A 57,671-nucleotide genomic window follows, 5' to 3' on the forward strand; every position below is an offset into this window, starting at 1 on the left:
ACCCACGTGTTACTCACCCGTTCGCCACTCGAGTACCCAGCAAGCTGGGCCTTTCCGTTCGACTTGCATGTGTTAAGCACGCCGCCAGCGTTCGTCCTGAGCCAGGATCAAACTCTCCATGAAAAAACAGTGAAACAAAACCAACCCCAAAAAAGGCCGGCGTTTCAACACAAAATCTTCAACCAGGAAAGCACAACCTGACCAAAATAAACCTAGCAAAATGTGACACCCAGGACGGGGCCCGGACGCCACACAAAAAAACAAACATCTACATCCACAAAGATGCACGATGCCACATTGGCATCAGACAATTCATCATCACACTATCGAGTTCTCAAAGAACACACACCCACCAGCTACCCACCCCAAATCAGGGCTCTCACCAGCAGACTTCGCATTCAACCTTGCCAGCCACCCCGTCTCCGGGGCAACTCTTCCAGCCTACCAGACCCCACCCGCAGCCCGCAACCCCGAAGAATTCCGAACCACTGAGAGACCCAGCAACCCCAAACACTCTACCCGAGCCACAACAACTCAAGCCAAAACATTCAGGGGCGGCCAGCCAAGAAACGCGGTCTCCACTCCCCACCATCAGACCCTCTCAGGCCCTTCCGGGGCGGCGCCGTGGCTCGCTGACTTGAAGAAAGTTACGCAACCGGATCGTCGGGGTCAAATCGCCTGCTCGCCGCCCGCCCCAACAGCCATCGGCGCAGGTCATCGCCTGCCGCGCGGAACCGAATCCCGCTGCTGCGCGCGGATTTCGGTGAATCACATCGATGTGACGTGCGTCGCAGACCGTCCTTTCGGACAGGTCATCACCCCCGGTCGGTCAGTTATGCGCAGGTCAGAGCGCTCATACGGTCGAGACATGACCGCGACCGAACTGGCCACGACCCCGACGAGCGCGCCCATCGGCTCATCGCCGGTACCCGGACTCCCACCGCGGGTTGTCTCGTCCGCGCTTGTCCCCGAGGGGTTCACGCGTTGCGGTCTCCTCTCCTGGCGTCGGGAGGCCGGCGTCCTGCAGATCGCCCATCCCTTCGACGAGCAGAGCATCTCCGACGGCGTGGTCGTCGACGGGCTCGTCGCCCTCGTCGAGGCCGGCGTGCTGGCCGGCCAGTCGCAGTTCGAATGCGCCGCGATGGGGATCATCCGCACCTCGGCGGGCACGGCCGACGACGCCTGGGCGGCTTTCTACGACAACTCGCTTCGCGAACTGCGCACGGGCACATCGGCATTCGCTCCCGTCCACAAACGCGCGCGGAGCCTGGTCTCGGGCGGGGCCGTCCTCGAGGTGGGATCGTGCTTCGGCTTCTTCGCTCTCGCCTGCGCCCTGGACGGTCTCCAGGTCACGGCCTGCGACATCTCGCCCGGAGCGGTGTCGTTGCTCTCCGACGCCGCTCACCGACTCCGACTGCCCGTCGTCGCAACCGTCGGGAACGCGACCGCTCTCCCCTACGCCGACGACTCGGCCGACACCGTCACGCTCATCCACCTCCTCGAGCACCTCGATCCCGCGGGGGCGCACGCCGCGATCGGCGAGGCCCTCCGGGTCGCCCGGCAGCGCGTGGTCATCGGCGTGCCGTTCGAAGACGAGCCGAGCCCGCACTTCGGCCACCTCGTCCGGCTCACCGAGAACGACCTGTGCGGCTGGGCTCGAGCCGTCCCGCATGCCGGCGCCGAGGTCGTCGTCGATCACGGCGGATGGCTCGTCCTCACCCCCCGGTCCTGATTCCTCGAGTCCGGCCGCGGTACCGAGCGACCGCGTCAGATCAGCCCGCGTTTGCTGGCGATGTACACCGCGTCGGTCCGCTTGGACACCCCGAGCTTGCGAATGATGTTGCGAATGTGGAACTTCACGGTTGACTCCGAGATGTAGAGCGTCTCGCCGATCCGCTTGTTCGACAGCCCGTCGGCGAGGAGCCGCAAGACCTCGCGCTCCCGGTCGCTGAGTGCCTCGGACTTCTCGTTCTCGCCGGACACCGCGCGGAGGACGACGGCCGCGCTGCGCGGGTCGAAGGCGCTGCCGCCGCCGGACACCGCCTGGATCGCGCGCACGAGTTCGGTCGTGTCGACATCTTTGACCACGTACCCCCGGGCTCCCGCCCGCACGGCGCGTACGACCAGATCGTCGTCGAGGAACGTGGTCAGCACCAGCGCAGCGACCTCCGGGTGGCGCTGCGCGATCTGCTCGATGAGCCGCAGCCCCTCGTACTCGGTGCCCGCCGACAGCTTGAGGTCGACCACGACGACATCGGGGTGTCGGGCGTTCACCTCGGCCAGCGCGGCGTCGGCCGATCCCGCCTCACCGACCACGTCGACGACGTCCTCGCGCTCCAGCAGCGACCGCATGCCCTGGCGCAGGAGGGCGTGGTCGTCGACGAGAAGCGTCCGGATGGGGCGCCTGATGTCGTTGTCGCTCAACCGAACTCCTTCGTTCTGAGCGGGTCGTCGGGCGTCGCGGAGCCGGCCGTGCCGATCGGCAGCACGACCGCGACGCGGATACCGCCGATGCGCGACCGGCGGATCCGCAGTTCGCCTCCGAGCTCGGCGGCGCGCGAGGACATGTTGGCCAGGCCGCGGTGCCGTCCGGCCGTGAGATCGCCGAGCGACGCGGTGCGCATCACCCGGCGCAGATGTTCGGGATCACCGACGCCGTCGTCGTCGACCGACAGTGCGACGGTGTCCACGGCGTAGGTGAGGGTCACCGTGACCTGGTGGGCACGCGAGTGGACGGCGGTGTTGAAGAGGGCCTCGCCGGCGATCCGCAGCAGGGCGTGCTGGACCTCATCGGCGAGATCGCGCTCCCGGCCGCGCATATGGACCGCCGTGCGAAGGTCCGGCGGCATGTGCAGCGAGCACAGCTCGGTGAGGACGTCGCGCACACTCGGCGACGGCGCGTTCGTGGCGTTGTTGAGCGCGTAGATGAACGACCGCAACTGCTCCACGGCCTCCTTGGTCAGCCGGCCCGCCATCTCCAGGCGATCGAGTGCGAGACCTTCGACGAGGCCGCGGCACAGTTCGATCTGCACCCCCGCCGACAGCACCGACTGGGTGACCGAGTCGTGGAGCTCGCGGGCGATCCGTCCGCGCTCCTCGTTGAGCACGGTCGCCCGCATCGCCGCCGACAGTTCGCGCTGGGTACGTTCCAGTTCGGTGTTGCGCTCGGCGAGTTCCATTGCGTGGCGGTCGGTCTCGGAGAACAGCTCGGCGTTGAGCAGTGCGACGATCGCCTGGCTGGCCAGGATGCGCAGCACGACGAGATCGGTGGGATCGACCATGCGACCGACCGGTGTCCAGGCCGACAGTCCCCCGACGACGTTGCCGTCGAGTTCGACGGGGACGTGGACGTGGTCCTCCTGGAGGATCGCGCCGTGCAGGACGGTCTCGTGTCCGCGGAGGATGTCGTTGAGCCGGTTGAGCACCTCGTCGGGCAGGTCGTCGGGTGTGGCGGCCCGCTCGGACCCTTCGAAGGCGTAGAGCCGACCACCGCTCGCGCTGATCAGGTGGCGCGGGGCCGACTGCTCGAGTCGGCCGTCCGCGAGCGCGAAGACGACCCAGTCCGCGCCCAGATGGTCCCGTGCCGCCTCGACGACCGCGATGACCAAAGCCTCGGGCCCTTCGGCGGTACGGACGAGAGCACGCGAGATCCGCTCCAGCGCACCGACCACCCGACTCAGCCGCGCCTCGACCCCGCGCAGCGCCGCGTAGTGGCTGCCCTTGACGCTGCGGAGTCCGACCAGGCTCTCGAGGTCGGCCTGTTCGGGGAGAGCGCTTCGCTCGGGCGACGGACCGGTCATCACAGCGCTTCGGCGTAGAGGTCCCGGATGCCTGCGGCCTGCGGACGCCGCGGGTTGGTGGTCATGCACGAATCGGCCAGCGCGTGGGCGGTGAGGCGGTCGAGGTCGGCGCTGCGCACGCCCAGCGGTTCGAGCGACGCCGGCATGCCGACCCGGGCGCCGAGCGCGGCGATCGCATCGGCCAGTCGGTCGGCGACGGTCCGGGCGTCGCCGGATGTCTCGACCCCGATGGCGTCGGCCAGGTCGACGAAGCCGTCGGCACACACATGGGCGTTGTAGCGGATCACGTGCGGCAGCAGGACGGCGTTGATCGCGCCGTGCGGGGCGTCACAGTGCCCGCCGACCGGGTGACTCATCGCGTGCGTGGCGCCGAGGATCGCGTTGGTGAACGCCATCCCCGCCCGTAGCGCCGCGAGCGACATCTCCTCGGCCGCGACCCGGTCCCGCGGATCGTCGACGAGGCGTTCGAGATGCGTCCACACGCCACGAATGGATTCCAGCGCAAGCGAATCGGTGAGTCGTCCGTGCGCGAGCGAGACGTAGGCCTCGACGCAGTGGGTGAGTACATCCATGCCGACCTGGGCGGTGACCGCGGCGGGCGCGGTCATCAGCAGGGTCGGGTCACTCACCGTCACGTCCGGCACGAGTGAACGCCCGATGATGGTCACCTTGGTACGCCGCTCGGCGTCGTTGATGATGCAGAACTGGGAGACGTCGGCGCCGCTGCCGGCCGTCGTCGGCACCGCGATGAGTGGCGGGAGCGGTCGTCGGGCACGGTCGATTCCCTCGTACTCGAGGATGTGACCGCCGTTGGCCGCCAACACCGCGACACCCTTGGCGGCGTCGATCACCGAACCGCCGCCCAGGGCGACGAGGCCGTCGGCATCGTGTGCCTTGTAGGCGAGGAACGCCGCCGCGACCTCGCCGGACCGTGGGTTGGGCGAGACATCCAGGTACGACGCCGCGTCGAGGCCGCCGGCACGCAGCCCGGCCATCAGCTGTGCGTACCAGGGGGTGCGTTCCAGACAACGATCGCTGACCACGAACGGTCGGCGCATCCCGAGTCCCGCCGTCGCGACCGGCACCTCCCCGAAGGCGCCCGGGCCCAGCACGATCTCCGGGGTGTGGAACTTGGCGACCTGGCCCGATGCGCGCCGACGGACGTCACCCACCATTCGTCCCGCCTCCGTTCCATCCACTCCGACCGCACCGTCCGACCACCTCGCCCCGGCGGTACCCCGACGCTACCCAGGTCACCTCAGCGCCGCACCCAGCTCGTCACAACGCGCGAGCATCTCGGCGCCGTCACGCACGCTGACGACTCCGCTGCAGTGCTCGGCGTAGTCGGCCATCGCGCACCCGGATTGCGCCCAATAGCGCTCGGGTTCCGGTGTGATCCAGGCGATTCGGTGCGATCGACGACCGACCTCGGCCACCAGGTCGACACGCGGATCGAGACCGTTGCTGCGCGCATCCCCGACGACGAGCACCGATGTCCGCCTGCTGATCAGGTCCCCGCAGCCGCCCAGCAGTTCGCCGAACATGCGCCCGTAGTCGCTCGTCGCGGCAAGATCCAGACCGTCGGCGGCGAGCACCGCCGCGAGAGCCGAGTCGGCCGCCGCGGACCGCAGTGCGGTCGTGACGCGCACCGGCCGATCGACGAACGCGACGACCTCGCAACGGTCGCCGAAGCGATGCAGAGTCTGCGCGAGACGCAGGATGAACCCGGTGACCGGCCGGACCGACAACGACACGTCGACGAGGACCAGCAGCCGGACCGGGCCGGGCCGCCTGCGGCGCCGCCACAGTTCGGCGGGCACACCGTCGGTCGCGACCGACGCGCGCATCGTCGCCCGGATGTCGAGGACACCCCGGTCGACCGGGCGGACCACCCGGCGCGGGGCGCCGCGCATGCGCTGGATCAGCCGGTGGCAGGCGCGATCGATCTCAGCTTGGTCGACATACCCCTCGGCCGACCGGTCGGCGCCGGAGACCGCCTCGGCGCCGCCGTCGGCGTCCAGGCATGCGACCAGCGCGTCGACGAAAGCACCCAGTGCCCGTTCCAGTTCGGTCCTCCGGGCGTCGCCGAGGTCGTCGTTGCCGTCGGTGCCGTATGCCTTGCGCGGATCGTAGGCGTCGAGTGCGGCGAGGATTGCGTGGGCCCCGGTCAGCCCGAGCGGCCGGCTCGAGACCCGGGCTGCCGATCCGGTCAGTTCGCCGACGGTCGACGAGTCGGCGGTGTCGACCTCGACCGTGTAGGTCACTCCCCCACCGGTCGTGCCGCCGTCCGGGTCGACGCCGAGCTGCTCGGCGCCGGCCGAGACGCTGAAGTCGTTCTCCTCCCGGTGAGCGCTCTCGGCGTCCCGGTGCGCGGCGTCGGGATCGTCGGCCATCAGGTGGCCGATCTCGTCGGTGTGTTCGTCGGCGCCGATCTGGCGGGCCGCGCCCTCGAATTCCTCGTCCCAGACCACGTCATCGGGCAGATCGGCCGCGACGCCGCGGGCCCGTGGAAGGTCGTCCTCGTCGGCGCGATCGGGTTCGGCGCCGAGGAAGAAGAGCTCGAAGGCCCGCTCGAAACCCGCTGTCTCGTAGCCATATTTGACGCACACGCTCTGTAGCGCCGCACGCAGGACCGCCGGCTCGGCGGCGCCGACCATCGACAGGGTCCGCCGGATCTCGATGACCTCGGCGGGCGAGGCCGCGATCCCGGAGCTCCGCAGGACCCTTCCGAACGCGACCGCGAGCAGGTCGAGCGGGTCCGCCCGCCTCGCGGTGGCGACGGGTACCGGGGTGGCCGACGCCGCAGTCATCGGCGTCATCGTCCCGGTCGGACACCCGCACTGCGGGCGCGCCCGGCACCGAAGGCGCGCGCGGTCACCGACCCGCCGGGCGTGGTCCCGTCCACGCCGATCGGCGAGCCTTCCGCCGGCGGTCCTCCGTGTTCGGAAGACAGAGCGCGACGGGCGATCTCGCCGTCCGAACCGAACTTCACGAGCAACGCCAGCAGAGCGCTGCGATGCTCGGCGTCGATCGGCGTGCCCACCTGTCCGTCCCGTGCTCCGAGGTACGAGGCGGCCCGCGCGGCGTCGATCACCTCCGCGATGGACGGGCTCTTGCGCAACGGGAGATCGCGAAGCCGCCGGGCGAGGTCGACGACCTCGCCGATGATCGTCTCCTCGACGTCGGGGGCGCGGACCGCGACGATGTCCCGCTCGGTCTGCGGATCCGGGTAGTCGACCTGGAAGTGCAGGCAGCGACGTTTGAGCGCGGGCGAGAGTTCGCGGGTGTCGTTGGAGGTCAGGATGACCCACGGCGACGACCGTGCCGTGAACGTCCCGAGTTCGGGGACCGTCACCTGGCGCTCGGCGAGGACCTCGAGCATCACCGCTTCCATCGCCTCGTCGGTGCGGTCGATCTCGTCGACGAGCAGGACCGTCGGCGAGGGCGACGTGATGGCCGCCATCAGTGGCCGGGCCACCAGGAAGTCTTCGGTGTAGACGCCGACCTCGGCGCGCGCCGCCGAACTCGCGGCCGAGAGGGTCGTCTCGGCGGCGAGTTCCGCACTGATGCGATCGCGCAGCATCTGCACATGGAGAAGCTGTCGTGCGTAATCCCATTCGTAGAGGGCACGCGACTCGTCGAGACCCTCGTAGCACTGCAGCCGTACCAGCTCGCGCCCCGAAGCCGCCGCCAACGCCTTCGCCAGCTCCGTCTTGCCGACCCCGGCCGGCCCCTCCAGCAGGAGGGGCCGGTCGAGGAGCGTCGCGAGATGGACGACGACCGCGAGTTCCGGACCGATCAGGTAGCCCTGCTCACCCAACGCGTCGGTCAGCTCCTCCACGGACGGGAAGGAACGGCTGTCCGGGGTGATGTCCCGGGTGATGTCCTCGGCGGTTTCCCGAGGTGCGCACACGTGCGTCATCGGATGTCGGACTCCTTGTCGGCCTGCGGTTCTCGGAACAGTCGGGATCTCGGATCAGGCGGGCGAGCGGGCGGATCAGTAGCTGCCGGTGAAGGCGTGCGCCACCATCGGGATCAGCGACTCGACGGTGCTCTCCCGCGGGTTGCCCGGCGTGCACCAGTCGTCCATCATGTGCTCGGCGATGGCGCGGATCTGCTTGTCCGAGGTGTCCATGGTCTCGCCGCGGCCCTCGTACTTGCCGGTGTTCATCCGGTTCTTGTCGTAGCTGCTCGTCGACAGCTGACCGAAGTTGTCGGGGATGCCGAGGTCTTTGCCCAAGCGGATGGCCTCCTCGACGGCGGCGTCGGCGGCCTGGACCGTCGTCATCTTCGATGTGTCGACACCGAGCAGCGCGGCGATCTCGGCGTAACGCTCGTAGCGAGACGGCAGGTTGTACTCCCAGACGCGGGGAAGGGCGATGGCGTTGTTCAGCCCGTGATGGCTGTCATAGAACGCGCTCACCGCATGCGACAGCGAGTGCACGAGACCGAGGCCGCCGGAGTTGAACGCCTGCGCGGAGATGTACTGCGCGTACATCATCCCGGTGCGGGCCGCCAGGTTTCGCGGGTCGTACACGGCGGTGCGCAGATGGTCGCGGATCAGCTCGATCGAGTACTTGGCATTGCCCAGCGAGGGTGCGAAGTCCAGACGCGACACGTAGGGCTCGCTCGCGTGCGCGAGCACGTCGAAACCGCAGAAGGCGGTGAAGTGCTCGGGGCACGTGTAGTAGAGCAGCGGGTCGTCCATCGCCAGGTCGACGAGGCAGGTGTCGTCGAAGGCCACCCATTTGTGCGGCTTGTTCATGTCCGAGGTATCGGTGATGACGTAGGCCCAGGAGGTCTCCGAGCCGGTGCCGGCCGTCGTCGAGACCGCGATGTGCTTCGGATTCTCCTTGTTGGTGGCCTTGGAGAAGCCCTCGAACTCGTTGATGTTGCGGCCGTCGTGGGCGATGACCATACGTGCACCCTTGGCGGCGTCGTGGCTGGAGCCGCCACCGACCGAGATGATGCCGTCGCACTTCTCCGACTGGTAGAGGGCCGCGGCGTCCATGCAGTTGTAGTCCTTGGGGTTGGACTCCACCTGGTCGTAGAGCACCACGTCGACGCCCTGGTACTCGATCTTGCCGATCAGCTCCTCGATGATGCCGGAGCCGCGTAGACCCGTCGTCATCAGGAGCGCACGGGTCATGCCCAGGTCCTTGGCCTCGACACCGAGCATGTCGTGCGCGCCGACACCCAGCTTCGCCTTCGGGAACGGGTGGAACTCCTTGATCGGGAAGTCCCAGATCTGGTTCAGCTCAATGGCCATGGTGGTGAACTCCTTGTGACGGTTGGTCTGTCACAACGAGAATGTCGTCCAGATCACAACCGGGACAAGGGGTCCTGCCCGTCCTCGACCAGAGTGCACCCGGCCGGACGGGCCGGTACCTGTCCGATCGGACAGGGTTCAGTCGCGCACGCGCTCGATCTCACCGCCGAGACTGCGCAGGATCTCCACGAAGTGCGGGTACCCGCGGTCGATGTGCTCGACGTCGTGTACTTCGGTCACGCCGTCGGCGACGAGCCCGGCCAGCACGAGGCCGGCGCCCGCCCGGATGTCCGAACACCAGACCGGCGCACTCGACAGGTGGTCGATCCCGCGGATGACGGCGTGGTGGCCGTCGGTCCGCGCATCCGCACCGAGACGGACCATCTCCTCGACGAAGCGGAACCGGGCCTCGAAGACGTTCTCCGTGATCACCGACATGCCGTCGGAGATGGCGGCGAGGCCGATCGCCATCGGCTGCAGATCGGTGGGGAATCCGGGAAACGGCAGGGTCGAGACGTTGACGGCGGTGGGCCGGCGATCGTGCCGGACCCGGAAGCCGTCGTCGAAGGTGTCGACCACCGCGCCGGTGTCGCCCAATTTGTTCAGAACCAGCTGCAGGTGTTCGGGTTTCACGCCGCGCACGGTGACGTCACCGCGCGTCATGGCGGCCGCAATCCCCCAGGTGGCACCGACGATGCGGTCTCCGACCACCCGGTGTGTCGTCGGATGCAGCCGGTCCACACCGACGACGGTCAGCGTCGAGGTGCCGGCGCCGTCGATCTGTGCGCCCATCTGCTGCAGCATCACGCACAGGTCGACGATCTCCGGCTCGCGGGCGGCGTTGTCGATGGTGGTCTGTCCCTCGGCGAGCACGGCGGCCATGAGGATGTTCTCGGTCGCCCCCACCGACGGGAACTCCAGCGCGATCGGTGCGCCGACCAACGTGTCGGCCTCGGCCACCACGCAGCCGTGCTCGATCGAGCTGGTGGCGCCCAGGGCGCGCAGACCCGCCTGGTGCATGTCGAGCGGCCGCGACCCGATCGCGTCTCCGCCGGGCAGCGCCACGACGGCTCGGTGACAACGCGCCATCAGCGGGCCGAGGACACAGACCGAGGCGCGGAACTGCCGGACCGCCGCGAAGTCGGCGTGGAACTTCGGCTCCGCCGGCGCCGTGATGGTGACCGTCTCGCCGTCCATGTCGACGACCGCACCGAGACCGCGGAGAACGTCCGCCATCAGCGGGACATCGGCGATCTCGGGTGCGTTGGTCAGCACGGTCGTCCCCTCGGCAAGGAGGGCCGCGGCCATGAGTTTCAGGACGCTGTTCTTCGCGCCCCCCACTGCCACCTCGCCGGACAGACGCGCTCCCCCGGACACCAGAAACCGATCGCTCACGACTGCCACCTTAACCGTCCGGGGTCACCGGCCCACCGGCCAGTACGTCCTCCGACCGTGCGTCCGATCCCGTGGGTCCGGCGCAGTACATTCGACGCATGGCGGTACACCTGACGAGGATCTACACCCGAACGGGCGACGACGGCTCCACCGGGCTGAGCGACTTCTCCCGGGTGCCCAAAACCGATCCGCGTGTCGTCGCCTACGCCGACTGTGACGAGGCGAACGCCGTCATCGGTCTCGCCCTGGCACTCGGGGGTGACGTCCCCGACGACCTCCGGGAAGTGCTCACGACCGTCCAGAACGACCTCTTCGACGCCGGCGCCGACCTCTCCACGCCGGTCGTCGACGACCCCGAGTACCCACCGCTGCGCATCGCGCAGGATTACATCGATGCCCTCGAGCGCTGGTGCGACTCCTTCGGTGTCGATCTGCCCGCACTGGACTCGTTCATCCTGCCGGGCGGCACACCGCTGGCTGCCCTGCTGCATCAGGCACGTACGGTGACCAGACGGGCCGAGCGCTCGGCGTGGGCCGCGGTCGCCGCCCACCCCGACGACACCAGCCTGCTGCCCGCGAAATACCTGAACCGGTTGTCGGATCTGCTGTTCATCCTGTCGCGGGTGGCGAACCGCACTCGCCCCGCCGCGGGAGGCGACCAGCAGGGCGCGAACTCGCCCGGCGACGTCAAGTGGGTTCCGGGCGGCAACCGGCAACGTCCCCCGGCGCGGCCGGAATCCTAGGCGCTGCGGCGCCGCTGCGATCTCGCGGACTGCCGGGATTCGAGCCAGGACTGGAACGCGGTCACCGCACCCGGGCCCATCGCCAGTTCGTAGTCGTCCTCGGCGCGGCCGGCGGTCTGCACCTGCAGGATGAGCATGCCGTCGAGGATATCCGTCTCGGTGCCCTCGGGGGCGCGACGACCGGAGATCTCCATGCCCTGTCGTGCGAACGTCACGTTCGGCCCCGGTTTCAGCGACGTGAGCCGGTAGTAGCGCAGAGAGTCGTCGCTGTAGTGCACGGTGCCGTGACGCCATCCCTGGTCGACGCCGGCCGGCACCGTGCGCAGCAGGACCGGAGTACCCGCGCGTCGGAGTTGCGCCAGACGCAGCGCCAGGAAGCCACACAACAGGAGCGCCACCGCCAGCAGCACACTGAGCATCACGACCGCCAGCGACATCACCTACTCCTTCGTGCAGTCACCGCGGATAGGCGAAGCGTCGAACCCGGTAGGGCTCCAGACGGCTTGGGCTGCATACACGCGGGACAGGGGGCTGTGGAACAAGCATGCCAGAACGTGCACATGAGACGCCAAACGACCTCGGCAGGCCATCGGAGAATTCCGATGGCCGGCCGAGGTCGGTCGTTGACCCGAACCGCTCGCGCGGCTCGCTCTACCGGGAAAGGTGTTGTGCCGCAGTCAGACGCGCGTGAGCACGGTGGTACTCGGGCGAATCCGGCTCCGCCTCGTCGAGCGCGGTCTTCTCCGCGTTGACGTCGACGTCGTCGGCCCAGTCGGCCGACTCCGCCAGCACCGTGACGGCCTCGCCGGTGACGGAGAGGAACCCGCCCTCGACCGCTGCCGCACGACGGTTGCCGTTCTCCTCGACGATGACCACGAAACCACCCGGGACCAACTGGCCCAGGAGCGGCTCGTGGTTGGCCAGGACACCCAGCTCACCGACGGTGGTCTGCGCGATCACGAACGTGGCCTCTCCCGAGTACAGGCTCGAATCCGCGGAGACAACCTCGACGTGGAAGGACTTCTCAGCCATGGCGAACCGCTACTTTCCGCTGATCTTGGCGGCGGCGGCCTCCACGTCGTCGAGTCCACCGCAGCTGTTGAACGCCTGCTCGGGCAGGTGGTCGAACTCGCCCTTGGCGACACGGTCGAAGGCCTCGATGGTGTCGGCGAGCGGGACGACCGAGCCCTTCTGGCCGGTGAACTTCTCGGCGACGAGGAAGTTCTGGCCGAGGAACTTCTGGATACGGCGCGCACGCTGCACCGTGACCTTGTCCTCTTCGGAGAGCTCGTCCATACCGAGGATGGCGATGATGTCCTGCAGTTCCTTGTACTTCTGCAGGATGCGCTTGACCTCGTTGGCGACGCGGAAGTGCTCGTCGCCGACGATCGACGCCTCGAGGATGCGCGAGGTCGAGGTCAGCGGGTCCACGGCGGGGTAGATACCCAGCTGCGAGATCGGACGCGAGAGCTCGGTGGTCGCGTCGAGGTGCGCGAACGTCGTGGCCGGTGCCGGGTCGGTGTAGTCGTCGGCGGGGACGTAGATCGCCTGCAGCGAGGTGATCGAACGGCCCTTGGTCGAGGTGATGCGCTCCTGGAGCTCACCCATCTCGTCGGCCAGGGTCGGCTGGTAACCCACCGCGGACGGCATACGGCCGAGGAGGGTCGAGACCTCCGAGCCCGCCTGCGTGAAGCGGAAGATGTTGTCGATGAAGAGCAGCACGTCCTGGTGCTTCACATCGCGGAAGTACTCCGCCATGGTCAGCGCCGACAGCGCCACGCGCATACGCGTGCCCGGCGGCTCGTCCATCTGACCGAACACCAACGCGGTGTCCTGGAGAACGCCCATCTCCTCCATCTCGAGGTGGAGGTCGGTGCCCTCACGGGTGCGCTCACCGACGCCGGCGAACACCGAGGTGCCGGAGAACTCACGCGCGATACGCGTGATCATCTCCTGGATGAGGACGGTCTTGCCGACGCCCGCACCACCGAACAGACCGATCTTGCCGCCCTTGACGTACGGGGTCAGCAGGTCGATGACCTTGATGCCGGTCTCGAGGATCTCGGTCTTGCCCTCGAGCTCGTCGAAGGCCGGCGGCTTGCGGTGGATGCTCCACTGCTCGCCGTCGCGACCCAGGCCCGGGCTGTCGAGGCAGTCACCGAGGGCGTTGAACACATGGCCCTTGACGACATCACCGACCGGCACGACGATCGACTTGCCGGTGTCGGACACGGCCGCGCCGCGGACCAGGCCGTCGGTCGGCTGCATCGAGATCGTGCGCACCAGGTTGTCACCGAGGTGCTGCGCGACCTCGAGGGTCAGGGTCTTGGCGACCGAGGAGAGAGCGACCTCGGCGTGCAGGGCGTTGAACAGTTCAGGAATCGAGCCCCGCGGGAACTCGACGTCGACCACGGGGCCGATGATGCGGACGACCCGCCCGTCGGCGGAACCCGCCGACTGCGCGGAGGGGGTTTCTACTGCTGCGGTCATGGTGCTTGGGTCACTTCCTCTTTATCGAAGTATGGGTTCTCGTCGATCCGGACTCGGCTGGCGCGCACGCTAGTTCGCCAGTGCGCTCGAGCCGCCGACGATCTCGCTGATTTCCTGGGTGATCTGGGCCTGGCGGAGCTGGTTGGCCTCGCGCGACAACGACTTGGACAGTTCTTCGGCGTTGTCCGTCGCGGCCTTCATCGCGGTGCGGCGCGCGGCCGACTCCGATGCCGACGAATCCAGCAGCGCCGCGTAGACCCGCGTCGCCACGTACTTCGGCAGCAGCGCGTCGAGCAGGGCGTCGGCCCCGGGTTCGAAGGTGTAGTTGCGCGACGGCGTGTCGTCGGACGAATCCTCGTCGTGCGACACGACCAGCGGGGCGATCCGCCGGACCTCGGGCACCTGCGCCAGCATCGACTGGAACCGCGTGTAGACCAGGTGCAGCTCGTCGACACCCTCGAGGGTGCCGTCTCCTTCTGGGCGCTCGACCTCGGTGCCCGATCCTGCCTGGAAGAGGTCCACCAGGAAGCTGGTCGCCGTCGCCGCGTCCGAGTACTGCGGTGACTCCGAGAAGCCCGTCCACGAGTCCGAGATCTCCAGACCCCGGAAGCTGAAGAACCCGACACCCTTGCGACCCATGACGAACAGGACCGCTTCCTTGCCTTCGTCGCGCAGGAGCGCGATGAGTTCGCGGGTCGCCTTGAGCACGTTCGCGTTGTAACCACCGCACATACCGCGGTCGCTGGTCACGACCAGGATCGCCGCGCGCTTCGGGTTCTCCCGCTCGTTGAGCAGCGGGTTGTCCAGCGATCCCGAGTTGCTCGCCAGCTCCGAGAGCACGGCGGTCATCTCCTGCGAGTACGGCTTGGCCGCCGCCACCCGTCCCTGGGCCTTGGTGATACGCGAGGTCGCGATCAGTTCCTGAGCCTTGGTGATCTTCTTGGTCGACTGGACCGACCGGATGCGTGAGCGCAGCTCACGAATGCTGGCCATGAGCCCTCACCCCTTCCTTTTCGCGATGTCCGTTGACGTCTGAGATCACTTGCGGATCTTGATCTCTTCGTTCTCGACGTTGTCGGCATCCATCGCCTCGGCCTCGGCCTCGTTGACGACGCGACGGCCGTCGTGGGTGAGGTAGCCGTTCTTGAACTTGTTGGTCTCGGCGATCAGGGCCTCGGCCTGGTCGTCGCTGAGCACCTTGCCGCCGGCGATCGAGTCGTAGACACCGGTCGCGTTGTGGTGCAGGTGGCTCAGCAGCTGGGTCTCGAAGTTGCGCACGTCGTCGACCGGGACCGAGTCGTAGTGGCCCTCACCGCAGAGGTAGATCGAGACGATCTGATCCTCGACCGAGAAGGGGCTGTACTGGTCCTGCTTCAGCATCTCGACCCAGCGGGCACCGCGCTCGAGCTGTGCCTTCGAGGCGTCGTCGAGGTCGGAGGCGAAGGCCGAGAAGGCCTCCAGCTCACGGAACTGGGCCAGCTCCAGACGCAGCGATCCCGAGACCTTCTTGAGGCCCTTGGTCTGGGCGGCGCCACCGACGCGCGACACCGAGGTACCGACGTTGATGGCCGGTCGAACACCCTTGTTGAAGAGGTCCGACTCCAGGAAGACCTGGCCGTCGGTGATCGAGATGACGTTGGTCGGGATGAACGCCGAGACGTCGTTGGCCTTGGTCTCGATGATCGGCAGACCGGTCATCGAGCCGCCGCCGAGCTCGTCGGACAGCTTCGCGCAACGCTCCAGCAGACGGGAGTGCAAGTAGAAGACGTCACCGGGGTATGCCTCGCGGCCCGGCGGACGACGCAGCAGCAGCGAGATGGCGCGGTAGGCCTCGGCCTGCTTGGTCAGGTCGTCGAACACGATGAGGACGTGCTTGCCCTGGTACATCCAGTGCTGGCCGATGGCCGAGCCGGTGTACGGGGCCAGCCACTTGAAGCCGGCCGAGTCCGAGGCGGGAGCCGCGACGATGGTGGTGTACTCCATCGCGCCCGCCTCTTCGAGGGCGGACTTGACGCCGGCGATGGTCGAACCCTTCTGACCGATCGCGACGTAGATGCAGCGAACCTGCTTGGTGGGGTCGCCGGTCTCCCAGTTGGCCTTCTGGTTCAGGATGGCGTCGATGCAGACCGCGGTCTTGCCGGTCTTGCGGTCGCCGATGACGAGCTGACGCTGTCCGCGGCCGATGGCGGTCATGGCGTCGATGGCCTTGATGCCGGTGGCGAGGGACTCCTCGACCGGCTGGCGCTCGAGCACGGTGGCGGCCTGCAACTCGAGGACGCGCTGCTCGTCGGCCTCGATGTCGCCCTGGCCGTCGATCGGGGCACCCAGCGGGTTGATGACGCGTCCCAGGAACGCATCACCGACGGGGACGGAGAGCACGTCGCCGGTGCGGCTGACCTGCTGGCCTTCTTCCAGGGACTCGTAGTCACCCAGGATCACGGCGCCGATCTCGTCCTCGTCGAGGTTCAGTGCGACGCCGAGGACGCCGCCGGGGAACTCGAGGAGCTCGTTGGCCATTGCGCTCGGAAGGCCGCTGACGTGGGCGATGCCGTCCGAGGTATCGGTGATGATGCCGACCTCGTCACGCGACGCTTCGGCTTCGAACGACGAGACGTACTGCTCGATCGCTCCCTTGATCTCGTCTGGTGAGATCGTCAACTCCGCCATGGGTTCTCGTCTTTCCTTGATGTGGCTCTGAGTCTCGAAGGCTCTGAGCTCTGGGCTTCGTGGGTTCGGGTGTGTCGGGGTGGTCGTCAGCGCGGCAGCGTCTCGGCGGCCTTGGCCAGCCGTGTCGCGACATCGGCGTCGATGACCTCGTCGCCGACACTGATCCGGAGACCGCCGAGCAGTTCCGGGGCGATCTCGGTCTGCACCGAGATGGTCCGACCGTAGATTCCGCCGAGCACGCCCGACAGTCGATCGATCTGGGCATCGGACAGCGGTGAGGCGGACACCACGTGGGCGACCGACTCGCCGCGACGGGCGGCGGCCAGCTCGGCGAGCTGATCGACAGCGACGTCGGCGGCCTGGCCGTGCAGCAGGCGCACGGTCGAGGACAGCAGCGTCCAGGTGTGGGTGCCGACCTTGTCGCCGACCAGCTTCTTCAGCAGGTCGACGCGCTTGTCGGCGTCCTTGCCGTGGTCGGACAGCAGCGAGGACAGCTGCGGGTTGGCCTCGAGGACTCGGCTCACCCGGAAGAGCTCGTCCTCGACCTGCTCGATGACCCCGTCGCGTTCGGCGGCGGTGAGGACGATCAGGGAGTTCTGACGACGCAGACCGACGACGAAGTCGCTCGACGACGACCACCGCTGACTCGACGCGGTCGCGAGCACCTCGACGACGACCGGGGCGAGCTTGCCGTCGAACAGACGGTGCACCATGGCCTTCTTGCCCTCGGGGTTCTCGTCGTCCTCGACCAGGCGCTTGCGCAGCACCGGGTTCTCGCCGAGGAAGTTGATGGCCGCGGTGAGGTCACCCGAGGCGTCGGCCAGTGCCGAACCGTCGAGATCGATTGCCGCCGAATCGAAGTGCTCCGACACGGCGAGAGCGGCGTCGCGGCTGGCGGCACGCATCGCGTGCAGACCGACGAGCGAGGCGCTCGAGGGAACCGCGTTCGCCGAACCCGACGACATCTCCTGGAGTTCGTCGATGACCCGATCGACGCTGGCCGCCTGGGCCGAGTCGTCGGCGAGATGGTTGCGCACCAGTTCGCCGGCCTTGTCGACCGCGGTGAGTCCGAGATCGGTGCGCAGCTGACGAACGAGGTTGGCGCGCACCAGGGCGACCTGGTTGCGGCCGTGCTCGGAGATGCGCTTGACCTCGTGGTCGGCCTGTGCGCGGATGTCGGAGGTGATCGCCTCGGCGTCGGCCGCGGCGTCCTTCTGCATCTGTTCCGCCTCGGCCTTGGCCTCGGCGACCGCCTTCTCGCGGGCCTGCTTGCCGTCGGCGACGCGCTTGGCAGCGGCCTCGCTCTCGGCGAGCTGCTGACGCACGGTCTCCTGTCGATCCCGCATCATCTTCGCCACCGGCGGCCGGACGTACTTCCACAGGAGGAAGAGGATGACCGCGAAGCCGAAGAGCTGAGCGATGAAGATCGCGGGGTCGAACGCAGCACCGATGTCGTGCAGCCAGGTGCCGATGGGGCCCTGGTCGGATTCGGTCTCAGTGTTGGCAGCCATGATCAGTTCACCGCTCCGCTCGTCGATCGGGTATCGGAAAGAGTTGCCGAGTCGACACCGAGCACACGCGCCGCAAGCGTCTTGGCGAGTGCGTCCACATCAGCTGCAGCCGTCGAGGCGGCCTGCTCACCCTGCGTCGCCAGCTCGGAGCTGGTCGACTGCAGGGCGGCGTCGGCCTCGGCGGTCGCTCGCTGCTTCATCTCGTTCAGCTGTTCCCGCCCCTGGGCGCGAGCATCGTCGCGCTTGGCGGTGGCCTCACCGCGCGCTTCCTTGAGGAGCGAACGGAACTGGACGTCCGCATCCTCGAATTCGGCGGCGGCGGTCCGGTTGTCCTCCACGGTGCGGTGGATCATCGCGTCCCGCTCCTCGAGGACCTGCTGGATCGGCGGAACCACGAACTTGCGGATGACCAGCAGCAAAATCACGAAGATGAGCAGGACAACGAAGAACGTTCCATTCGGGAGCAGGAAGTTCTCTGCAGCAAGCGTCATTGTGGTGAGGTGTCGTTTCTACTCGGCGACAAAAGGGAGAGCGACGATCAGCCGGCGCTGATCGGGGTGGCGAACACGAAGAGCGCCATGAAGGCCAGGTTGATGAAGTAGGCCGCCTCGACCAGACCGACGGTGATGAAGAACGGGGTGAACAGGCGACCCTGTGCCTCGGGCTGGCGAGCGATACCGGCGATCAGCTGGCTACCGGCCAGACCGTTACCGATACCGGCACCGACGGCGCCACCGGCCATGATCAGGCCGCCACCGATGAGTGCGCCGAGGCCAATCATTGGATCCATTGTGATATTTCCCTTTCGTTGCTGACATCTGGTGTGTCAGGTCTGGAGTTGCGCCGACAGGTGCCGGAGCAGGTCGTCATGTTCGGTTGTGGGCGCGGCCGTGTCCGTCTCCGCGCGGTGCCCTGGTTCGGGCGGGTCAGTGATCCTCGGTCTCCATCGACTGCGAGAAGTAGAGGATCGTCAGCAGCGCGAAGATGAACGCCTGGATCAGACCGACGAAGAGCTCGAAGGACTTCCAGATCGCGTTGGGCGCCCACATGATGTACGGCGGGAAGAGTGCGATCAGGGCGACCATCATGCTGCCGGCGAAGACGTTGCCGAAGAGTCGCAGCGAGAGCGAGATCGGCTTGGTGAACTCCTCGATGACGTTGATCGGCGCGAGGAATGCGACGTGGCCCTTGATGATCCGCTTCGGGTGACCCAGCAGGCCGCGCTTCCGGAAGCCGGCGATCTGGTACCAGACGAAGACGAAGAGCGCAAGGGCGTAGGCGAAGTTCACGTCCGCGGCCGGCGGCTTGAGGATCTCGTGGTGACCGACCTGGACCGGCAGGATGGACAGCCAGTTGGAGATCAGGATGAAGGTGAAGAGCGAGACCGCGAGCGGGAGAACGTAGGGGGCGATCTTCATGCCGATGGCACTCTCGACCTGCCCACGCATCTGGATGGTGATGGCCTCCCAGAACAGCTGCACACCCGACGGCACGCCGGTCGAGGTGACCTTCGACTTCAGGTAGAACGCCAGCGCGAGCATGATCGCCGCGGCCAGCGCCGTCGCGATGATGGTCTCCAGGTTGAAGGTCAGTCCGAACAGCTCGAATTTGGTGTAATGACCCACCTGAATGGCCGGTTCGCCATCCTCTGCGGCAAGGTTGAAGGCGGTCGTCATGGTTGGCTACGAAGTCCTTTCATCACCGGAATGACCGTGTTCAGCACCAAGACCACTTGGCCGATGGCGAGTCCGAACATCGCGCCCAACCCGTCGGGTTGGACCAGGAAAGCCGCCAGCAGCGCGAGCGCCGTGATGGCACCGAGTCGCATGGCGGAGTTGAGTGCAAGGGCGGTCTTGCGCGGGTTCTCGTCGGCGACCACGACGTCGACGGCACGTCGGACGAGGATCGCGTTGACGAAGATCCCGGCGACACCGAGAAGGAAGAACACCGCGAAGAGCGGATGTCCGACGGCGAGCGAGACGGCAGCCACCACCACGATGAACCCGCCCGCGATGAGCGCGGGGCGGCGGAGTCCGGTCGGCGCCTGGGGATAGACGGGGGCCGAATCAGGGGCAGATGCGGTCATGTCCCTCCTCAGCTCTCCTACTCCATACCGATGGCACGGATCACCCGCGTACGTGCAGCAGCACATGGCCGCTGGGCGTCAGCTCGCGTTTCGTTGTGACCCTACCAACACCGTTCTTGGTGTCTCACCGGGGGGTATTGCGTCGTGTGAGACAGAACCGGGGCTTTGTGTCCGGGCCTGCGCACATGTTGACTACTACGGGCGATAGTACACGAAAATTTACGGTTTCCTTACCTTAGGCCGAGGTACCGCCATCACGGTAACCACAGGGTCGCCGGACACCGGTCAGTGGTACGCCTTCGTCGACGTTCGCAGTTCGGCGAGGCGTCGATGCAGGCGCGGCGCCATCGTCACCAGCATCGCGACGACGAGGCCCGCACCGAAGGCCGGCGCGACGACCGACAGCGGGAACAGCGTGCTGGCCGCCGCCGAGAACGCGAGAACCCCGACCCACAGATAGATGATCAGCGCGACCCGGCGCTGCGAGTGCCCGAGTTCGAGCAGCCGGTGGTGCAGGTGCATCTTGTCCGGGGTGTAGAAACCGACGCCGGCCCGGGTCCGCCGGATCACCGCCAGCAGCATGTCGAGCATCGGGATGAAGACGACGGCGGCGACCAGGATCAGCGGGGACAGCAGCGTGAAGATGTCGGCCGGTCCGTAGGCGTTCACGGCGATACGGCCCGAGGCGCTCGTGGAGGCCGCGGCGAGCAGCAGACCGATCAGCATCGCACCCGAGTCACCCATGAAGATCCGTGCGGGCGAGAAGTTGTGCGGCAGGAATCCGAGGCACGCGCCGGCCAGTGCCACCGAGATGAGGGCCGGGGGGTAGTAGCTGACGTCGCCGCCCTGGTCGCGCAGCAGACCGAGCGAGAACATGCAGATCGCCGCCGCGGCGATGAGTCCCAATCCCGCGGCCAGACCGTCGAGGCCGTCGACGAAGTTGATCGCGTTGATCGTCGCGACCGTGATCGCGACCGTGAGGAGACCGGCCTGCAGCGGGTCGAGCACCAGCGTGCCGATGTCGGCGAACGGGATGTAGAGCTGCAGCCAGCTGATGCCGAGCAGCACCAGGACGCCGGCGGCGGTGAGCTGACCGACGAATTTGGTCAGCGCGTCCAGGCCCCACCGGTCGTCGACGACGCCGACGAGGACGATCACCGTGCCGGCGGCGATCACCGCCGTCATGTCCGTGGTGTAGGCGAAACCGCGATTGAGCGCGGGGAGGTTCGCGGCGAGCGCGATCCCGGCGACCACCCCACCGAACATCCCGAGCCCGCCGAGGCGAGGTGTCGGGATCACGTGCACGTCGCGGACCCGCGGCACGGCGACCGCGCCGGCGCGGATCGCGAAGACGCGGACCGCCGAGGTCAGGAGGTAGGTCATGGCCGCGGCCGTGAGCCCCACGAGCAGGAGCTCGCGCAGAGGAACGCCCGTCCCTCCCCCGTCCGCGGCGGCGGCGAGCAACACCGGTGCGGCACCGGTCATCGCGCCACCACCGGTGTCAGACGGGCAAGGGTCTCCGACATTGCGACCACGCTACCCGTAGGCCAGTGCGGCGATCTCGCGACGGATCCGCTGGTGTGTCTCACGGTCGCGCGTCGACATCGCGGCGGCCATCGCGTCGGCGACGATCGGATGCATCGCGGCGGTCATGCCGCGCTCGGTGGCCACCGGCGTACCGATCCGGATCGCCGATCCCTCGGAGACGGGGCGGGTGTCGAACGGGAGGACCGCCTTGTCGACGACGATCCCGGCCGCGCCGAGCCGGTGCTGCGCCTCCATCCCGGAGATGCCGAAGCCGCTGACGTCGACGACCGCGAGGTGGATGTCGGTGCCGCCGGACACCACCCGGGCGCCCCGAGAGGCCAGTTCCGTGGCGAGACCGCGGGCGTTGTCCACCGCACGACGGACGTAGCCGGCGAACTCGTCGGTACCGGATTCCGCGCAGGCGACCGCCTTCGCGGCGACGGCGTGCATCGCGGGACCGCCCTGCACGAACGGGAAGACCGCCTTGCGCAGGGCCTCGCCGTGTTCGGCCCGCGCGAGGATGACCCCGCCGCGCGGACCGCGGATCACCTTGTTGGTGGACAGGGTGACGATGTCGGCGTGCGGCACCGGCGAGGGCAGCAGGCCGGCCGCGATGTGCCCGGCGAGATGTGCGGCGTCGACCCAGAGGATGCACTCGGCCTCGTCGGCGATCCGGCGCAGGGTCGGGAAGTCGAACGTCCGCGAGTAGGACGCGGCGCCGGCGACGAGGATGCGGGGGCGGTGCACCAGCGCGAGATCCCTGACCTGGTCGTAGTCGACGAGTTCGTCGTCGCGGCGGACCTCGTAGTGCAACGGCGAGAACCACCGCCCGGAGAAGTTCGCCCGAGAACCGTGCGTCTGGTGGCCGCCGTGTTCGAGGCGCAGCGCGAGCACCGGGTCTCCGGGCTGGGCGAAGGCGGCATAGACGGCGAGGTTGGCCGCACTGCCCGACAGCGGCTGGACATTGACGTACTCGGCGCCGAACAGCGCACGGGCCCGGCCGACGGCGAGCTCCTCGAGCTCGTCGGCCACGTCACAACCACCGTGGTAGCGCGCCCCGGGATACCCTTCGGCATACTTCGCGTCGAAGACCGACGCCATCGCGGCCCGCACCCCGGGCGTCGGATCGGTCTCGCTGGCGAGCAACTGCAAGGTGTCGCGGCGCCGGCCGACCTCGCGGCTCACCATGGCGTCGACCGCGGCGTCGCCGGTCGGGGCGCCACCCGCCTCGACGCCGTGTGGTCCGGACCTCGGCGCGTCGGGGCTCATCGCTCCGCGAGCAGTGCGGCCGGGTCGGTGTCGAGTACGTCGGCGACGGCGTCCGTCGAGACCGCACCCTCGCGCAGGATGCGCGGACTCGGCCCGGAGACATCGACGATCGTCGACGCCTGCGCGGCCGGCGCCGGGCCACCGTCGAGATACACGGCGATCTCGTCGCCGAGTTGTTCGCGCGCCTCGTCGGCGGTGGTCGCCGGCGGACGCCCCGAGACGTTCGCGCTCGAGACCGCCATCGGCCCCACCTCGCGCAGCACGTCGATCGCGACCGGGTGCAGCGGCATCCGGAGCATGACGGTGCCGTCGGTGTCGCCGAGGTCCCACGCCAGCGAGGGTGCTTGTCGGACAACCAGACTCAGGCCGCCCGGCCAGAAGGCCTCGATCAGGTCGCGTGCGGGCTGCGGGACGGACAGGACCAGGCCGTCGATCGAGTACCAGGAACCGACCAGGACCGGCACGGGCATGTCGCGTCCCCGGTGCTTGGCCGCGAGGAGTGCACCGACGGCGTCGGAATCGAAGGCGTCGCAACCGACTCCGTAGAGCGTGTCGGTGGGCATCACGATCAGCCGTCCGGCTTTCGCCGCCCCGACCGCCGCCCGAATCCCCGACCAGCGGTTCTGTGGATCGTTGCAGTCGAAAACAGTGCTCACGCGATCATCCTGCCATGCCGCGTCCGACGGACCCGGCCTGCCGTCGGCGCGCCGTCACGAACCTCGGCCGGCCCGTCAGATCCGTGTGCCGGGTGACTTCCTCGAAGTCGCCGTGCGCGTGCAGGCACGACACGACGGCGTCGGCGGTCGTGTCGTCGTGTTCGATCCCGACGACGCCACCCGGCGTCAGCGTGCGGGCGATGACCGGCACCATCGGCACGATGACCGACATCCCGTCCGCGCCGCCGAAGACCGCGCGAGCCGGGTCGTGGGCGACCTCGGGTCCGACCACGGCGTCGAGCGGCACGTAGGGCGGGTTCGTGACCAGGACCGACACGCTGCCGGCCGGGACGGCTCCCGCGACCTGATCCGGATCGGTGACGTCCGCGGCGACGACGTCGACCCGTGACCCGACGGCCGGTGTCGCGTCGGCGACGTTGCGACGCAACCACACCAGCGCATCCTCGTCGGCCTCGATCGCCACGACCCGGGTCGCCGGACTCATCGCGGCGATGCCGATCGCCAGTGCCCCACTGCCGCTGCAGAAATCAGCCGCGAAATGCGATCCGGGGGTGGCGCGGAGTCGGTCGACCGCCCATTCGAGGAGGTACTCGGTCTCCGGCCGGGGGATGAACACCCCGGGGCCGACGGCCAGCTCGACGGGGCCGAAGGCGGCGGTCCCGATGATGTGCTGCAAGGGAATCCGCTGCGACCGCTGGTCGATCGCCGACCGGAACGCGCGGGCCGGCGCGTCGTCGATCGTGTCCACCAGCACCAGTCGGCCCGCATCGATCCCGAGCACGTGGGCCATCAGCCATTCGGCGTCACGGCGTGCGGAGTCGATCCCGGACGCGGCGAGACGGGCGGTCGCGGCACGCAGTTCGTCCGACAACGGGGTCGGCCTGCCGGTCACGACTCCTATTCCGCTTCCATGCGGGCCTGCCGGTCCGCGGCGACGAGCGCGTCGAGCAGGTTGTCCATGTCACCGGCGAGCACCGCGTCGAGATTGTTGGCCTTGTAACCGATCCGGTGATCGGTGATGCGGTTCTCGGGGAAGTTGTAGGTCCGGATCCGCTCGGACCGGTCCACGGTGCGGATCTGGGCCGCACGACCCTGCGCGGCGGCGGCCTCCGCCTCTTCCTCGGCTGCGGACTGCAGCCGGGCGGCGAGGACCTGCATCGCGCGCGCCTTGTTCTGCAACTGCGAACGTTCGTTCTGGCATGTGACGACGATTCCGGTGGGCAGGTGGGTGATCCGGACCGCCGAATCGGTGGTGTTCACGCCTTGGCCGCCCTTGCCGGACGAGCGGTAGACGTCGATGCGCAGTTCCGATTCGTCGATCGTCACCTCGGCCACCTCTTCGGGCTCGGGGTAGATCAGCACCCCGGCCGCCGACGTGTGGATGCGGCCCTGCGACTCGGTGACCGGCACCCGCTGGACGCGGTGCACACCGCCCTCGAACTTCAGTCGCGACCAGACCCCGTCGCGCACGGCCTCTTTCGACTTGATCGAGAAGGTGGCCTCTTTGTAGCCGCCGAGATCGGACTCGGTCACGCCGAGCACCTGCGCCTTCCAGCCGTGACGCTCGCAGTACTTGAGGTACATCCGGGCCAGGTCCGCCGCGAACAGTGCCGATTCCTCGCCGCCCGCACCGGATTTGATCTCCAGGACCACGTCGTCGGCGTCGTGGGGGTCGCGCGGGGCGAGCAGGTCGGTCAACGTCGCGTCGAGTTCCTCGACGGCCTCTTCGAGAGAGGGGATCTCGGCGGCGAACGACGCGTCATCGGCGGCCAGTTCCCGTGCGGCCTCGAGATCCTCGCGTGCCGCCTTCAACCGGGTGTAGGTCGCCATGACGGGCGCGAGCTCGGCGAATCGCTTACCGACGCGACGGGCCGCGGCGGGATCGTCGTGCAGGGCGGGATCGGCCAGCTGGCGTTCGAGACCCGAGTGCTCGGCCAGGATGTCGTCGATGGCCGAGGGACTCTGCGTACTCATGAAGGCGACCTCACTTGACGACCGGCGCACGCCGGATGATCGGCGACACCGGGAAGAACTCTGACCGGAAAACACAGCGACGCCCGTCCCGACATCGTCGGGCGGGCGTCGCAGCGTGGTCTACTTGGCGCGCTTGCCGTAGCGCTTCTCGAACCGGGCAACGCGGCCGCCGGTGTCGAGGATCTTCTGCTTGCCCGTGTAGAACGGGTGGCACTGCGAGCAGACCTCGACGTTGATCCGACCGTTGGCAGCGGTGCTGCGGGTCTCGAAGGTGTTGCCGCAGCCGCAGACGACGGTGGTCGTCGCGTACTCGGGGTGGATTCCCTGCTTCATGTCTGACTGTCCCTTTCTGAGGTCGCCGGGTCACCGTCGCTTGTCGACGGTGTGAACCGGAACCGGACTCGACCGATCAGTATGCCACGGGGGCATCACCCGGGAAAAATCCCGGTCACCGCGGTCGCAGGTGCCTCAACGGCAGGCCGCTCGGATCCATTCCCGGCACGGCCACCCGCACTCCACTGCACGTGACGCAGATCGCGATCCTCGTAAGGGTTGCCTAAGTGTAGTACCGTGGCGTCGCCCGCCCTGTCGGCGGCACACGCTCCCCCGCACCCCGTCCCCGAAGGAATCCTCGATGTACGACGCCGCCTCCACCGGCAGCAGCCTCGCAGTCGACACCGCACGGACCTCCCCCGCCCGTCGTACCGGCAAGACGGCCCGATCGCCGTGGAACCGGCGCAATCCCTACCCGGCGACGGTCGTGCGGAACGAACTCCTCTCCGGTCCCGGATCGGCCAAGGAGGTCCGGCATCTCGAACTCGATCTCGGCGACAGCGGCATCACCTACGAGCCCGGCGACGGCATCGGCATCGCTCCGACGAACGATCCCGCGCTGGTCGATCTCCTGCTCGCCCGGCTGCGCGCGGTGGGCGACGAGATCATCGCCGACCGCAAGGCGACCTACACCCTGCGCGAGGCACTGACCAGCAGGTACGAGATCGGCGCGCCGTCGAAGTACCTCGTCCGGGCCGTCGCCGAACGCACCGGACACCCCGAACTCGCCCGACTTCTCGACGCCGGTGACCCGCAGGCACTCGACGCGTGGCTCCACGGACTCGACGTCCTCGATCTCCTGGATCTGGACCCGACCTTCACCCCGACTCCCGAGGAACTGCTCGAGGAGTTGAGTCCCCTCGCGCACCGCGAGTACTCGATCTCGTCGAGCCCGCGGGTCCACGGCGACACCGTCCACATCACGATGGCCACGGTGCGCTACCGCGTCGCCGACCGGGATCGCGGAGGTGTGTGCTCGACCCACCTGGCCAACCGCTGCGCGCCCGGCGACACCGTGCCCGTCTTCATCTCCCCCAACAAGAAGTTCCGGCTGCCCGCCGACGACGTCTCGGCCATCATGATCGGCCCGGGCACCGGCATCGCCCCGTTCCGCGGTTTCCTGCATGAGCGGGCCGCGGCCGGCGCACCCGGCGGCAACTGGCTGTTCTTCGGTGACCAGCATCGCGGCCACGACTACCTCTATGCCGAGGAGCTCGACCGGTTCGTCACCGACGGGCTTCTCGACCGGCTCGACCTCGCCTTCTCCCGCGATCAGGAACACAAGATCTACGTCCAGGACCGGATGTGCGAACACGGCGGTGAGCTGTTCGCGTGGCTCGAGGCCGGCGCGCATCTGTACGTGTGCGGCGACGCCACGACGATGGCCGACGACGTCGACGCGGCGCTGCACGAGATCGTCGCCGAACACGGTGGTCTCGAGCCCGACCAGGCCGCGGCGTACGTCGATCGCCTGCGCGCGGAGAATCGCTACTCACGCGACGTCTACTGAGATGACCCACTCCGCCGGGGACCATCCGCACGCCCGCAGCGATCTCGAGATCCTGCTGCGGACAGCCGGATTCGCGGACTCCTCGGTGAATCACGACGTCCCCGCGGTCGCCGCGCGCCTGCCCGGCCTGGCCCAGGTCGTCGGCGTCACCGTTGCCGGTCCGGTGATCATGAACGCGGTCGGAGTCCATGACCTCCCGACGACCGTGGGCGGTCCGCTTCGTGTCGACTCGCAGCAGATCGCACTGCGGCTCAACCCCTCTCGCTTGTCGTCGGCGTTGCTCAGCGATCCCGCCGCCCACGTTCCGCCGACCCTGCGACTGTTCGACCACCGCGGCAACACCGCTCACGCCACCTACCTGACGGAGAACTCCGACCGGCTGGCGTTCGAGGCGATGACCTGCACCGGCGCGGCCGCGGTCCTTGATGGGCCCTTCGTGGATTCGCCTGCGCCACAGTGCGTGGACCCGTCCGCCTCGATCGACGACGATCAGGTCGCACAATTCGACGCGGTACTCACCGACGGAGGTGTCGCCCGCCTGGCGGCCCTCCCCCATCTCGACTGCGCGCGTACCGTCCGCGTCGAGACACGTACGGTGATCGCCGCACTCGAGCACGCAGCGGGACTGGGGATGACCGTGACCTTCGCGACGGCGGCGCCGGGATGCATCCAGATGCGCCAGGACCGTCTCGACGGAGCCCGCGAGCATCGGGGCCAGATGGTGCTGGCATCCGGCAGCGCCCGCGTGATGATCAACTTCGACCTCGTCGGCGAATGCTGGGTGACGTGGCCCCGCGGGGTGTGGGACCGCACGGGATCACTCGAGATCTACAGCCGCGGAGGCGAGTGCGCGCTGATCGTCACCCAGACCGGGGCCGTCGCACCGCCGAGTGCGCAGGCGTGGCAACACCTGGCGGCCGACCTCGCCGGCTGAGAGGACACCGCGCGAGTCGCGCAACCCCGTCCGTCTCCCACCGCTCCCCAATCCGAGAGAAGCGAACCCCCATCGCTCGCTGATCCGAAGAGACTACAAAACCCCTGCTCCCTGAGGTGCGAGGAGCGCAAGCCGCCGGGCCGAGCAAGCGACGAAGGAGCGCGTCGAGGTCGACGAGTCACGAAGGGCTGGCGAGACACGTTGCTACACCCTTCGTGGCTCGCTTCGCTCGCACCTCAGGGAGGATGAGGTTCAGATGCTCGAGTGTTGTGTCGTAGTCCACGACGGCCGCCAGGCCGCAGTTCCCGAGGAGCGAAAACGACGAGCCACGAAGGTCCGGTGACCTTCGTGGCTCGTCGCAGTCGCAGAACTCAGTCGTCGTTGTTCCCGCCCGGTGCGGTCTTCTGCACCGTCATCAGGAACTCGATGTTCGTCTTGGTCTTCTTCAGCTGACTGATCAGCAGGTCGATGGCCTGCTGCGAGTCGAGACCCGAGAGCACGCGACGCAGCTTGTGCACGATGGAGAATTCCTCCGGCGACAGCAGCAGCTCGTCCTTACGAGTACTCGACAGGTTGACGTCCACCGCCGGGAACACCCGGCGCTCGGAGATCTTGCGGTCGAGCTTGAGCTCGGCGTTGCCGGTGCCCTTGAACTCCTCGAAGATCACCGTGTCGCCGGTGGAGCCGGTCTCGACGAGCGCCGAGGCGATGATCGTCAGCGACCCGCCGTTCTCGATGTTGCGCGCCGCGCCGAGGAACCGCTTCGGCGGGTACAGCGCGGTCGAATCGACACCACCGGACAGGATCCGACCCGACGCGGGCGACGCGTTGTTGTACGCACGACCCAGACGGGTGATCGAGTCCAGCAGCACCACAACGTCTTTCCCGCTCTCGACGAGTCGCTTGGCGCGCTCGATCGCGAGCTCCGACACCGAGGTGTGGTCTGACGGCGGCCGATCGAAGGTCGAGGCGATGACCTCACCCCGCACCGAACGCTGCATGTCCGTGACCTCCTCGGGACGCTCGTCGACGAGGACGACCATGAGGTGGCATTCGGGATTGTTGGTCGCGATCGCGTTGGCGATGTCCTGCAGGATCGTCGTCTTACCGGCCTTCGGCGGCGACACGATCAGGGCCCGCTGCCCCTTGCCGATCGGCATGATCAGATCGATCACACGGGTGTCGAGTCGTTCGGGGGTGGTCTCCAGCCGCAGGCGCTGGTTCGGGTACAGCGGCGTGAGCTTGTTGAACTCGGGGCGACGCTTGGCCGTCTCGACGTCTCCGCCGTTGACGGTGTCCAGCCGCACCAGCGGGTTGAACTTCTGGCGCTGGTTCTGTTGGTCGCCCTCACGCGGCACCTTGACCGCACCGGTGATCGCGTCGCCGCGTCGAAGTCCGTTCTTGCGGACCAGGTTCATCGAGACGTAGACGTCGTTCGGACCGGCGAGGTACCCCGAGGTGCGCACGAAGGCGTAGTTGTCGAGCACGTCGAGGATGCCGGCGACGGGCTGCAACACGTCATCGTCGGACACCTGCGGCTCGTTCGGGGTGTCGCGATTCTGGCCGCGACGACGCTCACGGAACCGGCGACCCCGACGGCGACCGCCGCCCTCGCCGTCGTCGTCCTGACCCCCGTCACGATTCTGATTTCCGTCGCGGTTCTGGTTGCCGTCGCGGTTCTGGTTGCCGTCGCGGTTCTGCTTGTCGCGATTCTGGCCCCCGTCGCGGTTCTGGCCCCCGTCGCGATTCTGGTTGTCGCGGTTCTGGTTGCGGTTGCGCCGAGTGCGCTGGTCGTTGCCGTCGGAGTCACCCGCGGCCTCGCCCGAGCCGTCACGGCCGCGGCGTCGCTCGCGTCCCGCACCGGTCTCCGACGAGTCGGTCTCGGAAGCGCTGCCGCCCTTGGGTGCATCCCCGGCCTGGGCCTCGGACTTCGCCGCGTCGGCGCCGTTCCGCGAGCCGTCGGCCTGGGTGGCAGCCGGGTTGTTCGTTGTTCCCGAAGCGTCGGCGTTCGCGGTCTCGGTGGACGACGCCTCGGCCGGTTCGTCGGCGGCAGCGGCCTTGCGGCCGGCGCCGCGCTGGGTGCGCGCGCCGCTCCGGGGGGCGTCGTTCTTCTCGGTCGTGTCCGCCCCGGTCGCGGCCGGGGAGTCGCCGATGGTCAGCTGGTCGTCGTTCGTCGCCGGCTTCGACGTGCCGGCCTTCGACCGGGCGGGAGCGCTCTTCGCGGCCGGGGCGTCGCCACCCGCTTGGCGCTCCTTGATCGCGGCGATCAGATCGCCCTTGCGCATCCCGGAGGTGCCCTTGATGCCGAGTTCACCGGCGACCGTCCGCAGTTCGCTGAGCACCATGCCGGACAGGCCGGTTCGTGCACGTGTCTTGGTGGCCGGTCGTCCCGAGTCGGGGCCGGCCGAACCCGCGGATTCCTGCTCGGCAGGTGCGGTGATCAGGTCCGTATCGGTCACGGAAGTCCTTTCGTTCCTCCCGCAGACGAGAACTGCGTGAGGTCTACGTTTCCCTGCTTCTGTGCGCTAGGGAGTCCGTCCGCGGTGGACGGTGAGAATGTGTGGTCCGCTGCGAGCGTGCCCGGAAACACCTGCGCTTCGGCACCGTCGACAGAGATCCATGACCCCGGCCCGGATACACAGCCGGTCATCTCCGATCGGTGAAGGATGAGAAGCGGCAGGACAAGCCTGCGCGGCTAGACCAGAATATGGTAACCCCGTTCGCATGATAGGGGCAACACGCCGGAAGCGCCAAATGAATGCGCTTTCACTCCGGCGGTCGTGCGGACGACGCCGATCAGCCGACGGTGATCTCGACGCCGCCGGCGACGGCGACCGACCGGGCGTCGAACCCGAGGCCCTGCGCCAGCTGACGGATCTCGGCGGGCACCGGCGCCGTACCGAGCACCAGGACGGTCGGTCCCGCTCCGGACACCGTCGCAGCATGTCCCCGAGCACGCAGCGCGCTGACCAGATCGTGCGTCGGCGCCATCGCCGACGCCCGGTACGGCTGGTGCAACCGATCCTGGGACGCGGCCATGAGGTTGCGCGGATCGGTGGTCAGCGCGACGACGGCGAGGGCCGACCGGCTCAGGTTGAACACGGCGTCGGCGCGCGGAACCGAATCCGGGAGCAGCCCGCGGGTGAACGACGTCGACGACTCGGTGTCGGGCACGAAGACCGTTGCGTAGATGTCGGGGTGCACCGGGAGACGGTGCGCGTGATACGAGGCGACGCCGTCGGCTGATTCGGTCCACGTGACGACCGCCGAGCCGAGCACGCTCGCGGCCGCGTTGTCGGGGTGACCCTCGAATTCGCTGGACAGTTGTACCAGTTCGTCGGCCGAGAGCCCCGGACCGAGGCCGGCGGCCGAGATCAGGCCCGACGCGGCGGCGAGACCCGACACCGCGGCGGCGGCGGACGAACCCAGACCCCGGGAATGCGGGATCCGGTTGACGCAGCGCAATGTCAGACCGGGGGCCCGCAGCCCGGCGTGTGCCAGTCCGTGCGTGAGCGCCCGCACCACGAGGTGCGAGTCGTCGCGGGGCACGGCGTCGGCGCCCTCACCCTCGACCTCGAGGGTGACGCCATCCGGGACCGTCTCGACGATCACCTCGTCGTAGATTCCGAGAGCTATTCCGAGACAGTCGAATCCGGGCCCCAGGTTGGCACTGGAGGCGGGCACGCGGACCCTCGTCGAGAGCCCTACCGGCACCGTTCCCGCAGCAGCCGCCGCGGACCCGGCCCCGTCAGCCGACACCGAGAGCATTCGCGACCGCCACCGGGTCCACCGGAATGGCCTCGACCGCCGGGATGCCCGCCAGCGCGGTGTCGGGGTCCTTCAGACCGTTGCCGGTGACCGTGCACACCACGGTCGAGCCCCGCTCGATCCAGCCGTCGGCACTCGCGGCGAGCAGGCCCGCGACGCTGGCGGCCGACGCCGGCTCGACGAACACGCCCTCCTTGCCGGCGACGAGTCGGTAGGCCTCGAGCAGCTTCTCGTCGGTGGCCGCCAGGAACTGCCCGGTCGACTCGTCCTTCGCGGCGACGGCCTGGTTCCAGCTGGCCGGGGAACCGATGCGGATGGCGGTGGCGACGGTCTCCGGGTCCTTCACCGGCGCGCCGTTCACCAGCGGCGCGGCGCCCGCGGCCTGGACACCGAGCATGCGCGGCACCGACGACGAGACTCCGTCGGCGCGATACTCCTTGTAGCCCTTCCAGTACGCGGTGATGTTGCCCGCGTTCCCGACCGGCAGAGCGTGGACGTCGGGGGCACGGCCCAGCACGTCGACGATCTCGAAGGCGGCGGTCTTCTGACCCTCGATCCGCGCCGGGTTGACCGAGTTCACGAGTTCGATCTCGGTGAACTCGGCGGTCGCCTTGCGCGCGAGTTCGAGACAGTCGTCGAAGTTGCCCTCGACCTGGATGATCTTGGCGCCGTGCATGACCGCCTGAGCGAGCTTGCCCATCGCGATCTTGCCCTGCGGGATCAGGACGGCGCAGGTGATCCCGGCCCGGGTGGCGTATGCGGCGGCCGATGCCGAGGTGTTGCCCGTGGATGCGCACAGGACCGCGGTCTTGCCGTTGTTGACCGCGTTGCTGACGGCCATCGTCATGCCGCGGTCCTTGAACGAACCGGTGGGGTTGAGGCCCTCCACCTTGAGGTAGACCTCGCAACCGGTCAGCGACGACAGATGCGGCGCACTGATCAGCGGGGTGCCACCCTCGAGCAGCGTGACGACCTTCCAGTCGTCGGCGACGGGCAACCGCGACCGGTAGGCCTCGATGAGGCCCGGCCACGCGCGGTGCACAGGCGTAGAAGTCGCTTCAGTCATCGGTACCTTCCAATCGCAACACACTCGACACCTTGATGACGGCGTCCATGTCTTCAAGCGCCGCAACACAATCCGATTGAGCTCGGTCGGGGGCGCGGTGGGTGACCAGGATCAGGCGGGCGTCGTCGCCCGCGCCCTCCTGGCGCACCGCAGCGATGCTGACCGACCGCTTCGAGAACTCCCCCGCGACCTGCGCCAGCACGCCGGGCTTGTCGGCCACCCGCATCGAGACGTAATACCGCGTGAACACGTCGTCGATCGGGGCGACGGGCAGGGAGGCGTAGGTCGACTCGAGCGGTCCGCGCCCGCCGTGCACGCGGTTGCGGGCGGCCATGACCATGTCGCCGAGAACGGCCGATGCCGTCGGTGATCCCCCGGCACCCTGACCGTAGAACATCAGCCGCCCAGCGTTCTCGGCTTCCACGACGACGGCGTTGAACGCGCCGTTCACGGTCGCCAGCGGGTGGGTCAGCGGAATCAGCGCGGGGTACACGCGTGCCGAGATCCGTTGCGCGCCATTGGCGTCACGGACGCGCTCGCAGATCGAGAGCAGTTTGATCGTGCAGTCGAACTTCTTGGCCGCGATCAGGTCGGCGGACGTGACCGAGGAGATGCCCTCGCGGTGCACATCGGCCGCCGTGACCCGCGTGTGGAAGGCGATCGAGGCGAGGATCGCCGCCTTGGCCGCGGCGTCGTAGCCCTCGACGTCGGCCGTCGGATCGGCTTCGGCATATCCGAGGCGGCCGGCCTCGGCAAGGGTGTCGGCGTAGTCGGCGCCCGTCTCGTCCATCGCGGAGAGGATGAAGTTGGTGGTCCCGTTGACGATTCCGTTGACCCGCTCGACGGTGTCGCCGGCCAGGGACTGCATCAGCGGACGGATGACCGGGATGGCGCCGGCGACCGCGGCCTCGAAGTAGAGGTCCACCTTGGCATCCGCCGCGGCGGTCGCGAGTTCGCCGGTGTACTCGGCGAGGAGCGCCTTGTTCGCCGTCACCACCGACTTGCCGCTCTCGAGCGCCGACCGGATCAGACCGCGGGCCGGGTCGATGCCGCCCATCAACTCGACGACGATGTCGACGTCGTCGCGCGCGACGAGTGCCGCCGGGTCGTCGGTCAGGAGATCCTGCGCGATCTTGCGGGGACGGCCGAGATCCCGCACCGCGACGCCGCGGATCTCCACGGGAGCCCCGACGCGCGCCCGGAGGTCGTCGGCGTTGTCGGTGATGATGCGCACCACCTCGGCACCGACATTGCCCATGCCGAGCACCGCGACACCGATGGTGCGCGAGTCCGCATCGGTTGCGCCACTTGTGTTCTGCACTGATCCGGTCACAGGCCCACCTCCAGGCTGAGGAAGTCGTCGATGGTCTCCCGGCGCAGCAGCAGCCGGGCGTTCCCGTCGGCCACCGCCACCACGGGCGGTCTCATGGTCATGTTGTAGCGGCTCGACATCGAGTAGCAGTAGGCACCGGTGGCCGCCACCGCGATCAGGTCGCCGGGGCCGAGATCCTCCGGCAGCCAACAGTCCTTGATCACGATGTCGCCGCTCTCGCAATGCTTTCCCACCACCCGGCACACCACCGCACGGGCCTCCGACACCCGGGACACGAGCCGCACGTCGTATTCGGCGTCGTAGAGAACGGTGCGGATGTTGTCGCTCATGCCGCCGTCGACGGAGACGTAGCGTCGTACGGCGCCGCCGCCCAGTGCGACGTCCTTCACGGTGCCGACGCGATACAGCGTGATCGTGCCGGGACCGGCGATGGCGCGGCCCGGTTCGACGGCGATGGTCGGCATGGGCAGCCCGAGTGCTGCCGACTCCCGCTCGACGATCGCCGCGAGCGTCTCCGCCACCTTCTGCACCGGCAGCGGACGCTCGTCGGGGAGGTACGAGATCCCCAGTCCGCCACCGAGATCGACGACCGACATCTGCGCGGTCTTCTCGACACCGAACTCGCCGACGACGTCGCGGAGCAGTCCGAGCACTCGGTGGGCGGCCAGCTCGAATCCGTCCATGTCGAAGATCTGCGACCCGATGTGGCTGTGCAGACCCACGAGCCTGAGGTTGTCGGTCGCGAAGACCCGCCGGATGGCTTCCATCGCGATCCCACCGGCGAGCGAGAATCCGAACTTCTGGTCCTCGTGTGCGGTCGAGATGAACTCGTGGGTGTGCGCTTCGACACCGACGGTCACGCGCACCAGCACGTCGGCGACGACACCGCGTTCGCCGGCGATCACGTCGAGCCGATCGATCTCGATCATCGAGTCGAGGACGACGTGCCCGATCCCGGCGTCGACCGCAGCGCGCAGCTCGTCGACGCTCTTGTTGTTGCCGTGCAATGCGATTCGCTCCGGCGGGAAACCGGCGCGCAGTGCGATGGCGAGTTCACCACCGCTGCAGACGTCCAGGGACAGCCCCTCGTCGTCGACCCAGCGCGCGATCTCGGTACTCAGGAACGCCTTCGACGCGTAGTGCACTCGCCCGTACGGGCCGAACGCCGCCATCATGTCCCGGCAGCGCGACCGGAAGTCGGCCTCGTCCACGACGAACGCCGGCGTCCCGAACTCTTCGGCGAGCTGACTCACCGGCACGCCGGCCAACCGCAGCTCGCCCGATTCGTCGCGGGATGCGTTGCGCGGCCACACCTGTGCGGGGATGGCGGCGAGCACCGCCGGGTCGTTCGGACGCTCGGCGAGATGGGGTGCGGCCAGCAGTTCGGCGTGCCGGGGGCCGGCGGGGTGTGCGTTCACATCTGCTCCGGCGCGGTGACGCCGACGAGCCCCAGGCCGTTGGCCAAGACCTGACGGGTGGCCTCGCACAGGGCGAGCCGGGCCCGGTGGATGTCCGCCGGTTTCTCGTCACCCTGCGGCAGGACACGGCACTTGGCATAGAACCGGTGGTAGGTGCCGGCGAGGACCTCGAGGTAGCGACAGACCCGGTGCGGTTCGCGCAACGTGGCGGCGGTCGCGACGACATCGTCGAAATCGCCGATGGTGCGGATCAATTCGCCCTCGGCGGGATCGTCGAGCAGGTCGAGATGGTCCAGCGACGACACGACCCCGAGGTCAGCGGCGTTGCGGGCCAGTGCGGACATCCGCGCGTGGGCGTACTGCACGTAGAACACCGGGTTGTCGTTGGACTGTTTGGTGAGCAGGTCGAGATCGATGTCGATGTTGACGTCGACCGACGAGCGGATCAGCGAATAGCGCGCGCCGTCGACGCCGACCGCGTCGACGAGGTCGTCGAGCGTGATGACCGTGCCGGCACGCTTGCTCATACGGACCGGCGTGCCGTCGCGCACGAGGTTGACCATCTGGCCGATCAGCACCTCGACGGTGGCCGGGTCGTCGCCGAGCGCCGCCGCCGCGGCCTTGAGCCGGCTGATGTACCCGTGGTGATCGGCGCCGAGCATGTAGATGCAGAGGTTGAAGCCGCGGTTGCGCTTGTCACGGTAGTAGGCGATGTCGCCCGCGATGTAGGCGGCGTTGCCGTCGCTCTTGAGGACCACACGGTCCTTGTCGTCACCGAACTCGGTGGACCGCAGCCACCACGCGCCGTCCTTCTCGTACAGGTTGCCATTGGCCTTGAGCTCGCCGATGCACTCGTCGACGAGGCCGGTGGCGAACATCTTGTCCTCATGGGTGAAGACGTCGAAGTCGGTGCCGAAGTCGTGGAGGCTCTGCTTGATGTGGGTGAACATCAGGTCCACCCCGACCGAACGGAACGTCTCGAGGCGGTCGGCGTCGGGCTGCGACAGCACCTCGGGGACCATCTCGACGACCTTCGCGGCGATGTCGGCGATGTAATCGCCCGCGTAGCCGTCCTCCGGGGTCGGGTTGCCTAGTGCCGCGGCCTCCAGCGACCGGGCGAACCGGTCGATCTGGGCACCGTGGTCGTTGAAGTAGTACTCGCGCGTGACCGCACCACCGCGAGCGGCCAGCACGCGGCCGAGCGCGTCGCCGACGGCCGCCCAGCGGGTACCGCCCAGGTGGATCGGCCCGGTCGGATTGGCCGACACGAATTCGAGGTTGATGACCGAGCCGGCGAGTTCGTTTCCGCGGCCGTAGTCCGCACCCCGGGCCAGCACCGCCGCGACGACGGTGTTCTGCGCGGCGGCCCCGAGCCAGAGGTTCACGAACCCGGGACCGGCGATCTCGGCCTTCGCGACACCCTCGGCCGCGGCGAACGCCTCCGCGAGCCAGCCGGCGAGTTCCCGCGGGTTCACGCCGAGCCGCTTGCCCATCTGCAGGGCGACGTTGGTGGAATAGTCGCCGTGGTCAGCGTGACGGGGGCGCTCGACGACGATGGAGTCGGGCACCAGGTTCTCGTCCAGTCCGCGGTCGCGGACCACGGTCAGGGTCACGTCGCGCAGCAGCGCGGCCAGGTCGGCGGGAGTCACAGGACACCATCCTATTGGCCGCGGCCACTACACCGACAATCGCACCCTGCTCCACCCATCGGGCCCACCAGTACACTCGTGTGCGCCGAGCGCGGGCCGGGTCTCCCGCGGGTCCGCTCGGCCCCCGCAGTCGGATGAGGAAAGAAGTCAATGGCGCGCAAACCAGGGGCCAACGTCCCCAAGTCCCGCAAGCGAGCAGGATCCGTTCCCTCGGCGACGGGACGTCAGGTCGACTGGATGCTGATCGGCGCCGTCGTGGTGGTCATCGGCCTCATCGCCGGACTCGCGATCTACCTCGTCCCCAAGTTCAACGAGCGGCGGGCCGAACAGAAGGACGACTTCGCCGTGGAAACGGTGTCCGAGTTCGTGCCCTCACCGCAGAATCCCGATCCGTCGGCGAACATCCCGGGTGTCACGAAGCGCTACTACGAGGCCGCGCGGCACGTCACCGCGACCCAGCGTGTCGCCTACGACCAGTCGCCTCCGTTCGGCGGACCGCACGATGAGATCTGGGCGACCTGCACCGGCGTCGTCTACCCGAACCCGCTGCGGTCGGAGAACGCCGTCCATGCCCTCGAACACGGCGCGGTCTGGATCACCTACAACCCGGACACGATCTCACCGGAGGACCTCGACTACCTCAAGCAACTCGTCCGCGGTGAGCAGTACCTGTTCCTCTCGCCCTACCCCGGACTCGACCAGCCGGTGTCGCTGCAGAGCTGGGGACACCAGCTCAAGCTCGAATCCGCCCGCGATCCGCGCGTCAACCAGTTCATCACCGCGCTACGCCGCAACATGATGCCCGGGGTCTACCCGGAGAACCCGCAGACCGCCGCGTACCCCGAGACCCAGGCCACCTGTACCGCCATCCCCGGGTTCGATCCGTCGAACCCCCCGCCGGCCGACGAGGGTGAGCCCGGCCCCGACGCCGTCCCGATGGATGGCGGCAACCAGCAGCCCGCGGGCTGACGCGGGTTCCCACCCGACCAGGAGACCAGGTAACGGACCGGGCCGCACGCCCCGACGAGATCGGCGAGGACCAGCGATGACCGACAACAGCGACCGGCCCGAATCGCGGGACGGGACAACGACTCCCGAGGGTCCGGACGACACGGCCGAGCCGTCGTCGCGCCCACGGATCCTGCTCGCCCTGGGCGGCGCCGCACTCCTCCTGTTCGGTCTCGGCCTGGGACTGCTGATCCAGGCGAGCCTCGCCGACGACTCCACCGGCGACGATTCCCCGGCTGCGAACTCGGCGGCCGTCGGCTTTGCGCAGGACATGACCCGCCACCACGAGCAGGGTGTGGAACTGGCCGCCATCGAACTCGAACACGGCACCGACCCCGAGGTGCGGAGCATGGCGTTCGACATCCTCACCGCCCAGAGCAATGAGATCGGCCAGATGCAGTCGTGGCTGACGCGTTGGGGTCAGCCCGTCACCAACCCCGGCGCGACCATGGCGTGGATGGGCCACGGCGGTTCCGAGACTAACGGGCACGACCACTCCGATCCCGCGGATCACACCGCCGGCGGTCACGATCACGGCCACGGTGGTGACGGTGGTTCAGACCACGGGGACATGGACCACGGGGACATGGACCACGGAGACATGGACCACGGGGACATGTCGGCACCCTCCTCCGGCGCACCAGCGGCGGGTGCCGCGGACTCCGACGCCGAACAGCCGCCGATGCCCGGGATGGCGACGTCGGCGGAGATGCAACAGTTCCGCGCGATGCGGGGTCCCGAGGTCGACATCCGGTTCCTCCAGCTGATGCTGCGTCACCACGAGGGCGGTCTGCACATGATGGAATACGCCGCCGACCCGGCCAACGTCGAGCAGGCTTACGTCCGCGACCTGGCGTCGAGCATGAAACGGACCCAGGACAAGGAGATCGCCATCATCACCCAGATGCTGGCCCTGCGTGGCGCACAACCACTTCCGCTGAACTGAGCGCCCCCCACGGCGGGCACGCCGGTGAGGTGAGCAAGTTCGGTCGGGCCACGCGGCTCTCCAAACGGCGATGATGGCGGCATGCTCTCACCACGCCTCGCTGCCGCGGTCGACGCGTTGCCACTGGCCCCTGGTCTGCGAGTCCTCGAGATCGGCTGCGGGCCCGGGCCGGCAGCACGCGAGGTGGCGCGGCGGGTGGGACCCGACGGCTTCGTACTCGGCGTCGATCGGTCGCCTCAGGCCGTGAACGCCGCCCGCCGGGCCGCGGTCGCCGGCGGCTTCGGTCCGGACCGACTCGACTTCGACTGCAGCGCCATCGAGGACTTCGACCTCGGTGCGCGCATCCCGTTCGACGTGGCGTTCGCGCTGCGCGTCGGCGCACTCGACGGGCGACACCCCGATCTCTACGACGCGGCCGTGCGGTCCGTGGCCCGGGCCCTCCGATCGGACGGGGTGCTCTTCGTCGACGGCGGTGAACCGTTGCGGCGCATCGAGTTGCCGGTGGGTTGAGGCAGATCAGCACCGCGTGCGCGTGGAACTGTGGCGATCACGCCGGGGCTGTGGCACGCTGCTGCCCAGCGCCGCGTGCCGGTGGCGGACCGCATCAGGCATGGAGGCGCCGGGAGAGCCGTACGTGTGAGGGAACATCCTCCGGGCTGCTCGGTTCAGCAATAGGTATCGGTATCCGATACCTATTGCTGAACGCGGCAGAAGCCGCCTGACAATGGCACATACCCCGCCAAGCCCACCTGTTCAGCGCGGAGGCCAGGGATTATGGGATCGGGCCCCGGAGACTCCCGGGAAGAACGGCTACGCCGGTCAGTGCTACTGGTGCCCCCGATAGGATTCGAACCTATGGCCTTCTGCTCCGGAGGCAGACGCTCTATCCCCTGAGCTACGGGGGCTCATCGGGCGGGACTCAGCCTAGCGCACCGATCCGTCGACATCCCAATCGGCAGCTCAGGACACGCCGAGCGGGCTCTGCACTCGGACCGACGACCCGTGCTCGCCGCGGAGGACGTGCAGCTGGGCAGGGATTCGGGCCCGGAGTTCGTCAACGTGACTCACCACGCCGACGACACGCCCGCCGGCCCGCAAGTCATCCAGGACCCCCATGACGAGGTCGAGCGCCTCGGGATCGAGGGTGCCGAATCCCTCGTCGATGAAGATGGTGTCGAGCACGCGGCCGCCCGACTCCGCGGAGACGACATCGGCGAGTCCGAGTGCGAGGGCAAGCGATGCGAAGAAGGTCTCGCCGCCGGACAGCGTCGTCGTCGGGCGGAGCGCGCCGGTGTACTCGTCGCGGACCTCGATACCGAGGCCGCCACGCCGGCCCCGCACACCCGCGGCGTCGGTGTGGACGAACTCATAACGCCCCGAGGACATCTCGCGGAGACGCCCCGACGCGGCGACGAGGACCTCGTCGAGACGCGCGGCCAGCACGTAGGACCGCAGCGACATCCGGCGCGCGTTCTGTCCGCGCCCGCTGACCAATTCGGCGAGTCCCTGGAGTTCGGCGTGGCGTGCCTGCAGAGGCGCCAGGGCGTCGATGGCCTCCCAGAAGTGGGTGACGTACTCCTGGAGGTCGGCCGCCTGCCGGCCGGCCACGGCGTGTTCCTTCGCGGCGGTGTCCAGGCGGCGGCGGGCGGCATCACGGTCTGCGGTGAGCTGTTCGACATCCGGCTCCGGAGCCGACATCGCGGCGCGCACATCCTCGTCGGCGAGGGTCTCCTCGGCAGCGGCGCGCAGACTGGCGGCCTCCTGCAGCAACGTGTCCCACGCCGCGATCTGCTTGTCCGGGGCGAATGCCGCTCGGACGGCGGCGACATCGTCGAACCCGGCGTCGGCACACGCCGCGGACAATCGATCGGTCGCCTCGGCGACCCGGTCCCGCGCTCGCGCAGCTTCTTGCCGGGCGTTCCGGTGACGACGTGTGCGACGGACCAGCTCGGCGAGTTCACGGCGCCGCTCGGCGACCCCGCCGCGTCCGCCGGTTGCCTCCCGGACGGCCTCATCGAGCTCGGTGAGGTTCTGCCGCAACGCGGTCACCCGCTCGCGACGGGCGGACTGGGCCGACTCGTCGTCGGCGAGGGTGGTGCGCCACCCATCGACCTCGGCGTCGATCCGATCGACCGCCGTCTGCAGCGCGGGTAGTCGCGACGCGGCACGTTCCGCGGCAGCCAGTTCGGCGCCCACCCGGGCGAGGTCGGCGTCGACGGCGTCGGAACGAGCACCACCGATCACGGCGGCGAGATGCGTACGGCGTTCGACGAGAGCCGCCACCGCGGATTGCGCGATGGCCTTGATCGCGCTCGCCCGCTCCTCGGCGGCCGCTGCCGCGTCTTCGTAGGCTGTGACCTCGGACGCCGGGGCGTCGCCGTCGTCGGTGGCCGGTCGAGGGTGCGTCTCTGAACCACACACGACGCAGGGTTCACCCTCGACGAGCCCGCCCGCCAGTTCCACTGCCATCCCGGCGAGGCGACGCTCGCGGGCGTCGAGCACGCGCTCCCGCGCAGCGGCATTGGCGTCGCGGGCGTCGAGCAACTCCTTCTCCGCGGTCGCGAGCCGGACCAGCACCTCGTCCCGGTCGGTGAGTGCGTCGCGTACGCGGCGGAGTGCGTCGCGCTCGGCCCGGAGTTTCGGGCCCTGCATCCGCAACTCCCCCGCTTCCGCCAGTGCGGCGACGGCCTCGGCGCGACGGCCCGGCGCGGCGTCGAGCAGGGTCCGGGTCTGGGCAGTGCGGCGGTCCGCCTCGACGATGGCCGAGTCCAGGGTCTGGATCTCGGCGACCAGAGCCGGCCGCTGCGCGACGCGTTCGGCGAGGGGCTCCCACCGCCCCGACTCCTCGGTCCAGCGGTCGATCGCCGCATCCAGGCGTGCGTCGAGATCCTCGTCTGACCCGCCGGCGCACAGAGACTCACCCTCCGGCAGCGCGCACAGCTCTGCGTGCGCACGCGTGACGGCCTGCTCGGCGACCGTGAGTTCGCGAGTGACACGGTCGGCGTCGTCGGCGAGCGGCACGATGGGCGCCGCCTGCAGGGCCTGCCGACGAGCCTGTGCCGCCGCGCTCAGAGCGGCTTCGCCGTCCGCGAGCCGTGCGAGTCGCTCGGTGGCCGCACGCCCCCGGCGACGCAGCTCGGCGAGCCGGCTCCCGCTCTCGTACGCGGCCTGCGTCTGGTCGGCCGCGGCCTGCGCCGCACCTGACTCGAGGCGCATGCGCTCCGCGGCGGTGCGCGCACGCTCGAGACATTCCTGCGCCCAGTCGAAGTCGGGTTCGGCGGTCGGTTCGACCCCGCCCACCGCCACGATCTGACCGGCGACCCGGTCGAGCACGGCGGTCTGTTCGGTCAGCTTCGCCGCGCTCTCCCGCGCGCGGTCACGCAACCACTCCTCGAGGTCACCGAACCGCTCGGTGTCGAACAACCGCTCCAGCAGCGCTTCCCGCTCATCGGAGTGCGCGCGCAGGAATCGGGCGAAGTCGCCCTGCGGCAGCAGGACCACCTGGAAGAACTGATCGGCACTCATCCCCAGCAGCCGGACCACGGCGTCGCCGATCTCGGGGATGCGGGTCAGGTCGGGTCCGGATCCGTCGACCCACACGAGCGTCGCCCGAGCGTTCACCTTGCGGGTGCCGTCGCCGCGCTTCTTGGGTCGTTCGTGTTCGGGCGACCGCGTGATCCGGAGTCGGCGGGACGCGATCGTCGCCTCGAGTTCGACCTCCGGGATGTCCTCGGCCGCAGCGTGATCCGAGTGCAGGCGCCGGTTGGTGTCGCGCACGCCCGGTACCCGACCGAACAGTGCGAAGGCGACCGCGTCGAGGACCGTGGTCTTGCCGGCGCCGGTCTGGCCGTGCAGCAGGAACAGTCCGTCACCGCCGAGGTCGTCGAAGTCGACCGTGATCTCGTCGGCGAACGGACCGAAGGCCCGGACGCGCAGACGGTGCAGCCTCATGCGGACTCCGCGACGATCGCCTCGATGTCGAACAGGGTCAGTTCGGCCGCATCCGATTCGGGTTCGCCGACCACGGCGCGGAGTGCGCGTTCGAGGAGCACCCGCTCCCCCTTCGTCGGCTCGTCGCGTACGTCCTCGATGAACGATGCAACGATCTCGGCGTCGGTCCGGCCGCGCACGCGGGAACGGTAGTCGACGCCGGAGCCGGAATGCGGCCGCTCCCACTGCACATGGACCGCGAACGGGAACCGCTCGCGCAGCCGACGCATCGCGTCGGTCGGGCGGACCGGGTCGGTCAGCGTCACCTCGACGTAGTGGTCCTGCGCCGCGGCGTACCTTTCGTCGGTCAGCAGGTCGCCGAGAACGCCGGTGAGAGAGCTCAGTTCGCGGACGACGGGCAGCTCGTGTGCGCGGACCTCGGCGACGCCGTCGGCGTCGAGATCCACCACCAGGGCCGCCTTCCGGTGGGTTCGCTCACCGAAGGAGTACGGCAGCAGCGAACCGCTGTAACGGACCGTGTCGGTGACACGTTGCGGCGAGTGCAGATGCCCGAGGGCGACGTAGTCGGCGCCCGAGAACGTCTCGGCGGGAACCGTTTCCACCCCGCCGACACTGATCGAGCGCTCCGAACCGGAGGCCGCGGCCCCGCTGACGAAGGCGTGGGCGACGACCACGGACCGAACCCGGCGCGCAGTCAGATCGGTGCGGACGCGAGTCATGGCGGCGTCGAGGACAGCGGTGTGCCCGCCGATCGACTCGACGCCGAGGTGGCGTCGCGCGGTGTCGGGTTCGAGATAGGGGATGCCGTAGAACGCGACGTCTCCGTGGGCGTCCGACAGGATGACCGGACGGTCGATGTCGGCGATCGAGGTCCGCAGATGCAGGCCACCGGCGGCGGCGAATCCCGACCCCGCACCGAGGCGGGTGGGCGAGTCGTGATTGCCCGAGGTGACGACGATCTGCGCTCCCGCAGCGGCGATCTCGGCCAGGCCCTCGTCGTACACGCGGACCGCGTCGGCGGACGGGACGGACCGGTCGTACACGTCACCGGCGACGATGACGGCGTCGGCCGACTCCGCGGCGACCAGTGCGGCCAGATGCGACAGTGCGCGACGCTGGTCGGCGAGCAGCTCGACCCCGTGGAACGTCCGGCCCAGGTGCCAGTCGGAGGTGTGCACGATCCGCATGGGCGCAACCTTACGGTCGGGTGCCGACAGATCGTGGGACGCGCGCTCGCCTACGCCGTCGACCCCGGCACCGACTCGGACCGACCGGCGTCGGCGCCCACCGCGTACGGGTCGACGACCTGCGGTGGGACCGTCTGATGCGCGGGCCGGACGAAGAAGAAGGTCGCCACGACGCCGATCAGCAGCGCGGCCGCGGGCAGGTAGAGCGACTGCCCCATGGCGGTCGCGAACCCCTCGCGCAGGAACTCCGGCAGTTGCCCGGCCGCACCGTCCTGGGCGTTCTCGGCGTCGACGCCGGGCAGCTCGGCCGCCAGCCGGGTCTGCAGAAGCGCTCCGATCATGGCGGAGCCGAGAACCGAACCGATGACCCGCAGGGTGTTGTAGACGCCGGCCCCGGCCCCGGCCTGATGCCACGGCAGATTGCGGGTGGCGGTCGCGGCCAGCGGCGCCCAGATACCGGCCGAGGCCACACCCATCAGGCACAACGGAATCACGATCAACCAGACCGGGGTCTCCGGGCGGGCGACGAAGCCCAACCACGCGATGGCGATCGCGTTCAGCAGCAGTGCCGAGGACACGATCGTGCGCGGGTGGACGCGATCGACCACCCGGCCCACGATCGGAGCCAGGACACCGGTCAGCACCGCCATCGGCACCAGAACGACCGCCGACTCCGTCGGCGACATCCCGCCGACGAGCTGGAGGAAGAACGTCAGGGGGATCATCATCGCCGACACGGCGAAGCCCATCGACGCGATGCCGATGGTCGACAGCGAGAAGTTACGGTCGCGGAACAGCGACAACGGGACCAGGGGCTCGGTGCGGATGCGGGACTGCCAGTAGACGAAGACCCCCAGGACCACGACTCCGCCGACGATGAGCAGCCAGATCCAGGTATCCCAGTCGAAGGTCTCCCCCTCCTGGATGCCGAACACCAACGCGGACAGCCCCACCGCGGACAGGCCGACCCCGATCCAGTCGAACTGGTGGTCGTTCGTGCTCACCCGCGGGACGAGAACGGCCGCGAGGACGAGACCGGCGAGGCCGACGGGCAGGTTGATGAAGAAGATCCACTCCCAGCCGAACGCGTCGGTCAGCACGCCGCCGAGCAACGGACCGACGAGGGTCGCCACGCCGGCGACCGTGCCCCACACGCCCATTGCGGCGCCGCGCTTCTCGGCCGGGAAGATGCGAGTGATCAGCGCCATCGTCTGCGGGGTGATGAGGGCGGCGCCGACACCCTGCAGACCGCGGGCCGCGATCAGCTCACCGATCGACGACGACAGGCCGCACCAGAGGCTGGCCGCGGTGAAGACCGCCAGACCGAGCTGGTACATCGTCTTGGGGCCGAACTTGTCACCCAGGCGACCGGTGATCAGCAGCGGCACCGCGTAGGTGAGCAGGTACGCACTGGTGACCCAGACGACGCCGTTGACATTCGTGTCGAGGTCGGCCTGGATACGCGGCTGGGCCACGGCCACGATCGTCATGTCGACGAGGATCATGAAGAAGCCCACGCAGAGCGCCAGCATCGCGGCCCACGGGCGGCCGGTGACCATCTCGTCGATGCCCGCGTTCTGGCCGCGGGCGGCGTCGCTCGACTGCATTTCCTCGATGCTAGACCTGTCCGATTCGTGAACGGCCCGCGCGATCACGGGTTTCGCGGCAGCTCGGGGCGGGATGTCGCTCCGGATCATTACTGTGGAGCCCATGAGCACAGAGTCCGAGCAGAGCACCGCGTCCGAGGGCGAACAGGGTTCGTACGTGATGACCGGCGAGGAGTTCGTCCGGGACACGAAGTACATCGAGACCCGCATCACCGCCGACGGCCGGGACGGCTATCCGGTGGAGGCCGGTCGGTACCGGCTCGTCGCAGCCAGGGCCTGCCCGTGGGCCAACCGGACCCTCATCGTGCGGCGGCTACTCGGCCTCGAGGACGCCATCTCGCTCGGGCTGTGCGGTCCCACGCACGACAAGAACTCGTGGACCTTCGACCTCGACCCCGGCGGAGTGGACCCGGTCCTGCAGATCCCGCGACTCAAGGACGCCTACGAGAAGCGGATCCCCGGCTACCCGAAGGGGATCACCGTGCCGGCGATGGTCGACGTGCCGACCGGCGAGGTCGTCACCAACGACTTCCCGCAGATCACCATCGACTACTCGCTGGAATGGACCGCCTTCCATCGCGACGGCGCGCCGGAGCTCTACCCGGAGCGTCTGCGCGACGAGATCGACGAGGTCAGCCACGGCATCTACACGGAGGTCAACAACGGCGTCTACCGCTGCGGATTCGCCGGCAGCCAAGAAGCCTACGACGCGGCGTACGACCGGTTGTTCACCAAACTCGACGAGTTGTCCGAGCGGTTGTCGACGCAGCGTTACCTGGTCGGCGACACCATCACCGAGGCCGACGTCCGGCTCTTCACCACCCTGGCGCGCTTCGACGCGGTGTATCACGGCCACTTCAAGTGCAATCGGAGCAAGTTGAGCGAGATGCCGGTGCTGTGGGCCTATGCCCGGGACCTGTTCCAGACGCCCGGCTTCGGCGACACCACCGACTTCACCCAGATCAAACAGCACTACTACATCGTCCACACCGACGTGAATCCCACGCAGATCGTGCCGAAGGGCCCGGACCTCCGCGGCTGGCTCACCGCACACCATCGCGACGACCTGGGCGGTCGCCCGTTCGGTGACGGCACACCCCCCGGTCCCCCACCACCGGCCGAGGTCGTGCCCGCAGCGGACTGGGTACCGACGGAACGAGCGGCGGCCGAATGAAAGACAAGGCGTCACAGGGACTTTCGGCAGACCACGGCCGTACGCCCCCCGGCAAGGCCGTCGAGGTGACCGGCGGAATCCTGGACCGGGCACAGCGACTGCAGGCACCCGCGGTGAAGAAGTACGTCGATTCACTGCGGCGGAAGTACCCCGACGACTCACCCGCGCAGATCATCGAGCGGCTCGAGAAGCGTTATCTGAACGCGGTCACCGGTTCCGGCGGCGCCGTCGGCGCGGCGGCCGCGGTGCCCGGTGTCGGCACGATGACCGCGTTCGGGGCGATGACCGGGGACACGGCGTTCTTCCTCGAGGCGTCGGCCCTGCTCGCGCTGTCGATCGCCGAGGTGCACGGCATCCCGGTGCACGAGTCCGAGCGTCGCAAGGCCCTGGTCATGACCGTCGCGCTGGGCGAAGAGGGTGTGCTGGCCCTCGGTCGCGTGGTCGGCACCGGAGGCGGTGCGCTGCGCCGACTCGGTGGAGCCGCCCTGCCATCCGGTGCGATCACCAAACTGAACAAGACCCTGGTGAACAAACTCGTCAAGAAGTACGCGATCCGCCGGGCGCCGCTGATCTTCGGCAAGCTCATGCCCGCCGGTATCGGTGCGGTCATCGGTGGTGTGGGGAGTCGCGCCCTCGGCCGGAAGGTCGTCCACAACGCGCGCGAGGCGTTCGGGCCGGCACCCCGGACGTGGGTCATCGACGTCGACTTCAGTGAGGCACCCACCCCGGATCCGCTCCCACCCGGTTCGTGGTGACCGCGGCGGCCGCACCGTCCCCGCAGTCGGCAGCCACGCCCGGCTGGATCCGCCGGCTCGTCGGCGAGTCCTGGCGATACCGACGCGTCGCTGTCGTCACGATGATCTTCACCCTGGTCGCCGTCGGGGTGGACGTGCTGATGCCGCTGCTGACCAAGGCCGCGATCGACCACGCCACCGGCGTCGTCGACGACGGCCTCTCGCTACAGACCGTGATCGTCGCGCTGGTCGTCTTCGCCGTCGTCCGTTACGCCTGCCATCTCGGCCGGCGGGTGTTCGCGGGACGGCTCGCGGTGAACGTGCAGAACACGCTGCGACTCCGACTCCTCGACACCCTGCTGCACCTCGACGGCCGCAGCCAGCACCAGATCCGCACCGGACAGATCGTGTCCCGCTCGATCTCCGACATCCAGGTCGTCCAGAGTCTGCTGGCCATGGCGCCACTGTCGTTGGGCGCCGCGGTGCAGATGGTCGTGGCCCTGGCCATCATGGCGTACCTGTCGCCGCTCCTGACCGGGGTGGCGTTGCTGATCGCCCCGCTCATCGCCCTCGAGGTGTGGCGTACCCGGCGTCGGCTGTTCGCGGCGACGTGGTCGGCGCAGCAGGCCGCCGCCGACGTCGCCCAGCACGTGGAGGAGACCGTCACCGGCGTGCGGGTCGTGAAGGGTTTCGGCCAGGAGGAACGCGCGGTCGACGACCTCGTCACCCGGTGCCGGACGGTGTTCGCTCGCCGGCTCCGCGCCGCCCGGATCAATGCTCGATTCGCCCCGACCCTGGCCGCCATCCCGCAGCTGGGCATGGTCGGGGTAATCGTCGTGGGCGGCTACCTCACGATGACCGGCGCGATCACGGCCGGCACCTTCGTCGCGTTCAGCACGTACGTCGCCACCATGACCGGCATCGCCCGACTGCTGACGAACCTGATCGTCAACGCCCAGCTGGCGCGGGCGGCCGTCGAACGCGTCTACGACGTCATCGACCATCCCCACGATCCGGGCGACACCGCGACCGGCACGCTGCCCGACGGCCCCCTGGGCGTCGAACTGGACGGTGTGGGGTTCGCCCACCACACCCACGACGCCGACGACCCGCCCGCCGTGCTGTCCGGTATCGACCTGCGGATCGAGCCGGGCGAATGTGTGGCGATCGTGGGTCCGCCCGGTTCCGGCAAGTCGACCATCGCCGACCTGGTCAGCCGGTTCGAACGACCCGACATCGGAACGATCTCGCTGCTCGGCGCCAGCACCGGTGACGAGCCGTCCCGGTACCGGATCGACGACCTCGCGCCCGAGGCGCTCCACCGTGCCGTCGCCGTCGTGTTCGACGAGCCGTTCCTGTTCTCCGACACCATCACCGCGAACATCGCGATGGGCCCGGCAGCCGCCGGGGCCGACGCCGCCGACCGGGTTCGGGCGGCAGCCGCCGCGGCCGACGCCGCGGAATTCGTCGAGGCGCTCCCCGACGGATACGACACCGTCATCGGCGAACGCGGGCTCACTCTGTCGGGCGGGCAGCGTCAGCGAATCGCCCTGGCCCGCGCCCTGTTCGCCGACCCCCGCATCCTCGTGCTCGACGACGCGACGTCCGCAGTGGACGCCACCACCGAGGCGCGCATCCTGGGCGGGCTCCGCGACCGCCGCGCCACGATGCTGGTCCTCGCCCATCGACGTTCGACGCTCGTCCTCGCCGATCGCGTCGCGGTGCTCGACGACGGCCGGATCACCGCGCTGGGGACGCTCGCCGAACTCGAGGCGACCTCACCGCGCTTCCGCGAGCTGATGTCGAGCACCACGCAACCGGCGCCCGATGGCGTCCACGACGACATCCCCGGCGCGGCCCCGGTCGCCGACACCGCGCCACCGCTGCGCGGACCGGGCCCGACCGAGATCGAGAGCCTGTGGCCCGAAGTTGCTTCCGACTCGATCGACGTCGCGGCCCGGACCTCTCCGGCGATGGGGGCGGGCTCACGGACCGGTCGCGGCGGCGGCGTGGCCAGCGCTCTCGGTTCGATGCCGGCCACCCCCCGGCTCCAGGCCTCGGTGGACGCGCTCCCGCCTGCGGTCGAGCGGCCAGAGGTCGACGTCGCCGCCGCCCGACGCGAGAACCCGGTCTTCACCCTGCGCGGACTCCTCGCGCCGGTCCGGTGGCTGCTCGCCGCCGCACTGCTCGCCATCGCCATCGACACGCTCGTCGGCCTGGCCTTCCCGAGCATCGCCCGGGCGGTCATCGACTCGACCGGACACACCGAGGGGTCGACCCTGATGTGGGCCGCGGTCGGCGGCGTCGTACTGGTCGGAGTCGGCTGGGTCGCCGCGTCGTCGATGGCGATCACCTCGACCAGGGCCGGCGAACGGGTGCTGTTCGGACTGCGGATCCGCAGTTATGCCCACATCCAGCGCCTCGGACTCGACTACTACGAGCGCGAGCTGTCGGGCCGGATCATGACCCGGATGACGACCGACATCGACGCCTTGTCGACGTTCCTGCAAACCGGACTGACCTCGGCGATCGTGGCGGTGCTGACGCTCGTCGGCGTCAGTGTCGCGCTCCTGATCACCGGCCCGCTGCTCGGACTCCTGGTGCTGCCCGTCTTCCCCCTCCTGATCGCCGCGACGGTCGTCTTCCGCCGCGTCGCAAGCCGCGCCTACACGCGCTCGCGCGAACTGATCAGCGTCGTCAATGCGGACTTCCAGGAGAACATCGCCGGCATCAAGACCACGCAGACCTACCTGCGCACCGACGACGCCCAGGCCCGGTTCGCGCGTCGCTCCGGAGAATGGGTCGAGGCCCGGATGGTCTCGCAGCGGGCGATCGCCTCGTACTTCCCGCTCATCCAGCTCATGTCCGACATCGCGACCGCGATCGCGCTGGGCGTCGGCGCCGGGCAGGTGGCGTCGGGTTCGCTCTCGGCGGGCACACTCGTCGCCTTCGTCCTCTACCTGACGATGCTGTTCGGTCCGGTGCAACAGCTCTCGCAGGTCTTCGACGGCTACCAGCAGGCGGCCGTGGGGCTCCGCCGGATCGGCGACCTGCTGCGCACGCCGAGTTCGCTGCGCACCTCGGCGAGAGCCGAGTCCCCGCCACACGGCGGGTTCGACGGCGTCGTCGACTTCGACCGGGTCGGATTCCGCTACCAGGGTTCGACGACGGATGCGCTGTCCGCCGTCGACCTGCACATCCCGGCCGGGTCGTCGCTCGCCCTGGTCGGCCGGACGGGTGCCGGCAAGTCGACGATCGTCAAGCTGCTGGCGCGCTTCTACGATCCGACCACCGGACGGGTACTTGTCGACGGCACCGACATCGGTGACTACGAACTCGCCGGATATCGGCGGCGGCTCGGCCTCGTCCCGCAGGAGCCGCACCTGTTCACCGGCACCGTCGCCGAGAACATCGCCTACGGCCGGCCCGACGCCGATCGGGCCGCGATCGTCGACGCCGCCGCCGCGGTCGGCGCACTGCGCATGATCACCGCCCTGCCCGGCCGGATGAACCATCCCATCGGGGAACGCGGCCAGGGGCTGAGCTCGGGCCAGCGCCAACTCATCGCACTGGCCCGGGCCGAACTCGTCGAGCCCGATCTGCTGCTGCTCGACGAGGCGACCGCGACCCTCGACCAGGCCACCGAGGCGCAGGTCCTCGCCGCCGGACGGGCGGTGACCCGGCACCGCACGTCGGTGATCGTCGCCCACCGACTGGCCACGGCCGCCCGCGCAGACACCATCGCGGTGGTGGACGGCGGACGGATCGTCGAACTCGGAACACACGAGGAGCTGCTCGCGTTGGGACAGAGGTACCGCGGCTTCTGGGATGCCGGTGTCGATCCCGACGAGCCGGCGGTGCCCCGCCCCGACTCACCCGCTCCGACCAGCGCACGGAGGGCCGCCACGGCGGTCACGCGGGCCACCTCGGAACTGACTCCGTAGTAACAGGTCGGTAGGTGTGAGCGAGTCGACGACGCGTAGCATCGTCAGGTGGTTCACCGATAGTCTCCACAAGAGACGACGCGTGGCAGAGAACCCGGCACCTTCAGGGAATTGAGGCGAGATACCGCTGTGAGCAGCAGTTCGATTTCAGACTTCGGACAGAACACGTGGCTGGTCGAGGAAATGTACCAGCAATACCAAGAAGACCCGAACTCGGTCGACCCGAGTTGGCACGAACTACTGAAGAACTACGAACCCGGCGACAACGGTGGCTCCGCCCCGGCCGCCGCTCCGCCCTCGAATTCCGCAAAGCCCACTGCCGCAAAGACTTCGGCCACCACAGCGGCCACCTCGTCCTCCTCCTCGACCACGAGTGCGTCGACCAACGGGTCGGCACGCAACACCTCCGCGCCGGCCACCGAGACCACGCCGCGCAAGCAGGTCACCCTGGATCAGACCCCGGCGCGCACGGCACCGCGCAAACCCACCCCCGCCAAGGAGTCGACCGCCACGAAGGCGGCGTCGGGGCACAGCGTCGCCAGCCGCGACGGGTCGGCCCGCTCGCAGCCCAAGCCCGAGGCGGGCAAGACCGCCGCGCCCGAGGCCCAGAAGTCCGGGTCCGCGAAGTCGGACGCACAGAAGTCCGAGAGCGCCGACGGCAACAAGGTCCTGCGCGGTCCCGCCGCGGCCATCGCGAAGAACATGGCGCTGTCGTTGGAGATCCCGACGGCCACCAGCGTCCGTGCGGTGCCCGCCAAGGCGATGATCGACAACCGGATCGTCGTCAACAACCACCTCGCGCGGACCCGAGGCGGCAAGATCAGCTTCACCCACATCCTGGGTTACGCGATCGTGCAGGCCATCAAGGCGTTCCCGAACATGAACCGGCACTTCGCCGAGATCGACGGCAAGCCGAACGTCGTCACACCCGCGCACACCAACCTCGGCCTGGCCATCGACCTGGTCGGCAAGGATGGCAACCGCACCTTGGTCGTCGCCGCGATCAAGGAATGCGAGACGATGGGCTTCGCCGAGTTCTACACGGCGTACCAGGACATCGTCCGTCGCGCCCGCGACGGCAAGCTCGGCGCGGCCGACTTCTCCGGCGTCACCATCTCGCTCACCAACCCGGGCACGATCGGCACCGTGCACTCGGTGCCGCGCCTGATGAAGGGCCAGGGCGCCATCATCGGCGCCGGCGCGATGGAGTACCCGGCGGAGTTCCAGGGCGCGAGCGACGAGCAGATCGCCGAACTCGGCGTCGGCAAGCTGATGACCCTGACGTCGACCTACGATCACCGGATCATCCAGGGCGCGGAGTCGGGCGATTTCCTCCGCACCATCCACGAGCTGCTGATCGACGACGCCTTCTACGACGAGATCTTCACCGCGTTCCACGTGCCCTACGAGCCGATCCGCTGGCGTCGCGACCTGCCCGCCGGCCTCGTCGACAAGAGCACCCGCGTCCTCGAGCTGATCGCGGCCTACCGCAGCCGCGGCCACCTGATGGCCGACATCGATCCCCTCATGATGGACAGCGATGCGCGCAGCAGCCATCCGGATCTGGACATCCAGAACTACGGGCTGACGCTGTGGGATCTCGACCGCAGCTTCAAGGTCGGCGGGTTCCACGGCCAGGAGAAGATGAAGCTGCGGGACGTGCTGTCGATCCTGCGCGACGCGTACTGCCGGCACGTCGGTGTCGAGTACACCCACATCCTCGAGCCCGAGCAGCAGAAGTGGCTGCAGGAACGCGTCGAGATCAAGCACGTCAAGCCGCCGGTCGGTGAGCAGAAGTACATCCTGAGCAAGCTCAACGCCGCCGAGGCGTTCGAGACGTTCCTGCAGACCAAGTACGTCGGGCAGAAGCGCTTCTCGCTCGAGGGCGCCGAGTCGGTCATCCCGATGATGGACGCGGTGATCGACCAGAGCGCCGAGCACAGCCTCTCCGAGGTGGTCATCGGCATGCCGCACCGCGGCCGTCTGAACGTGCTCGCCAACATCGTCGGCAAGCCGTACTCGAAGATCTTCACCGAGTTCGAGGGCAACCTGAACCCGTCGCAGGCGCACGGATCGGGCGACGTGAAGTACCACCTCGGCGCCGAGGGCAAGTACTACCAGATGTTCGGCGACAACGAGATCAACGTGTCGCTGACCGCCAACCCCAGCCACCTCGAGGCAGTCGACCCGGTGCTGGAGGGCCTGGTGCGCGCCAAGCAGGACCTCATGGACGAGGACGATCGGTTCCCGATCCTCCCGCTCATGCTGCACGGCGACGCGGCGTTCGCCGGTCAGGGTGTGGTCGCCGAGACGCTCAACATGGCGATGCTGCCCGGTTACCGCACCGGCGGCACCGTGCACATCGTGGTGAACAACCAGGTCGGCTTCACCACCGCACCGGAACACTCGCGCTCGACCGAGTACTGCACCGACGTGGCGAAGATGATCGGCGCACCGATCTTCCACGTCAACAGCGACGACCCCGAGGCCTGCGTCTGGGCCGCGAAGCTCGCCGTCGACTACCGCCAGGCGTTCCACAAGGACGTCGTCATCGACCTCGTGTGCTTCCGCCGTCGCGGACACAACGAGGGCGACGACCCGTCGATGACGCAGCCGGCGATGTACGAGGTGATCGACACCAAGCGCGGCGTCCGCAAGAGCTACACCGAAGCCCTCATCGGCCGCGGTGACATCTCGACCAAGGAGGCCGAGGACGCTCTGCGCGACTACCAGGGACAGCTCGAGCGCGTCTTCAACGAAGTCAAGGAACTCGAGAAGTTCAGTGTCGAGCCGTCGCCCTCGGTCGAGGCCGACCAGACGCTGCCGACGAAGTTGGTGACCGCGGTCGACAGCAAGACGCTCGAGCTCATCGGCGACGCGTTCGTCAACGTGCCCGACGGTTTCACCCCGCACCCGCGTGTGAAGCCGGTCCTGGAGCGTCGCGCCGAGGCCGCCCGCAAGGGCAACATCGACTGGGCGTTCGCCGAACTGCTGGCCTTCGGGTCGCTGGTCATGGAGGGGCGCACCGTGCGTCTGTCCGGCCAGGATTCGCGCCGTGGCACCTTCACCCAGCGCCACTCGGTGCTCATCGACCGCAGCACCGGCTCGGAGTACACCCCCCTCAACCACCTGCAGCCCGCAGACGAGGAGAGCAACGGCGGCCGGTTCATGGTCTACGACTCCCCGCTCTCGGAGTTCGCGGTCGTCGGGTTCGAGTACGGCTACTCGGTCGGCAACCCGGACGCTCTCGTGGTCTGGGAAGCGCAGTTCGGCGACTTCGTCAACGGCGCGCAGTCCATCATCGACGAGTTCATCTCGTCGGGTGAGGCCAAGTGGGGCCAGCTCTCCGACGTCGTGCTGCTGCTGCCGCACGGTCACGAAGGACAGGGACCCGACCACACCTCGGGCCGCATCGAACGGTTCCTGCAGCTGTGCGCCGAGGGTTCGATGACGGTGGCCCTGCCGTCGACGCCGGCGAGCTACTTCCACCTGCTGCGCCGCCACGTGCTCGACGGCATCAGCCGTCCGCTCATCGTCTTCACCCCGAAGTCGATGCTGCGCAACAAGGCCGCGGTGAGCCCGGTCGAGGACTTCACCGAGGACAAGTTCCGTTCGGTGATCGACGACCCGCACTTCCTCAAGGACGGCGCGGACCGCAGCAAGGTGAAGCGCGTCCTGTTGGTGAGCGGCAAGCTCTACTACGAACTCGCCGCGCGACGCGACAAGGAGAAGCGCGACGACATCGCGGTCGTGCGCATCGAGCAGCTCTACCCGGTGCCGCACCGCCGCCTGCGCAAGACGCTCGAGCAGTACGGCAACGCGAGTGAGTTCCGGTGGGTCCAGGAAGAGCCCGCGAATCAGGGTCCGTGGCCGTTCCTCGGCCTCTGGCTGCCCGAGGTGCTGCCGGATGTGCTCGGCGGACTGCGCCGGGTCTCGCGCCGCGCGATGTCCGCGCCGTCGTCGGGATCGAGCAAGGTCCACGCGGTGGAGCAGCAGGAGATCCTCGACGAGGCCTTCGGCGAGTAACCTGCCAGACGACGCCTGCGGCCACCGACCCGAGAGGGTCGGTGGCCGCAGTCGTCTGAGCGGTCGTGGGTGCCGGTTCTAGGTCAGCCGGGCTTCGCAGATGTCGGCGGCCGCCGCGACGGCCTTGTCGGCGGGCGTCATCCGGCGGGCGAGAGCAGCAGCGGCCAAACGGGTTCCGTCGTCGAACAGGACCGCGAGACCCGCGCGCGCGTCGTCGTCGGTGAAACTCGACAGCCGGACGGCCGCCCCGACGCCCAGGGCACGGACCCGTTCACCCCAGAACGGCTGATCGGCGGTGACCGCGCAAACCAGGGTGGGGAGGCCGGCCCGCAGACTCGCCGCGGTGGTGCCGGCGCCGCCGTGATGGACTGCGGCCGCGCATCGCGGCAGGACCGACGCGTGGTCGACACCCGCGACGTAGAACACGTCCGGGTCGTCGGGATCGACTCCGGTCGGATCTCCCATGGCGATGAGGCAGCGCACCCCCTGGGCACGGGCGGCTGTCCGCCAGCGGGCGATCAGAGCCTCCGGGTCGAGGATCGGCATGCTGCCGAACGTCACGAACAGCGGAGCTTCGCCGGCGGCCAGCCATCGGCCGAGATCGGTTGCCCCGGCGTCGATCTCGGAGATACCCGCCCGGCTTCCCGCGGGCAGGTCGAAGAATCCGACGACGGGTTTGCGATCGTCCCACTCCGCGGCGAGGCCCGGAACCATCTCCGCATCGTAGGCCTGGATCTGGGGGATCCCGGAGGCGTTCAGCCGCACCGGCAGCGGTCGCCGAGCCCGGTCGAGCCCGAGTCGGCGCCGGAACCGATTCTCGTTCCATCCGGTCGCGGCCCAGGTCAACCGGTCGGCGAGGCGCCAGGAGCGCCGCTTCCACTCCGGCGACCATCTGTCGGTGAGTCCCGGTACGGCGCCGAGGAGTCCGTTCTCCGACATCGGGCCGTATCTCAGCACGGTCAGCGGGATGCCCAGATGTTCGGCGACCGCCAGCCCGCGGTCCTGGCACAGCGGCGCGACGACGAGGAGGTCGGTGTCGTGCAGCGGCGCCGTACCCGCGATGAAGAGTCGCTCGAGCGCGGCGTCCAGGGCGTCGAATCCGCCGCGGACCGTCCGCAACGCAAACGCCATCCGCGCCAATGGGTTACGACTGTTGCGCGCCGACCGCGCGTCCTCCGACGACCACGCGGTGTCGGAGTCCAGACCGATCTCGTGGACGTCGCGGACGCCGGTGGCCCGCGCGAGGCCGGCCAGGTTCGGCGGGACGAGGGCGCTCACGCGGTGGCCGCGCACCTGGAGTTCGAGGGCGAGGCAGATACCGGGCTGGATGTCGCCCCGGCTGCCGTACAGAATGATCGCGATGTGTGCCGGCGTCACCAGAATCGATGTCCGATCCGCCAGGCGGTCAACTCGTCGGCGATCAGTGTGCGCAGCCGGACGGGATCGCCGAAATCGTCGGGGTCGATGCCGAAGAACGTGAGCGTGACGGTGTCGCCGTAGGTGACCGCCCAGGCGGCGACCGCCGGGCCGCGTTCGCGCCGCTCCTGGGCGGGCATCCCCTGCATCACCGCGCGGATGGCGAACCGGGACGCCGTGTGACCGCCGATCCGCATCGCCGAGTCGGGCGTGGCCCCGAGATTCGACACGGTGGTGTCGGGTCCGGGAATTCCGCGCA

The 57,671-nt window shown here is 68.8% G+C and carries 45 protein-coding genes, 1 tRNA gene and 1 rRNA gene (1 of these 47 running past the window's edge); 11 read left to right on the forward strand and 36 right to left on the reverse strand.

Features of this window, described 5'->3' with window-relative positions:
* Positions 1–123 (reverse strand): 16S ribosomal RNA (locus JW364_RS11265); the annotation flags it as partial.
* A gap of 745 nt (positions 124–868) precedes the next feature.
* On the opposite strand from JW364_RS11265, the gene mftM reads away from it, so the two are divergent.
* Positions 869–1,732, forward strand: coding sequence for a mycofactocin oligosaccharide methyltransferase MftM (gene mftM, locus JW364_RS11270; RefSeq protein WP_137810085.1), 864 nt, complete (start codon positions 869–871; stop codon positions 1,730–1,732).
* 35 nt (positions 1,733–1,767) lie between these two features.
* On the opposite strand, the gene JW364_RS11275 is transcribed toward mftM, so the two are convergent.
* The 7 genes from JW364_RS11275 to murA all read right to left on the reverse strand — a co-directional run bounded on the left by JW364_RS11275 (position 1,768) and on the right by murA (position 10,464).
* On the reverse strand, positions 1,768–2,424 hold the full coding sequence (locus tag JW364_RS11275; RefSeq protein WP_058252764.1) for a response regulator transcription factor: 657 nt from the start codon (positions 2,422–2,424) through the stop codon (positions 1,768–1,770).
* On the reverse strand, positions 2,421–3,800 hold the full coding sequence (locus JW364_RS11280; protein WP_205333582.1) for a GAF domain-containing sensor histidine kinase: 1,380 nt from the start codon (positions 3,798–3,800) through the stop codon (positions 2,421–2,423). The genes JW364_RS11275 and JW364_RS11280 overlap by 4 nt, the downstream gene beginning before the upstream one ends.
* Positions 3,800–4,975, reverse strand: coding sequence for an iron-containing alcohol dehydrogenase (locus tag JW364_RS11285; RefSeq protein ID WP_065632850.1), 1,176 nt, complete (start codon positions 4,973–4,975; stop codon positions 3,800–3,802). The genes JW364_RS11280 and JW364_RS11285 overlap by 1 nt, the downstream gene beginning before the upstream one ends.
* Positions 4,976–5,053: 78 nt before the next feature.
* A complete protein-coding gene (locus tag JW364_RS11290) occupies positions 5,054–6,610 on the reverse strand; it encodes a VWA domain-containing protein (protein WP_205333583.1) in 1,557 nt (518 codons plus the stop codon).
* A 5-nt stretch (positions 6,611–6,615) separates the two neighbouring features.
* Positions 6,616–7,722, reverse strand: a complete 1,107-nt coding sequence (locus JW364_RS11295) for a MoxR family ATPase (RefSeq protein ID WP_205333584.1) — start codon at positions 7,720–7,722, stop codon at positions 6,616–6,618.
* Positions 7,723–7,797: 75 nt separating this feature from the next.
* Positions 7,798–9,069, reverse strand: coding sequence for an NDMA-dependent methanol dehydrogenase (mdo, locus tag JW364_RS11300; protein ID WP_004021262.1), 1,272 nt, complete (start codon positions 9,067–9,069; stop codon positions 7,798–7,800).
* A gap of 138 nt (positions 9,070–9,207) precedes the next feature.
* Positions 9,208–10,464 carry a UDP-N-acetylglucosamine 1-carboxyvinyltransferase gene (gene murA / locus JW364_RS11305; protein ID WP_205333585.1) on the reverse strand — a complete coding sequence of 419 codons (1,257 nt, stop codon included), beginning with the start codon at positions 10,462–10,464 and terminating at the stop codon, positions 9,208–9,210.
* A gap of 98 nt (positions 10,465–10,562) precedes the next feature.
* On the opposite strand from murA, the gene JW364_RS11310 reads away from it, so the two are divergent.
* Positions 10,563–11,207, forward strand: coding sequence for a cob(I)yrinic acid a,c-diamide adenosyltransferase (locus tag JW364_RS11310; RefSeq protein WP_055474985.1), 645 nt, complete (start codon positions 10,563–10,565; stop codon positions 11,205–11,207).
* Here the strand turns inward: JW364_RS11310 and JW364_RS11315 are convergent.
* From JW364_RS11315 to rpmE, 16 genes are all read right to left on the reverse strand, one after another.
* A complete protein-coding gene (locus JW364_RS11315) occupies positions 11,204–11,644 on the reverse strand; it encodes a DUF2550 domain-containing protein (RefSeq protein ID WP_055474986.1) in 441 nt (146 codons plus the stop codon). The two genes, JW364_RS11310 and JW364_RS11315, sit on opposite strands and share 4 nt — an antisense overlap.
* Positions 11,645–11,858: 214 nt before the next feature.
* Positions 11,859–12,239, reverse strand: a complete 381-nt coding sequence (locus JW364_RS11320; protein WP_055474987.1) for a F0F1 ATP synthase subunit epsilon — start codon at positions 12,237–12,239, stop codon at positions 11,859–11,861.
* 9 nt (positions 12,240–12,248) lie between these two features.
* Complete coding sequence (gene atpD, locus JW364_RS11325) at positions 12,249–13,697, reverse strand: F0F1 ATP synthase subunit beta (RefSeq protein WP_010842985.1); 1,449 nt, start codon at positions 13,695–13,697, stop codon at positions 12,249–12,251.
* 69 nt (positions 13,698–13,766) lie between these two features.
* Positions 13,767–14,690 carry a F0F1 ATP synthase subunit gamma gene (locus JW364_RS11330; protein ID WP_055474988.1) on the reverse strand — a complete coding sequence of 308 codons (924 nt, stop codon included), beginning with the start codon at positions 14,688–14,690 and terminating at the stop codon, positions 13,767–13,769.
* 45 nt (positions 14,691–14,735) lie between these two features.
* Positions 14,736–16,364 (reverse strand): F0F1 ATP synthase subunit alpha, encoded by a 1,629-nt coding sequence (gene atpA / locus JW364_RS11335; RefSeq protein WP_055474989.1) that lies wholly within the window; start codon positions 16,362–16,364, stop codon positions 14,736–14,738.
* An 86-nt stretch (positions 16,365–16,450) separates the two neighbouring features.
* Entirely contained in the window at positions 16,451–17,875 is a 1,425-nt protein-coding gene (locus JW364_RS11340; protein ID WP_055474990.1) for a F0F1 ATP synthase subunit B/delta, read from the reverse strand.
* A gap of 2 nt (positions 17,876–17,877) precedes the next feature.
* Positions 17,878–18,366, reverse strand: a complete 489-nt coding sequence (locus JW364_RS11345) for a F0F1 ATP synthase subunit B (RefSeq protein ID WP_055474991.1) — start codon at positions 18,364–18,366, stop codon at positions 17,878–17,880.
* Positions 18,367–18,413: 47 nt separating this feature from the next.
* Positions 18,414–18,665 carry a F0F1 ATP synthase subunit C gene (locus JW364_RS11350; protein ID WP_004021252.1) on the reverse strand — a complete coding sequence of 84 codons (252 nt, stop codon included), beginning with the start codon at positions 18,663–18,665 and terminating at the stop codon, positions 18,414–18,416.
* Positions 18,666–18,801: 136 nt separating this feature from the next.
* Positions 18,802–19,551, reverse strand: a complete 750-nt coding sequence (atpB, locus tag JW364_RS11355) for a F0F1 ATP synthase subunit A (RefSeq protein WP_055474992.1) — start codon at positions 19,549–19,551, stop codon at positions 18,802–18,804.
* Positions 19,548–19,961 carry a hypothetical protein gene (locus JW364_RS11360; protein WP_004021250.1) on the reverse strand — a complete coding sequence of 138 codons (414 nt, stop codon included), beginning with the start codon at positions 19,959–19,961 and terminating at the stop codon, positions 19,548–19,550. The genes atpB and JW364_RS11360 overlap by 4 nt, the downstream gene beginning before the upstream one ends.
* A 285-nt stretch (positions 19,962–20,246) precedes the next feature.
* Positions 20,247–21,446, reverse strand: a complete 1,200-nt coding sequence (locus JW364_RS11365; protein ID WP_055474993.1) for a glycosyltransferase family 4 protein — start codon at positions 21,444–21,446, stop codon at positions 20,247–20,249.
* Positions 21,447–21,497: 51 nt separating this feature from the next.
* Positions 21,498–22,757: a serine hydroxymethyltransferase gene (gene glyA, locus JW364_RS11370; protein WP_084817209.1), complete on the reverse strand. Its 1,260-nt coding sequence runs from the start codon at positions 22,755–22,757 to the stop codon at positions 21,498–21,500.
* Positions 22,754–23,413: an L-threonylcarbamoyladenylate synthase gene (locus tag JW364_RS11375; protein ID WP_055474994.1), complete on the reverse strand. Its 660-nt coding sequence runs from the start codon at positions 23,411–23,413 to the stop codon at positions 22,754–22,756. The genes glyA and JW364_RS11375 overlap by 4 nt, the downstream gene beginning before the upstream one ends.
* A 4-nt stretch (positions 23,414–23,417) precedes the next feature.
* Positions 23,418–24,326: a HemK/PrmC family methyltransferase gene (locus JW364_RS11380; RefSeq protein WP_055474995.1), complete on the reverse strand. Its 909-nt coding sequence runs from the start codon at positions 24,324–24,326 to the stop codon at positions 23,418–23,420.
* Positions 24,327–24,331: 5 nt separating this feature from the next.
* Positions 24,332–25,408, reverse strand: a complete 1,077-nt coding sequence (gene prfA / locus JW364_RS11385) for a peptide chain release factor 1 (protein WP_055474996.1) — start codon at positions 25,406–25,408, stop codon at positions 24,332–24,334.
* 120 nt (positions 25,409–25,528) lie between these two features.
* Complete coding sequence (gene rpmE / locus JW364_RS11390) at positions 25,529–25,741, reverse strand: 50S ribosomal protein L31 (protein WP_010842972.1); 213 nt, start codon at positions 25,739–25,741, stop codon at positions 25,529–25,531.
* Positions 25,742–26,042: 301 nt separating this feature from the next.
* Here rpmE and JW364_RS11395 point away from each other — a divergent pair, with 301 nt between their 5' ends.
* Both JW364_RS11395 and JW364_RS11400 read left to right on the forward strand, forming a co-directional pair.
* Complete coding sequence (locus JW364_RS11395; protein WP_205333586.1) at positions 26,043–27,251, forward strand: sulfite reductase subunit alpha; 1,209 nt, start codon at positions 26,043–26,045, stop codon at positions 27,249–27,251.
* Between the two features lies 1 nt (position 27,252).
* Complete coding sequence (locus JW364_RS11400) at positions 27,253–28,185, forward strand: heme transporter (RefSeq protein WP_137810073.1); 933 nt, start codon at positions 27,253–27,255, stop codon at positions 28,183–28,185.
* A 371-nt stretch (positions 28,186–28,556) separates the two neighbouring features.
* Here JW364_RS11400 and rho read toward each other — a convergent pair whose 3' ends face one another.
* From rho to argS, 6 genes are all read right to left on the reverse strand, one after another.
* Positions 28,557–30,644: a transcription termination factor Rho gene (gene rho, locus JW364_RS11405; RefSeq protein WP_205333587.1), complete on the reverse strand. Its 2,088-nt coding sequence runs from the start codon at positions 30,642–30,644 to the stop codon at positions 28,557–28,559.
* A 337-nt stretch (positions 30,645–30,981) separates the two neighbouring features.
* A complete protein-coding gene (thrB, locus tag JW364_RS11410; RefSeq protein WP_068969915.1) occupies positions 30,982–31,953 on the reverse strand; it encodes a homoserine kinase in 972 nt (323 codons plus the stop codon).
* On the reverse strand, positions 31,934–33,019 hold the full coding sequence (gene thrC / locus JW364_RS11415; protein WP_159370574.1) for a threonine synthase: 1,086 nt from the start codon (positions 33,017–33,019) through the stop codon (positions 31,934–31,936). The genes thrB and thrC overlap by 20 nt, the downstream gene beginning before the upstream one ends.
* On the reverse strand, positions 33,012–34,352 hold the full coding sequence (locus JW364_RS11420) for a homoserine dehydrogenase (protein WP_165630230.1): 1,341 nt from the start codon (positions 34,350–34,352) through the stop codon (positions 33,012–33,014). Before JW364_RS11420 ends, thrC begins: the two co-directional genes overlap by 8 nt.
* Positions 34,349–35,770 carry a diaminopimelate decarboxylase gene (gene lysA / locus JW364_RS11425; protein ID WP_065632836.1) on the reverse strand — a complete coding sequence of 474 codons (1,422 nt, stop codon included), beginning with the start codon at positions 35,768–35,770 and terminating at the stop codon, positions 34,349–34,351. Before lysA ends, JW364_RS11420 begins: the two co-directional genes overlap by 4 nt.
* Positions 35,767–37,419: an arginine--tRNA ligase gene (gene argS, locus JW364_RS11430; RefSeq protein WP_205333588.1), complete on the reverse strand. Its 1,653-nt coding sequence runs from the start codon at positions 37,417–37,419 to the stop codon at positions 35,767–35,769. The genes lysA and argS overlap by 4 nt, the downstream gene beginning before the upstream one ends.
* 150 nt (positions 37,420–37,569) lie before the next feature.
* Between argS and JW364_RS11435 the strand changes: the two genes are divergently transcribed.
* From JW364_RS11435 to JW364_RS11445, 3 genes are all read left to right on the forward strand, one after another.
* The gene (locus tag JW364_RS11435; RefSeq protein ID WP_058252744.1) at positions 37,570–38,388 is read left to right on the forward strand and encodes a DUF3105 domain-containing protein; all 819 of its coding nucleotides are present in this window, start codon (positions 37,570–37,572) and stop codon (positions 38,386–38,388) included.
* A 76-nt stretch (positions 38,389–38,464) separates the two neighbouring features.
* Positions 38,465–39,373 (forward strand): DUF305 domain-containing protein, encoded by a 909-nt coding sequence (locus JW364_RS11440; RefSeq protein ID WP_165630231.1) that lies wholly within the window; start codon positions 38,465–38,467, stop codon positions 39,371–39,373.
* A gap of 81 nt (positions 39,374–39,454) precedes the next feature.
* The gene (locus JW364_RS11445) at positions 39,455–39,883 is read left to right on the forward strand and encodes a cyclopropane-fatty-acyl-phospholipid synthase family protein (RefSeq protein WP_205333589.1); all 429 of its coding nucleotides are present in this window, start codon (positions 39,455–39,457) and stop codon (positions 39,881–39,883) included.
* Between the two features lie 319 nt (positions 39,884–40,202).
* Here JW364_RS11445 and JW364_RS11450 read toward each other — a convergent pair.
* The 4 genes from JW364_RS11450 to JW364_RS11465 all read right to left on the reverse strand — a co-directional run bounded on the left by JW364_RS11450 (position 40,203) and on the right by JW364_RS11465 (position 46,118).
* Positions 40,203–40,278, reverse strand: a tRNA-Arg gene (locus tag JW364_RS11450).
* Positions 40,279–40,333: 55 nt separating this feature from the next.
* Positions 40,334–43,324, reverse strand: coding sequence for an AAA family ATPase (locus JW364_RS11455; protein ID WP_205333590.1), 2,991 nt, complete (start codon positions 43,322–43,324; stop codon positions 40,334–40,336).
* Positions 43,321–44,511 carry an exonuclease SbcCD subunit D gene (locus JW364_RS11460; RefSeq protein ID WP_068969917.1) on the reverse strand — a complete coding sequence of 397 codons (1,191 nt, stop codon included), beginning with the start codon at positions 44,509–44,511 and terminating at the stop codon, positions 43,321–43,323. Before JW364_RS11460 ends, JW364_RS11455 begins: the two co-directional genes overlap by 4 nt.
* A gap of 50 nt (positions 44,512–44,561) precedes the next feature.
* Complete coding sequence (locus tag JW364_RS11465) at positions 44,562–46,118, reverse strand: MFS transporter (protein WP_065632830.1); 1,557 nt, start codon at positions 46,116–46,118, stop codon at positions 44,562–44,564.
* Between the two features lie 103 nt (positions 46,119–46,221).
* Here JW364_RS11465 and JW364_RS11470 point away from each other — a divergent pair, with 103 nt between their 5' ends.
* From JW364_RS11470 to JW364_RS11485, 4 genes are all read left to right on the forward strand, one after another.
* Positions 46,222–47,292, forward strand: a complete 1,071-nt coding sequence (locus tag JW364_RS11470; protein ID WP_205333591.1) for a glutathione S-transferase family protein — start codon at positions 46,222–46,224, stop codon at positions 47,290–47,292.
* Positions 47,289–48,047, forward strand: a complete 759-nt coding sequence (locus JW364_RS11475; RefSeq protein ID WP_058252736.1) for a hypothetical protein — start codon at positions 47,289–47,291, stop codon at positions 48,045–48,047. Before JW364_RS11470 ends, JW364_RS11475 begins: the two co-directional genes overlap by 4 nt.
* The gene (locus tag JW364_RS11480) at positions 48,041–51,970 is read left to right on the forward strand and encodes an ABC transporter ATP-binding protein (protein WP_205333592.1); all 3,930 of its coding nucleotides are present in this window, start codon (positions 48,041–48,043) and stop codon (positions 51,968–51,970) included. Before JW364_RS11475 ends, JW364_RS11480 begins: the two co-directional genes overlap by 7 nt.
* 183 nt (positions 51,971–52,153) lie before the next feature.
* Positions 52,154–55,996, forward strand: coding sequence for a multifunctional oxoglutarate decarboxylase/oxoglutarate dehydrogenase thiamine pyrophosphate-binding subunit/dihydrolipoyllysine-residue succinyltransferase subunit (locus JW364_RS11485; protein ID WP_240198981.1), 3,843 nt, complete (start codon positions 52,154–52,156; stop codon positions 55,994–55,996).
* A 78-nt stretch (positions 55,997–56,074) separates the two neighbouring features.
* On the opposite strand, the gene JW364_RS11490 is transcribed toward JW364_RS11485, so the two are convergent.
* On the reverse strand, positions 56,075–57,373 hold the full coding sequence (locus tag JW364_RS11490) for a glycosyltransferase (protein ID WP_205333594.1): 1,299 nt from the start codon (positions 57,371–57,373) through the stop codon (positions 56,075–56,077).
* Positions 57,370–57,671: the 3' portion of a hypothetical protein gene (locus JW364_RS11495; protein WP_205333595.1), read on the reverse strand. 1,081 nt of this gene lie beyond the right edge of the window; only the last 302 of its 1,383 coding nucleotides appear in the window; the start codon falls outside the window, past its right edge — the gene reads right to left on this strand; the stop codon is at positions 57,370–57,372. The genes JW364_RS11490 and JW364_RS11495 overlap by 4 nt, the downstream gene beginning before the upstream one ends.

The organism is Gordonia sp. BP-119 (assembly GCF_016924115.1).
Classification (GTDB): domain Bacteria; phylum Actinomycetota; class Actinomycetes; order Mycobacteriales; family Mycobacteriaceae; genus Gordonia; species Gordonia hongkongensis.

Excerpts from the sequence above, each read along its gene's own strand:
- mftM (WP_137810085.1), top strand. The coding sequence starts at position 869 with ATGACCGCGACCGAACTGGCCACGACCCCGACGAGCGCGCCCATCGGC.
- JW364_RS11280 (WP_205333582.1), bottom strand. The coding sequence starts at position 3,800 with ATGACCGGTCCGTCGCCCGAGCGAAGCGCTCTCCCCGAACAGGCCGAC.
- JW364_RS11285 (WP_065632850.1), bottom strand. The coding sequence starts at position 4,975 with ATGGTGGGTGACGTCCGTCGGCGCGCATCGGGCCAGGTCGCCAAGTTC.
- JW364_RS11290 (WP_205333583.1), bottom strand. The coding sequence starts at position 6,610 with ATGACTGCGGCGTCGGCCACCCCGGTACCCGTCGCCACCGCGAGGCGG.
- JW364_RS11295 (WP_205333584.1), bottom strand. The coding sequence starts at position 7,722 with ATGACGCACGTGTGCGCACCTCGGGAAACCGCCGAGGACATCACCCGG.
- mdo (WP_004021262.1), bottom strand. The coding sequence starts at position 9,069 with ATGGCCATTGAGCTGAACCAGATCTGGGACTTCCCGATCAAGGAGTTC.
- JW364_RS11310 (WP_055474985.1), top strand. The coding sequence starts at position 10,563 with ATGGCGGTACACCTGACGAGGATCTACACCCGAACGGGCGACGACGGC.
- JW364_RS11315 (WP_055474986.1), bottom strand. The coding sequence starts at position 11,644 with ATGTCGCTGGCGGTCGTGATGCTCAGTGTGCTGCTGGCGGTGGCGCTC.
- JW364_RS11320 (WP_055474987.1), bottom strand. The coding sequence starts at position 12,239 with ATGGCTGAGAAGTCCTTCCACGTCGAGGTTGTCTCCGCGGATTCGAGC.
- atpD (WP_010842985.1), bottom strand. The coding sequence starts at position 13,697 with ATGACCGCAGCAGTAGAAACCCCCTCCGCGCAGTCGGCGGGTTCCGCC.
- JW364_RS11330 (WP_055474988.1), bottom strand. The coding sequence starts at position 14,690 with ATGGCCAGCATTCGTGAGCTGCGCTCACGCATCCGGTCGGTCCAGTCG.
- atpA (WP_055474989.1), bottom strand. The coding sequence starts at position 16,364 with ATGGCGGAGTTGACGATCTCACCAGACGAGATCAAGGGAGCGATCGAG.
- JW364_RS11340 (WP_055474990.1), bottom strand. The coding sequence starts at position 17,875 with ATGGCTGCCAACACTGAGACCGAATCCGACCAGGGCCCCATCGGCACC.
- JW364_RS11345 (WP_055474991.1), bottom strand. The coding sequence starts at position 18,366 with ATGACGCTTGCTGCAGAGAACTTCCTGCTCCCGAATGGAACGTTCTTC.
- JW364_RS11350 (WP_004021252.1), bottom strand. The coding sequence starts at position 18,665 with ATGGATCCAATGATTGGCCTCGGCGCACTCATCGGTGGCGGCCTGATC.
- atpB (WP_055474992.1), bottom strand. The coding sequence starts at position 19,551 with ATGACGACCGCCTTCAACCTTGCCGCAGAGGATGGCGAACCGGCCATT.
- JW364_RS11360 (WP_004021250.1), bottom strand. The coding sequence starts at position 19,961 with ATGACCGCATCTGCCCCTGATTCGGCCCCCGTCTATCCCCAGGCGCCG.
- JW364_RS11365 (WP_055474993.1), bottom strand. The coding sequence starts at position 21,446 with ATGACCGGTGCCGCACCGGTGTTGCTCGCCGCCGCCGCGGACGGGGGA.
- glyA (WP_084817209.1), bottom strand. The coding sequence starts at position 22,757 with ATGAGCCCCGACGCGCCGAGGTCCGGACCACACGGCGTCGAGGCGGGT.
- prfA (WP_055474996.1), bottom strand. The coding sequence starts at position 25,408 with ATGAGTACGCAGAGTCCCTCGGCCATCGACGACATCCTGGCCGAGCAC.
- rpmE (WP_010842972.1), bottom strand. The coding sequence starts at position 25,741 with ATGAAGCAGGGAATCCACCCCGAGTACGCGACGACCACCGTCGTCTGC.
- JW364_RS11395 (WP_205333586.1), top strand. The coding sequence starts at position 26,043 with ATGTACGACGCCGCCTCCACCGGCAGCAGCCTCGCAGTCGACACCGCA.
- JW364_RS11400 (WP_137810073.1), top strand. The coding sequence starts at position 27,253 with ATGACCCACTCCGCCGGGGACCATCCGCACGCCCGCAGCGATCTCGAG.
- thrB (WP_068969915.1), bottom strand. The coding sequence starts at position 31,953 with ATGCTCTCGGTGTCGGCTGACGGGGCCGGGTCCGCGGCGGCTGCTGCG.
- thrC (WP_159370574.1), bottom strand. The coding sequence starts at position 33,019 with ATGACTGAAGCGACTTCTACGCCTGTGCACCGCGCGTGGCCGGGCCTC.
- JW364_RS11435 (WP_058252744.1), top strand. The coding sequence starts at position 37,570 with ATGGCGCGCAAACCAGGGGCCAACGTCCCCAAGTCCCGCAAGCGAGCA.
- JW364_RS11440 (WP_165630231.1), top strand. The coding sequence starts at position 38,465 with ATGACCGACAACAGCGACCGGCCCGAATCGCGGGACGGGACAACGACT.
- JW364_RS11445 (WP_205333589.1), top strand. The coding sequence starts at position 39,455 with ATGCTCTCACCACGCCTCGCTGCCGCGGTCGACGCGTTGCCACTGGCC.
- JW364_RS11455 (WP_205333590.1), bottom strand. The coding sequence starts at position 43,324 with ATGAGGCTGCACCGTCTGCGCGTCCGGGCCTTCGGTCCGTTCGCCGAC.
- JW364_RS11460 (WP_068969917.1), bottom strand. The coding sequence starts at position 44,511 with ATGCGGATCGTGCACACCTCCGACTGGCACCTGGGCCGGACGTTCCAC.
- JW364_RS11465 (WP_065632830.1), bottom strand. The coding sequence starts at position 46,118 with ATGCAGTCGAGCGACGCCGCCCGCGGCCAGAACGCGGGCATCGACGAG.
- JW364_RS11470 (WP_205333591.1), top strand. The coding sequence starts at position 46,222 with ATGAGCACAGAGTCCGAGCAGAGCACCGCGTCCGAGGGCGAACAGGGT.
- JW364_RS11475 (WP_058252736.1), top strand. The coding sequence starts at position 47,289 with ATGAAAGACAAGGCGTCACAGGGACTTTCGGCAGACCACGGCCGTACG.
- JW364_RS11485 (WP_240198981.1), top strand. The coding sequence starts at position 52,154 with ATGTACCAGCAATACCAAGAAGACCCGAACTCGGTCGACCCGAGTTGG.